Source organism: Bradyrhizobium sp. USDA 4353 (assembly GCF_054063215.1).
In genome coordinates, this window is sequence record NZ_JBSSGB010000001.1 from 286,164 (window position 1) to 343,479 (window position 57,316).

Consider the following 57,316-nt stretch of genomic DNA (forward strand, 5'->3'; position numbering starts at 1 on the left):
GGTCACCCGCAACATCAACCCGTCCAACACCAACGACATCGTCGGCGAATACGCCAAGGCCGACAAGGCGCAGACCGAGAAGGCCATCGCCGCCGCCAAGGCCGCCTTCCCGGCCTGGTCGCGCTCGACGCCGCAGGAGCGCTATGATGCGCTGAACAAGATCTCGGCGGAGATCCTGTCGCGCAAGGAAGAGCTCGGCCGCCTGCTCGCCCGCGAGGAAGGCAAGACCCTGCCGGAGGGCATCGGCGAGGTCGCGCGTGCCGGCCAGATTTTTGCGTTCTTCGCCGGCGAGGCCCTGCGCCTGACCGGCGAAAAGGGCGCCTCGGTCCGTCCGGGCCTCGATGTCGAGATCACCCGCGAGGCGGTCGGCGTCGTCGGCATGATCACGCCCTGGAATTTCCCGATCGCCATTCCCGCCTGGAAGATCGCGCCCGCGCTCTGCTACGGCAACACCGTGGTGTTCAAGCCGGCTGAGCTCGTGCCCGGCTCGGCGCATGCTTTGAGCGAGATCATCGCGCGCTCCGGCATTCCGGCCGGCGTGTTCAACCTCGTCGTCGGCTCCGGCTCGGTGGTCGGCCAGACCCTGCTCGAACATCCGGACGTCGCGGCGATCTCGTTCACCGGCTCGGTCGGCACGGGCCGCAAAATCGCGCAGGCCTGCGTGCTGTCCAACCCGATGAAGAAGTTCCAGTTGGAGATGGGCGGCAAGAACCCGCTGGTCGTGCTCGATGACGCCGACGTCAAGGTCGCGGTCGAAGCCGCCGCCAACGGCGCCTATTTCTCGACCGGCCAGCGCTGCACGGCGTCCTCGCGCCTGATCGTCACCGAGGGCATCCACGACAAGTTCGTCGAGGCGCTGACCGAGCGCTTGAAGGGCCTCGTCGTCGACGACGCCGTCAAGCAGGGTACGCATATCGGCCCGGTCGTCGACGGCAACCAGCTCGAGCAGGACCAGCGCTATCTCAAGATCGGCCAGGACGAAGGCGCCAAGCTGGCCTGGGGCGGCGAGCTGCTCAACCGCGAGTCCCCCGGCTTCTACATGCAGCCGGCGCTGTTCACCGAAGCCAACAACAACATGCGCATCGCGCGTGAGGAGATTTTTGGCCCGGTGGCCTGCGTCATCCGCGCCAAGAACTACGACGAGGCGCTGGCGATCTCCAACGACACCGAGTTCGGCCTCGCCGCCGGCGTCTGCACCACCAGCCTGAAATACGCCTCGCACTTCAAGCGCAACAGCGAGGCCGGCATGGTGATGGTCAATCTGCCGACCGCCGGCGTCGACTACCACGTCCCGTTCGGCGGCCGGAAGGGCTCGAGCTACGGCGCCCGCGAGCAGGGCTCCTACGCGCGTGAGTTCTATACGACGGTCAAGACGGCCTACACCTTCCCGGTGTGAGCCTGACGGTCGTGACCTAACAGCCGGGCCGCATCCGCGGTCCACTCCCTCTCCCCGTTCTTCACGGGGAGAGGGTCGGGGTGAGGGGCAGCCACACGGACAGTCTCCGCGGCGAGCCCCCCTCACCCGGATTGCATCTGACGATGCAATCCGACCTCTCCCTCCGGGAGAGGTGAAGAGAGACCTGTAGGGTGGGCAAAGGCGCGAAGCGCCATGCCCACCGACAGCCGAGCGAGACGAAAGACGGTGGGCACGCTTCGCTTTGCCCACCCTACGAGGTGAGGGAACGGAGCCAGCATGAACCAGCAGGTCGTGAATCAGGAGCCGCGGATCATCAAGCTCAACGCGCGCGACAATGTCGCGATCGTGGTGAACGATTTCGGCCTGCCCGCCGGCACCAGGCTCCCTGACGGACTGACACTGAAGACCTTCGTCCCGCAGGGCCACAAGACCGCGCTGGTCGACATCGCCGAGGGCGCACCGATCGTGCGCTACGGCGAGATCATCGGGTATGCCAAGTCGCTGATCGCGGCCGGCGAGTGGGTGGACGAGGCCCGCATCGACATGCCCGAGGCCCCTGCTCTCGATCAGCTCGAAATCTCCACCGCCGTCCCCGCGCCGCTGCCGCCGCTCGACGGCTACACCTTCGAGGGCTATCGCAACGCCGACGGCTCGGTCGGCACCCGCAACGTGCTGGGCATCTCGACCTCGGTCCAGTGTGTGAAGGGGACGCTCGAATTCGCGATCAAGCGGATCAAGAGCGAGCTCTTGCCGAAGTACCCCAACGTCGACGACGTCGTCGCACTGACCCACGCCTATGGCTGCGGCGTCGCGATCACGGCGCCCGATGCGGTGGTGCCGATCCGCACCTTGCAGAACCTCGCACTCAACCCGAATTTCGGCGGCGAGATCCTGGTCGTCGGCCTCGGCTGCGAGAAGCTCGCGCCGGAGCGGCTGCTGCCGGAAGGCACGGAAGATTCCATCGTCCGCATGCAGGACGAGGCGTTCGACGGCTTCGGCGCCATCGTTGACGCCATCATGACCCAGGCCGACCGCCGCCTCGCCGAGCTCAACAAGCGCACGCGCCAGACCTGCCCGGCCTCCGACCTCGTGATCGGCCTGCAATGCGGCGGCAGCGACGCGTTCTCCGGCGTCACCGCCAATCCGGCGGTCGGCTTCGCTGCCGATCTCTTGGTGCGCGCCGGCGCCACCGTGATGTTCTCGGAAGTCACTGAAGTCCGCGACGCCATCCAGCTTTTGACTCGCCGCGCGATTAACGAGGAGGTCGGCCGCGCGCTGATCCGCGAGATGGATTGGTATGACGCCTATCTGAAGCGCGGCGGCGCCGATCGCAGCGCCAACACCACGCCCGGCAACAAGAAGGGCGGCCTTGCCAACATCGTCGAGAAGTCGCTGGGCTCGATCGTGAAGTCCGGCTCCGGGCCGATCCATGGCGTGCTGGCGCCGGGCGAGAAGGCCAAGCAGAAGGGCATGCTGTTCGCCGCAACGCCGGCCTCCGACTTCATCTGCGGCACCTTGCAGCTTGCCTCCGGCATGACCTTGCAGGTGTTCACCACCGGCCGCGGCACGCCCTACGGCCTCGCGGCCGCGCCCGTCATCAAGGTCGCCACCCGCACCGAGCTAGCGCGGCGCTGGAAGGACCTGATCGACTTCGACGCCGGCCGCATCGCCACCGGCGAGATGACGATCGAGGAGACCGGCTGGGAGCTGTTCAAGCTGATCCTCGACGTCGCGAGCGGCCGTACCAAGCCGTGGTCGGACCGGTGGGGCATTCACAACGACCTGACGCTGTTCAATCCCGCGCCGGTGACTTGAGGAGGAGCTCGCTCACGCTGCCATGTTCGTTGATTCACTCAGACCTCTCCGCGTCATTGCGAGCGAAGCGACGAAATCCAGAGTCCCGCCCACCATCCTGGATTGCTTCGCTTCGCTCGCAATGACGGGTATGCTGAAGCCGGGAGCCTAGATAACCAAGGGCGGGGAGGAAGAGCCAAATGTCCAGCGTCAGCCGCTTTGCCGCGATCGCCGCAGCAGCCCTCCTCCTCTCCATCAGTCCGTCCCGCGCCGAAGACGCCATCCCCGGCGTCCCTCGCGAACTGCTCGAGGATATCGCGACCGGCAGCCGCGTGCTCGCGGATCTCGGCGTGGTCGATGCCTTCGGCCATGTCAGCGCGCGTCACCCGACGAATCCGAAGCACTTCCTGATGGCGCGCTCGATCGCGCCGGCGCAGGTCACGGCCGCCGACATCATGGAGTTCGACGAGAACGGCGAGCCGGTCGATGCGAGGAACCGCGCCGTCTTCCTCGAGCGCTTCATCCATGCCGAGGTCTACAAGGCCCGTCCCGACGTCAACGCCGTCGTGCACACGCATTCGCCCGGCGTCGTGCCGTTCAGCGTCAGCCGCACGCCGTTGAGACCGCTGTATCACAACGCCGCCTTCCTCGGCGAAGGCGCTGTGGTCTGGGACATCGCCAAGGAGTTCGGCGCCACCGACATGCTGGTGCGCAACAACGCGATCGGCAAGTCGCTCGCATCAGCGCTCGGCGACAAATCCGTGGTGCTGATGCGCGGCCATGGCGACGTGACGGTCGGTCCGGCAGTGCAGGCCGCGGTGTTCCGCGCCTACTACACCGACGTCAATGCGCGGTTGCAGGCCCAGGCCATGGGCCTTGGCTCTGAGGTCACCTATCTCAGCGCCGAGGAGGCCGCCAAGGCCGACGGCGTCAACATGGTGATCATGGACCGCGCCTGGGCGCTGTGGAGGCAGAAGGTGCAAGGACAGCTCGGCAAATAGAGGGTGTGCCGACCGCAGCAGCAAGACCTGATTTTGCCGCAAAGTTGACACATGATTTAACTGAGTCGCCACCTGTTTGATCATCATTTATCGGGCCGATCGCTGCGGATGTCCTTGTCATTGTCCCGTCTCGCCGCTATCGCGCTCGGCTTCAGCCTGAGCACGTCCTGCTTGGCGCAGGAGCCGCTGGCCAGCGCGCCTGAGGAGCGGCCGGACATCGATCTCTACGCGCTGATGTCCGGCACCTGCCGCACGGCGAAGGTCGACGGCCGCGAATTTCCCTGCAAGACCGTGGCGTTCTTCCACAGCGAGAAGGGCCGCGCACATTTCACCGTCGCCCTCGATGATCCCAACGACGAGAGCCACATCATCGCGTTCTCCGGCATCAACGGCCGCCGATCGATCCAGAACGTCTACGAGCTGCCGATCGACCGCATGCTGCTGAACTCGAAGCATCGTCCGAAGGTCGACGGCATTCCTGTGCCTGCTGCGCAGAGCTCGTCGGGCCTGTGCCGCCAAGTCGGCAATTTCGCCCTGCTGAAGGTGACGAGCGTCACCTGCTCCGCCAAGGACGAGGCCGGCCGCGCCTACGAGCTGCAATTCGTCTCGGATGGCACACCGATCACCCTGCGCCGGGTGCGACAGACTATGACCAACGCCGAGCACAACCCCTACCAATAATCAGCGCTCTGCTCGCGCCGCCCCGCGCTCCAGATGCAGAAAAACATTCGATCCCGTTGAACGTGTGCCGGTCCGAGCCGACCTATCGGCAAAGGGGAGGACCGCCATGCCGATCGAACCGACCGACCTCGATGCCGCGAATGCCCAGCATGAGGACGGCGTCACGCTGTCTTTGTCCGGCGGCGGCTACCGCGCCATGGTGTTTCACATCGGCGCGCTGCTCCGCCTGAACCAGGTCGGGCTGCTCAGCCGCCTCAAGCGGATTTCCAGCGTGTCCGGCGGCTCGATCACGTCGGCCTATCTCGGTCTGCGCTGGAAGGATCTGCAGTTCGACGGTGCCGGCAAGGCGCAGAACTTCGACATCGTCGTCAACGGCCTGCGCAAGATGGCAGACACATCCGTGGACATCGGCGCCGTGATTGGCGGCATTTTCTTGCCGGGCACCATCAGCGACCGCGTCGCGGAGGCCTATGACGACGTTCTGTTCAATGGCAAGAAGCTCGCGGACCTGCCGGACGACAGCGGCGGCACGGCGCCGCGCTTCGTCATCAATGCCACCAACGTCCAGTCGGCCGTGCTATGGCGGTTCTCGCGCCGCTTCATGGGCGATTATCGTGTCGGACTGGTCGATGCCCCCGACGTGTCGCTGGCAACGGCCGTCGCCGCGTCGTCGGCCTTTCCTCCGATCCTCTCGCCGCTCACCCTGCCGATCCACCAGCCTGTCCGGCAGGTCGATGGCGCCGACCTCTGCCGCCCGCCTTTTACGACCAGCGCGGTGCTCAGCGACGGCGGCGTCTACGACAATCTGGGCCTGGAGACCGTCAAGCGCTTTTCGACACAGTTGGTCAGCGATGCCGGCCAGAAGATCGAGGCCGAGGAGGATCCGCATCACGACTGGGCACGCCACTCGCTGCGCGTTCTCGACGTCATCGATAACCAGGTGCGGAGCCTGCGCAAGCGCCAGCTCATCGATGCCTATGAGCGAGGCGATCACACCGGCACCTATTGGGGCATCCGCACCAACTTCGCCGACTACAAGCTGACGGCAGATCCGCTCGACTGCCTGCACAGGAAATCGGCCCCGCTGGCCGCGATCCCGACCCGGCTGCAGAAGATGCCGCACGACGTCCAGAACCGGCTGATGAACTGGGGTTACGCCATCTGTGACGCGGCGCTGCGGGCGCATATCGACGCAAGCCTGCAGCAGAAGCTCGGCATCCAGATCACCCCGCCGACCGACTTCCCATTTCCCGGAGGCTATTAGCTAGATCGATCACGAGGCTGCGGAAGAAGGGGGGAACATGACGCATCGACGGCGCTTCAGATGCGACGACGTCACGCCGACGGACGACGCGCCAGCGCAGCTGCCGCGCGAGATCCCGGAGGACATCTTCTCGACGGCGGAGATTCCGTATCCGTCGGAGCGGCCGCTGAACGTCTATGCGTTCGATCCCAGTCTCGGCAAGTTCGTCGGCAATCAGATGATCACGCATGTGCGCTACGAGAGGCTGACGCCGGGCCCAATCGGCGAGCGCTTCGCGGTGATCGACTACGACGGCAGCCAGAAGACGTTCTACAAGCCGGTCGATCTCGACGACCCGAAGCTGCTGATGACCCATGGCCTGCCGCCCTCGGAGTCCGACCCGCGGTTTCACCAGCAGATGGTCTACGCGGTGGCCAGCGAGACCCTGCAGCGCTTCGAGTTCGCGCTCGGCCGGCGGGTACGCTGGCGGACCCGTCTCGACCCTAGCCATCCGCCCGCGCCGCGCGGCGCCTCGCGACGGCTGAGCCTGTTCCCGCATGCGATGTGCGAGGCCAACGCGTTCTACAGTCCGGACGCGCACGGCATCCTGTTCGGCTATTTCAAGGCCAGCCGCACCAATCCCGGCCGCAACCTGCCGGGCCAGACCGTGTTCACCTGCCTGTCGCACGACATCATCGTGCACGAGACCACGCATGCGATCGTCGACGGCATCCGCGAGCATTTCATGGAGCCGACCAATGTCGATGTCGCGGCCTTCCACGAGGCGTTCGCCGATCTCGCCGCGCTGTTCCTGCACTTCTCGCACAAGGAGGTGCTGGTCGACACCTTGCAGAAAACCGGCGGCAAGCTGTTCGAGTACAAGCTCAAGGGCGATGCCGAGCTGGCGCCGGGAGGCACGCCCGCGATTCAGTCACAGCTCACGACTGAAAATCCGCTGATCGCGCTGGCGACGCAATTCGGCGAAGCCGCCGGGCGGCAATCCAGCCTGCGCAGCGCGCTGATGACCCCGGCGACACCCGACGGCGCGAAGGAGATCTCGACCAAGATCGAGCCGCATGAGCGCGGCGCGATTCTGGTCGCCGCGGTGTTCGATGCGTACTTCACCGTCTACGGCCGCAGGACATTCGACCTGTTCCGGATCTTTCGCGCCGGCGGCGGCAGCGTCGACAAGTCCGATTTGCCGGCGCCGCTCGCGAACCGGCTGGCGATGGAAGCGAGCCGGACGGCGGAGGAATTCTTCACCATCTGCGCCCGCGCGCTGGACTATTGCCCGCCGGTCGACATCACCTTCGGCGATTTCCTGCGCGCGCTGCTGACCGCGCATCTCGACTACACGCCCGACGATCCCGATCGCATTCGCGATGCGCTGATGCAGGCCTTCCGTTTGCGCGGCATCGTCGCCGAGAACGCAACGGCGTTCTCGGAAGATGCGCTGTTCTGGCCCAAGGTCGTGCGCGGCAGCTTGCGCGTGCCCGGCCTGACTTTCGGTGATCCGAACGGCCTCACCAGGGAGGAGAAGGACCACAATGGCGACGTGCTGCGCGCCTTCGCCGCAAGCCATGCCGACAAGCTCGGCTTTGATGCAAAGGCCGGCAAGATTGAAGCACCGTCGTTCCATCCGATGTTCTCCACCGGCAAGGACGGCAAGCTCTATGTCACCATGGTGGTCGAGCTGGTGCAGACCATGCGGGTGCCGTTCGGACACGGCATCCCCGGCACATTCCCGTTGCGCAACGGCGTGACGCTGCTGATCGCGCAGGATCCGCCCGAGCACGACAAGCGTCCCGACGCGCGCGTGCGCTTCGTCATTCCCAAGCTCTACCGGCCCGAGCGCGAGGAGCGGGTGCGCAATTTCTACATCGCAAGCGGGCGCGCGACCACCCAGCCGAGCGGGGAGGATGACGACAGGCGCTTCCGCCTGAACTTCGCACTGCTCCATGCAGGAGTCTGACATGCCCCGCAGCCGCACGACATCGGCAAGGTCCAGCTCTCCGCGACAGCACGAGTCCACCGGCCGAGCCGGAGCCTCGCGCAAGCGATCTGCGCCGCCGGCGAAAGTCGCTCCCTCCCCTGCCCTCCCGGTGAACGCCGCCAACGGCCTGCGCGTGCGCATGTACCGCGTCGGCTTCGGCGACTTCTTCCTGCTCAGCGTCCCGACCGCGACCGGCTTAAGCCATATCCTGATCGATTGCGGTGTGCACGCCAAGGACCTCGGCAGCATGCGCGCGGCCGTCACCCAGATGGCGAACGACTGCAACAACCGGCTGGCGCTGGTGATCATGACGCATCGCCACGCCGACCATATCTCGGGCTTCGGCAGCTGCGCCGACATCTTCGCCCAGATCGAGGTCGCGCGGGTCTGGATGCCCTGGTTCGAAAACCCTGCCAATCCCAACGCTGCAGCGTTCCAGGCCAGCCTCGTCGCCATGGCCGGTGATCTCGGCCGCCAATTCCGGGCGCGCCTGGCGGCAGGACCAGATCCGGAGGCCGATCAGTTGCTGAGCATGGCCGAGAACATCACCGGCGGTCTCGGCATCGCCGCCAACCAGAGGGCGCTAGAGGTGCTGCATGGCGGCTTCAAGGGCACGCAGCCGGCGCACGACTACTACAAGGCCGGCGATTCGCCGACGCTGCCGCCCGATCTCGCGGCGGCCGGTCTGACTGCGGAGATCCTCGGACCTCCGGTCGACGACACGCTGATCGGCCAGATGACCAACAAGAACCAGCAATATCTCGCGGGGATGACGGAAAGCAGCGACCAGCCGGAACGGCTCAAGCCGTTCGGGAACGCGTTCCGCGGCAAGCGCGAGGACTATGGCGACAAGGCCTTCGCGCCCTATGGCTTTGACCGCATGATCCGCATGCTGGAAGGTGCGCAGCCGGACGTCCTGGCCGCCCAGGCGCAGGACGCTGACAAGACGCTGAACAATCAGAGCCTCGTCATCCTGTTCTCCTTCGGCGGCAAGACCCTCCTGTTCGCCGGCGATGCGCAATGGGGCAATTGGGAGAACTTCCTCTATGGCGGCGCCTATGGCACGCCGGGTCATACCCAGCTCACAGCCAGGGCGCAGGACATTCTCGGCAAGATCGACTTCTACAAGGTCGGTCATCACGGCAGCGCCAATGCGACGCCGAAGGATGCGGTGAAGGCGATGCGCATCGGCTGCGTCGGCATGTGCTCGACCCAGGAGCACGCCTACAACGAGGTGCCGCGCGAGCCGCTGCTCGATGCGCTGCGCCAGCGCATGAACGATCAGCTAGCGCGCAGCGACCAGGTCGCGGCCGGTGCGGAGGCTCCGGCGAATCCGGATGCAGGTCCGCTACCGAAGGCGTTCACCGCTCCGGCGCAACAGCTCTTCATCGACTATGATTTCTGACGTCGCGAAGAGCTCAATTCCTGCAAGACGTCCTGCGTGGCGCGGCCGAGCCGCCGCGCGGCGTCGGCGAGATCCTTCGCCGCAAAGCCGGAATAACCGAGGATGAAGCCGTCCGGCCCGCGCTGGACGATCCTCGCATCCGACAGCAGCCGGCATTCGAGGCCGGCCCGCTCGCGAATCATCTTAGCCGCCCCCTTCGGGGTGCCATGCGGCAACGTCGCCAGCAGATGCAGCCCCTGCGCCGGCGCCGAGAGATGTAGTGTGCCCTTGGCATGCTTGACGAGCGCCTCGGCGACGACGTCGCGCGCCTGCCGATAACGCGGGCGCATCCGCCGCATATGGGCTGCGATCACGCCGTCGGCCATCAGATCCGCCAGCGCGTCCTGCATGAAGGAAGGTGGAAACCGGTCCTGCGCGGCGCGCGCGGCAACGATGCGTGCCACCAAGGCCGGCGGCACCACGAGATAGCCGAGCCGCAAGCCAGCGAACAGCGTCTTGCCGAACGTGCCGAGATAGATCACGCGCTCGCCGCCGATCCCGGCCAGCGCCGTCAGCGGCGGGCCGGCGAAGCGATATTCGCTGTCGTAATCGTCCTCGAAGATATACGCCTCCGCACGGCGCGCCCAGTCGAGCAGAGCGATGCGGCGCGCCATGCTCATCGCCACGCCCGTGGGAAACTGATGCGAGGGCGTCACGTAGACGGCCTTCGCGCGCGCCTCAACCTTCTCCCCCGCGCTTACCACGAGGCCCTCGCCATCGACTGGTACGGGCACGAGCTTTGCGCCGGTGGAGCTCAACGTATGGCGCGAGGCGGCGTAGCCCGGATCCTCGAACCAGACGGCGTCTCCCGGCCTCAGCAGCGCATCGATGCACAGCCGCAATCCATGCTGTGTGCCGCTGACGATCAGGATGCAGCTCGGATCGCAACGCACGCCGCGATTGGCGGCGAGGTAGTGAGCGACCTGCGTACGCAGATGCAGGCTGCCGCGCGGGTCGCCATAGCCGAGATCACCGGGCGCAGCTTGCGCGATGCGGCGCCGGCTGGCCGCGGCGAGCCGCCTCAGCAACGAAGCATCGACCAGCGTGGCCCCAAGTGCGAACGGGCGGGTGGCGGGAATGCGAATGTCCAGTTCGGCCACCGGTGCGGCGGCCCGCGGCGCCGGCAGTTGAGCGGCGACGTAGGTGCCGGCACCATGCCGCGCCTCGACCAACCCATCGGACAGCAGCGCCTCATAGGCAGCGACGATCGCATTGCGACGAACGCCGAGTTGTTCGGCGAGGCCGCGTGTCGAGGGCAGCCGCAGGCCCGGCGCCAGCAGCCCGTCGACGATGGCCGACCGCAGCGCCGAATGCACCTGCTGCGACTGGCCGCGGATGGCGCGATCAAGCCGGATCGGCAGCGCCAGCACGTCGTCCCGGCGGCGCGAAGTGGTTGCTGAATTTGGCATCGAAGTGGAACTCCCGGCAACCACTTTGCCATGGCATGACATCACCGCAAACAGGAGACTGACGATGACCGAGACGATCGCGGCGAGCTATCCCGTCGACGAGACCAACCGCGTGAAGCGCCGCCACGATCGTGGCCACTACGATCATGCCACGGTTCACGCGCTGCTGGATTCGGCTGCGCTCTGCCACGTCGCCTATGTCATCGACGGCCAGCCTTATTGCACGCCGACGCTGTATTGGCGCGAGGGCAGCACACTGTATTGGCACGGATCGAGCGCCAGCCGCATGCTGCGCAATCTCTCGGAAGGAGAGCCCGCCTGCCTCACGGCCACGCATCTCGACAGCCTGGTGCTGGCGCGCTGCGGCTTCAATCATTCCGCCGACTACCGCTCCGTGCTGGCGTTCGGCCACGCCAGGCTGATCGAGGATCTGGCGGAGAAGGAGCGTGCGCTGGTGATGATGGTCGACCGCTTCTTCCCCGGCCGCACCGCGACCTTGCGCCCGAGCACGGCGCAAGAGATCAAGGCGACTGCTGTCGTGGCGATGGAGATCGAAAAGGCCTCAGCGAAGATCCGCAGCAAGGGTCTGGCGGATGACGAGGAGGACTATGCCTTCCCCACCTATGCGGAGCGCATCCCGGTGCGCACCGTGCTCGGCGCGCCCGAGCCGTGCGACCGCCTGCTGCCCGGCGTGACGCGCCCCGCCACGCTCGCCGGCTTCAGCGCCGGGCGGCTGCTGGATGAGGCACTGACGGAGGCGTATGCGATGAGCTATCCGGCGGGGTAGTCGCTTAGCGTTTTTCGGTCGTCGATGATGAGAGGCAGCAATCTCGGCAGCCACCGCCGACATCCGGCGAAAGCCGGGATCCATAACCACAGGGAGCGGTTTGAGGCACGAAGGCAGCTACCAGCTCGCGCCTCATGTCTGCTGCGGCGTATGGGTCCCGGATCGGCGCCCCGCCGCGCGTTCGCGCGTCGGGGCTTGTCCGGGACGACAGCGGAAATCATCAGGCGCGGAGACTCCCGTGAGGGCATAAACGCGCCGGCTCCGCGGCCGTCATCGCGAGCGTCAGCGAAGCGATCCAGGGGCCCTAAGGCGGTTTATATGTTGCCGCTTGCCGGCTATTGCGACCTAGACGAACCCAGCCTACCGCTCAATCATCCTGTTCCAGCGCGTGTTCCACTCGGGGCGCTTGGCGTTGATGACATCCCAGTCCAGCGTGACCGCGGTCTTCATGTAGGTGTGGAAGGTCGCGAGCTTCTGCTCAGCCACCGGTGTCGTCGCTTTCGCCATGGTGTTGAAGGGCACGATGTTGCCGGCCGCCAGCGCCTTGGATTGCGCCTCCGGTGACAGCAGATATGCGGCGAGCTTCTGCGCAAGCTCGGCGTCCGGATTGTTGGCGATCACGCATTGCGCCACCATCAGCACGACCGAGCCTTCCTTCGGCTGCGCGTACTCCACCGCAATGCCCTTCTCCTTCAACGTCGACACCGCGGTCGGCGTCAGCGGGAAGATGGCGGCCTCGCCGGTCTGCACCATCTCCGAGATCTTGGCGGAGTTCGGAATGTATTCGAGCACGTTCTTGCCGATGGAATCGGGGAACGCCTTGAAGCCCGGCTCGACATCGGCCTCGCTGCCGCCCTTGATGCGGTTGAACATCAGGAAGGCGTGCAGGCCGAAGGTCGAGACCGAGGCCGACTGGAACACGACCTTGTCCTTGTATTTGGGATCGGCAAGATCGAGCCAGGAGGTCGGCGCCGCCCAGCCCTTCTCGTCGAACAGCTTCTTGTTGTAGGCTAAGCCCGTCATGCCGATGTCAATGCCGGCCGCGATATCGCCCTTGAGGCGCGCAAACGGCTCGAGCTGGTTCAGCTCTTCGCTCGGCTTGAGCTTCTCGCACAGGCCGAGGCCGGCGGCGCGGATCATCACGCCGTCGTCGAGAAACATCACATGCATCTGCGGCTTGTCTTTCGCGGCGATCGCCTTGGCGAGGATCTCCGAGGACGTGCCGGGCACGACAACGATCTTGACGTCGTTGGCCTTCTCGAAATCCGGAAACACCGCCTGCGTATAGGTGCGCTCGAAATTGCCGCCGTTCATGCCAACGTAGAGCGTTTTGGTTTCGGCGTGCGCGACTGATGTGGCGAGCATCAGCGCGAGGGCAGAGCCGAGCGCGGCACGGGCGTCAATCATGGCGAGATCTCCTTCGATCCTGTCGTCATTGCTGCGGGAGTTGCACCGACCGGCTGCGATGCGGGTGAGAAACGGGTGATCGCGAAGGCGTCGATCGGAGTCGCGGTCTCGCCGTCGCGCACCAATTCGGCCAGGACTTCGCCGACACCCGGCGCGATCTGAAAGCCCGCGCCCGAGAAGCCGAAAGCGTGAATGAGACCCGGCGTCGTGGCGCTCGGCCCGATCACCGGATTGCGGTCGGGCATCATTGCCTCAGTGCCGCTCCAGAACCGGATCGCCTGCGCGTGGCGCAGCGGGCCGAACAGCGCGCTGGCACGCTGCATGATCGTGAGCGCGCCGTCGCTGCGCGGACGCGAGTAGTCGGGATCGGCGAGCGGCGCGGCGCGCTCGCCGCCGACCACGACATTGCCGCGCATCACCTGCCGCGCATAGATGCCGCCGCCCTCGATGCCGATGTTGACGGTGAGGAACGGATCGAGCGGCTCGGTCACGATCATCGAGGGATAGGTGCGCTCCAGCGGTACGGGCTCACCAAAGGCCGCAGCAAAGGTGTCGGCCCAGGCGCCCGCGCTGTTGATGAGCGTCCTCGCTTTGATGGCAACGTCACGGGCTTCCAGTGTAAAGCCCTCGAATGTTCGGGTGGCGCCGACCACTGTTGTATTTTCCAGCACCTCAGCTCCGGCGCGGCGAGCTGCTACCGCAAAGGCGGTCGCAACCAACCGCGGATTGGCGTGGCCGTCACCGGAACAGAACGAGCCGCCGACGACGTTGCCGCCGATGCCGAAGCGTTCGCTGAGCTGATTGTGGCCGATAAGTTCGAGCTCGAGTCCGAAGGACGCGACATCTTTGGCGTAGCGCTCCAGGCTCGCCATGTCCTCAGGCGTGCGCGCCAGCTTGAGATGGCCGGAGCGCAGGAATTCGCCGTCGATGCCGATCAGCTGCTTCAGCCGCGGCCAGATCGCGTGCGAGCGCTGCGACAGCGGCAATTGCTCTGAGGGCCGGCCCTGCCGGCGCACGCCGCCATAGTTGACACCGCTGGCCTGCGCGCCGCAAAAGCCCTTGTCGAGCAGCGTGACCGAGAAGCCCATGCCGCGCAGCGCCAGCGCCGCGGAGCTGCCGACCAGGCCGCCGCCGATGATCGCGACATCGCAGTCAATGCGCCGGGTCATGCTGCCTCTCGTCGGTGGACAGACTCACGGTCAGCGGGATCGGCTTGATCGGCGCCTGCGCGCGCAGCCGGCCGACCGCGCCGATGTCACGCCGCGCCTGCGCCGCAAGCAGCTCGGCCGCAGCGGCGCCGCACATGCGGCCCTGGCAGCGGCCCATGCCGATGCGCGTCACCGCTTTCAGTCGGTTCATTTCGATGAGGGCGAAGTCATCGATCGCGCGCCGCGCCTCGCCGGCGCTGATCTCCTCGCAGCGGCAGAGCAGCGTCTCGTCGGCAATGTCGTCCGCCCAATGCGCCGGAAAGGGAAAGGCCGCTTCGAACGCGTCGCGCAGACGGTCAAGCCTCGCGAGCGTGTGTTCGAGGGCCGTGGCCCGCGCGGCATCATGCGGCAGGCCGCGATCCCTTAGCAGCGCCAGCGCGGCGCGCTCGCCGGCAGCTTCCGCCGCATCTGCGCCGGCGATGCGCGCGCCGTCACCGGCGAGATAGACGTCCGCGACGCTGCTGCGGCCGCTGGCATCGCGCAGCGGCAGATGCGCGCGGTCGCGGGAGTCGAAACGAAAAGCGCAGCCGGCGAGATCGGCGGCCTGAGTCTCCGAACGCAGGTTTAAGCCATAGCCGACGCCGTCGCAGGCGATCGCGTGCTCGCGTCCGCCGGCCCGATAGAGGATGCGTGCAACCCGGCCCGCGCCTTCGATGCGAAGATCGGAGACGCCGAGTTGCACGCGCGTGCCGCGCAGCGCCAGCTCCGCCGCCATGCGTAGGCCACGCAGCACGATGTCAGGCGCGAGCGGCAGCGCGCGCAGCAGGTTGAGTTTCGCCGACAGCGGCGCGACGTCGAGCACGGCCGCGACCTCGACACCGGCCTTCATGTATTGCCAGGCGACGAGATACAGCAGCGGGCCGGACCCGGCGAACACCACGCGCCGGCCGATGGCGCAGCCCTGCGCCTTGAGCGCGATCTGCGCGCCGCCCAGCGTGAACACGCCTGGCAGGGTCCAGCCGGAAATCGGCAGCACGCGATCGGTCGCGCCGGTGGCGAGGATCAGACCGTCATAGCTCACACGGTGATTGGTGCCGTCGCGGAGAAGGTCTGCGGCACCGTCGCGCAGATTCCACAACAATGTATTCGGCCGGTAGTCGACCTCGTTGCCGAGTGCCGCGAAGTCGCGATGCAGCAGCATTGCCTTCGCGGCCTCCGAGCCATAGCGTGCGCGGTCATCGCGGCCGTCGGGGGTGAGCGGCTGGCGATAGATCTGCCCGCCGCAGGCGTGGCCCTCGTCGATCACGACGGGCCGTAAACCCGCGGCGGCCAGCGTGATCGCGGCGCGGATGCCGGCCGGGCCGGCGCCGAGGATCAAAGGCGGTGCGCGCTCAGCCATGGCTGCGCCTCCTCTGCGTGATGATGTGCATGCCTTCGCTCAGCGGAGTCGTGCAGGCGCGCAGACGCTCGCCGGTGTCGAGCTGCACCCAGCAATCCTGGCACGCGCCCATCTGGCAGAAGCCGGCGCGGGGCGACGCACTGAACTCGCTCTCGCGCAGGCGCTCGCCGTGACAGAGCACCGCCGTCAGTACGGTATCACCGGCGCGGCCCTCGCAGGGCACGCCGTCGATGGTGAAGAAGATCACCGGGCTATCGGTGCGGGCGAGACGATGCAGCAGCGGCATGTGTCAGCCCTGGCCGACGAGGATTTTGTCGAGGCCGAAGATGCGGTCGAGCAGCAGCATCGCCGCCGCCGTCACCGCGATCATCAGGGCCGACACCGCGGCCATCATCGGATCGATCGATTCGGTCGCGTACATGTACATGCGGACCGGCAGAGTGACGGTGGCGGGCGAGGTGATGAAGATCGACATCGTGAGCTCGTCGAAGGAGTTGATGAAGGCCAGCAGCCAGCCGCCGGTGATGCCGGGCAGGATCATCGGCACCGTGATGCGGCGGAATACGATCCAGCCGGAGGCACCGAGCGTGACGGCCGCCTGTTCGGCGCTACGGTCGAGGCCGGAGAGCGCGGCCAGGACGAGGCGGAGCACATAGGGTGTGACGACGACGATGTGACCTGCGGTCAGCCAAGTAAGGCTGCCGGTGGCGCCGAGCAGCGCGAACAGCCGCAACAGCGCGACGCCGAGCACGAGATGCGGGATCATCAGCGGCGACAGAAACAGCGCGTTCAGCGCGGCGCGGCCACGGAAGTCGTAGCGGTCGAGCGCGAGGCCGGCGGCGACCGCGAGCACCACGGCGATCGTCGCCGCTATCACTGCGACCCATAGGCTGTTGAGGAAGGAGGCGACGAAGTCCGGATGCGCGAACACGGCCGTGAACCAGCGCAGCGAAAATTGTGTCGTCGGCAGCGTCAACGTGTTCGCGGGCGTGAAGGCGACGAGGCAGATCACGACCAGGGGCGCAAGCACGAAGGCCACGACGAGCGTGTGGAAGATCAGCGCGATCGGACCATTGCGGTGCATGCCGTTCACCCCAACGTCCGTCGCGCGCGGGTCTCGACGACGCGCTGATAGGCCAGCATGATGACGAGGTTCATGACCAGCACGAGGATCGCGATGGCCGCGCCGAGCGGCCAGTTCAGCTCGTGCATGTACTCGTCATAGACCAGGGTCGCCGCCATCTTCAGCCGGCGGCCGCCGAGCAGCGCGGGGATCGCGAAGGCTGACGCGGAGAGTCCGAACACGACGAGGCTGCCGGACAGAAGGCCCATCGAGACCTGCGGCAGCACCACGCGGCGCAGCGCGGTGAAGCGCGAGGCGCCGAGCGTCCAGGCGGCAGCCTCGACCATCGGATCAAGCTTCTGCAGCGAGGTCCAGACCGGGATCACCATGAACGGCAGCATGACGTGGACCAGCGCAATCACGATCGCGGTCTCGGTGTAGAGGATCTTGACGGTGCCGAGGCCGAGGTCGCGGAAGGCCTCGTTCACGAGCCCGGTGGGACCGAGCAGCATGCTCCAGCCGAAGGTGCGCACCACCACCGACACCAGCAGCGGGCCGATGATCGCGAGCAGGAAGACCGAGCGCCAGGGCTCGCGCATGCGCGACAGGATGTAGGCCTCGGGCGCGCCGATCACGGCGCAGATCAAGGTGGTCAGCGCCGCCAGCCGCAAGGTGCGCCAGAAGATGGTGATGAAGTAGCTGTCGGAGAGGATGGTGGTGTAGTGCGCAAGCGTGGTCTCGTCCTTGACTCCGCTGGCCGCGTCGTAGACGTGGAACGAGAGCATGAAGGTGAGCGCGAGCGGCACGAGCACGAGCGCCGTGAACAGCAGCGCGCCGGGCGCGGCGAGCAGCCAGGGTATCGTGCCGGTGCGGGCGCTGCTCATGCCTGCGGCGCTCCGTCCGGCCCGGCCGCCTTGGCGCTTGCGCTGCTCCAGATTAGTCCGACTGGATCGCCCTCGCGCGCCGGCTCCTCGCCGGCATTGGCCATGGAGACGCCGATCGGTCCGGCGTTCGTCTCCACGGTGAAGAACCAGGCGCTGCCGAGGAAGAAGCGCGCCTTGACGCGGCCGTCGAGCACGCCGGCGCCGGGCGATGTCAGCGTGATCTTCTCCGGCCGGACCGCCAGCACAGCCGCCGCGCCCTCCGCAAGCCCTGCGCCAGCGCACGGCAGCACGCGGCCATTGATCTCAACGCCGCCTCGACGCCAGACGCCGAGCAGCCGGTTCATCTTGCCGACGAAGGAGGAGATGAAGGGCGTCGCAGGACTCTCATACAACCCATACGGCGCGTCGACCTGCATGATGCGGCCCTGCTCCATCACGACGACGCGGTCGCTCATCGACAGCGCCTCGCTTTGGTCATGCGTCACCATGATCGTGGTGGTGCCGACGCGCTGCTGGATGCCGCGCAGCTCGAACTGCATCTCCTCGCGCAGCTTGGCATCGAGGTTGGACAAGGGCTCGTCGAGCAGCAGCACCGGCGGATCGATGACGAGCGCACGCGCCACTGCAACGCGCTGGCGCTGGCCGCCGGAGAGCTGGCGCGAATAGCGGTCGGCGAGCGCGGCGAGTTGCACCAAAGCCAGAGCTTGTTTGACGCGCGCGTCGCGCTCGGCGCGCGCAACCTTACGCATCTCCAAGCCGAACGACACGTTCTGCGCCACCGTCATGTGCGGAAACAGCGCGTAGCTCTGGAACACGATGCCGAGGCCGCGGCGATCGGGCTTCTCATGGGTGATGTCGCGGCCGTCGAGCGTGATGCGCCCCGCAGTGGGCTCAACGAGGCCGGCGATCATCTGAAGCGTGGTGGTCTTGCCGCAGCCGGAAGGGCCGAGCAGCGAGATGAACTCGCCCTTGGCGACGCTGAGAGTGACGTCGCTGACCGCAGCGGCCTCGCCGTAGCGCTTCGTCAGACCGTCCAGCGTCAGGAAACCCATGCGTCCTCGCCCGGGAGGCTCCCTGCCATTGCCTGGGAATGGCCGCCCGGAACAGATTTCACGTCGGACGGCGACCGACCGTCAATCATGAATTCCGGTATCCTGAATTTATCTCAACAAAATTCTGTTATGAAATCTTTGGCCGCTTCATTCCTCCCGCTTTTCACCGAGACAGATGACAACCGCCGATACCGACTCCACATCAAGCCTGCGACGGGCCCTGAAACTGCTGCGCGTGCTCGCCGAAGGCGATCCCGAGGGGCTGCGGCTGAAGGACATCGCCGAGGCTGCCGGGTGCAGCCAGCCCACTGCGCACCGCATGCTGCAGGACCTTGCCGCCGAGGGCTTTGCCGAGCAGGCCGCCGGCAAGCGCTATCGGCTCGCGCTCGACTTCTACGTGCTCGCCGCGCGCGCCGGCCAGGCCAGCGGCTTGCGGGACGCAGCGCGGCCAGCGCTGCTGCGGCTGTCGGCCACCTTGAGCGACACGATCTTCCTGCTGGTGCGCAACGGCTTCGATGCGGTGTGCCTGGACCGCGTCGAGGGACCGTTTCCGATCCGCTCCTTCACCGGCGACATCGGCGGCAAGGTGCCGCTCGGGCTCGGCCAGGGCAGCCTCGTCATTCTCGCCAACCTGCCCGAGGGCGAGCAGGAGGCGGTGATCCGCTTCAACATTCCGCGCCTGCTCGACCGAGGCTTTCTCGACGAGGCCTCGCTACGCAGCGCGATAGCGCTAGCGCGCGCGCAGGGTTGGGTCAACACCAGCAACGGACTTATTCCGGGCATGGCAGGCGTCGGCGTCCCCGTGCTCGACGCACAAGGGCGCGCCGTCGCGGCGCTCAGCGTCGGGACATTGGCCGAGCGGCTGAATGCGGATCGCCTGCCGCATGTCGTGAAGATCCTGCAGAGCGAGGCACAGGCCCTCGCCGGCAAGCTCAACCCGTTCGACGTCGCCTTGCGCTATCCGTCGCGCAGCCTGAGCACGATCGGGACGAGTTGATCGGACCGATCGCCGTTGCCCGCGCGCATCTCAGCTTCAGCTCCGCCTCGGCTCAGTTGGCGATCATCTCGTGGCTCGCCAGATCGATCGTCACCTTGTCGAAGCGGGACTGCGCAATGCTCCCCTCGCCGACCACATGGAAACCGATGCTGAGCTTGTGGGCATCGGCGCTGATGCGCAGATAGCCGTAGCCGCGATCATTGTACTTCTCGAGCATCAGCCCTTTGCTGGTCACCGACGGCTCGACGTCGAGATAGTGGACGTCGGATCCGAAATGAGGTTCCCGCGCCGGCGTCCCGCGTCTTGCGCGCACGAGCGAATTGACGTGATGCCCGCCGTCGCCGCAGACGATGAACGGAACGTCGCGATCCTTGCCGCCGAAATGAACCGTGCGGGTATAGCGCTGGTAGTTGTGCGCATGTGCGGAGAGGAAGGCGTGCGGGTAGACCCCGACCTTGGCGCAGATGGTGTCGATCTGCCTGAGCATATCGGTGCTGCTGCCGTGCAGCCCGCCGCCGGCCCCGGTTGCGGACGGCGCCGAATAGCTGAACGGCGGATGATGAACGGCGATCAGCAGCGCGCCCTTGTAGCCGTCGGTCTTCGCCTTCGTCAGCTGTGCCTCCAAGAAAGTGAGCTGATAATCCGGCACGGCGGGCCAGCGTCCGCCGTCGCTGGAGATGACGCCGGGGTCCTCGAGCGCGTTGCTGAACAGGCAGAGCACCCGGGCGAACGGCACGTCGAGCGCGAAATACACGCCGGGCTGGGTCATCGCGGTGCGATGAAGGGAGGCTGCTTCGCGCGTCACCGTCGGCGCCTCCGCGCAGAAATTGCGCGCGAACACCTCGAGCGGCGTCTCGCCAGCGGGCGTGCCGGGAAGAATGAAGGAATCGTGGTTGCCGGGGATCGCGAAGATCGGGGCGGGATAGTCGCGGAACGGCGCATAGAACTGATCGTAGTAGTACTGCGACTCGCCGAAATCGTAAACCACGTCGCCGAGGTGGAGCAGGAAGGACGGCCGGTTGGCCAGCTCGGTGATGTTGCAGTCCATGGTCAGCTGATCGGCGACCGACAGCTCGTCGGCATATTGCTTGCCGTCGGTGGTGGCGCCGGAATCGCCGATCGCGTGGAATACGATCCGCCCGGCGGACTGGATCTTCTCCACGACCTCGGCGCCTCGCGCGCCATAGGCGGCGGCAAGCGTATAGAGCTCGTCAGGACGAGCGCGCGATTGCTTGAAGCCGACGACCTTGGTCTTGAGGAGTTCGCCGATCTGATGGAACACCTCCCTGTCGGACGGATGCTCCTGCATGAAGCCGGTCGGATCAGGCGATGGCACGCCTTCGCCGAACGAGGGTTCGTGGAAGATCGGCTGTGAGAGGACGTGATGCGTAGCGCGCGGCATGAGGATTTCCTCCGTGCAAACGAATGATGGTGCAATCGCAACTTCAAAGCGGGACGTCAGGCAATCCGAGATTGTTATCTATCATTGTTACGTCTTCAAGACGAGTGACACGGATCAATCGCCGGATGTTTTTTGGGCAGGCCCCTGCTTAATTGTTGCGCCGGTGTCGTCCAAGATTTTGTGCGCCCACGGACAAGTCATTCCTTCGCATGCGCACCTAAGCTGGCCATCGAGCTTGGGCCGGGGCGACGGCATCCATGCACCGCCCGACCAGCGCGACATCATCGTTCGAAGGAGCTGGCAACATGCAGACGAGGCTATTCACCGGAGCGCGGCGCGCGTGGCTTGCCGCGCTCGCCGTCATCATCGCGGCGGGACTTCTCGCCCCCATCGATGCGCAGGCGGCGACACCAGCGGGATGCGCCGCGCTGAAGGAGAAATATCCGGACTGGAAGGGCAAGACGCTCGTCAACGCCATCAATCCGCACACCCCGGGCTACGAGTCGATCGACCCGAAGGATCCCAGCAAATATGTCGGCTTCGACATCGATCTCGGCGAGGCCATCGGCGACTGCCTCGGCTTCAAGCTGACCTACAAGGCGGTGACCTTCGCCGCCCTGCTGACGACGCTCGCCAGCGGCCAGGCCGACATCGTGATCTCCGACATCTACGCCACCAAGGAGCGCGCCAAGGCCGCCGACTTCATCACCTACTCCAAGGTGTTCGATGGCGTGCTGGTCGCCAAGGGCAACCCGAAGGGCATCAACGGCATCAACATGTCGATGTGCGGCGCAGCCGCGGCCGAGAACACCGGCTATGTCGAGGTGCCGCTGATCCAGGATCTCGCGCCGAAATGCAAGGAAGCCGGCAAGCCCGAGCCGACGATCCAGCTCTACGACAACAACGCCAACTGCATCCAGGCGATCCTGGCCGGCCGCGCCGACACCTATGTCAACGACGTCAACACGGTCGACCAGGCGGTGAAGGCCTATCCGGACAAGCTGGAAAAGGCGATCGCCGTCACCATCCCCTATTCGGTCGGCATCGCCGTCCCGAAGGACAAGCCCAAGTTCCGCGACGCCGTGCTGGCCGCCCTGATCGAGGTGCAGAAGGAAGGCATCCACCAGGAGCTCTTGAAGAAGTGGCAGCTCGATCCCGCCAACTTCAAGGAGCCGGACATTTTGACGGCGGACTAATAGCCGCGCGGCTACGTACGCAAAGCCCTAGCCGCCGAGACGGTGCGCTCCCCTCCCCCTTGCGGGGAGGGGTCGGGGGTGGGGGTCCACACGGGCAGTCTTTCCTGGGTACCCCCCTCCCCAGCCCTCCCCCACAAGGGGGGAGGGAGCGCACCGGTATCTGGGCGACAGATGCGTGAACCACACACGTAGCTGACGATCTCAGCATCGACGCCGTACGACGCGACTACGTAGGGTGGGCAAAGCGTAGCGTGCCCACCGTCTTTCTTCCGCAGCACCGCGGTGGGCACGGCGCTCCGCGCCTTTGCCCACCCTACGTACTCAGCCAGGCCGCCCGCTCATGTCCCTCTTCCTGCACTATCTCAGCATGCCGTACCTCCTGCAGGGCATCGAGCTGACCCTGCAGGTCACCGCGCTCGGACTGGTCGGCGGACTGATCCTCGGCCTCATCCTCGCCGCGATGCAGCTCAGCCGGTTCTGGCCGCTGGCTATGATCGCACGCGGCTACACCGTGATCTTTCGCGGCACGCCGCTGATCCTGCAGATGGTGTTCGCCTACGACGCGCTGCCGCATATCGGCATCAAGCTGCCAGCGGTGGTGGCCGCCGGCCTTGCGCTCGCCTGCAACGAGGCGCCGTTCATCGCCGAGATGCTGCGCTCCGGCGTGCTCGGTGTGGACCGCGGCCAGCTGCTCGCCGGCCAGGCGCTCGGCATGACGCCATCCGTGCTGATGCGCCGGATCATCGCGCCGCAGGCGATCAGGACGATGATCCCCGCCTTCGGCAACGAAGCCGTGAGCGCACTGAAGAACTCCTCGCTCGCCTCCGTGATCGCCGTGCAGGAGCTGACCCTGCGCTCGACGCAGCTCGCGTCCTCGACCTTCGACTTCTTTTCGATCTTCTTCGCATCCGGCCTGCTCTATCTGGTGCTGACCGGCGCGATCAGCGTCATCCAGCTCGCCCTGGAATGGCTGCTCGATCTCGATCGCACGGCGAAGCAGCGCAAGCTGGCGGATTACCTGCCGTGGCGCCGTGTCGATCTCGCAACGAAGCTGGAGCTGGCAGCGAAGACCTCCCCCGACATCGAGGCAGCCCCGCCCGAGCCCGCTGAGCTGAAAGAAACGCCACCGCTTGCGCTCTCGATCGAAGACCGTGCCCGACGCGCAGCGACCATCGCCCGCAACAACGTCGCTGTCGAGGTCAAGGAGCTCCGCAAGGCCTATCACGGCAACAAGGTGCTCGACGGGCTCGATCTCACCGTGCGCATCGGCGAGGTGATCGCGCTGCTCGGTCCCTCCGGCTCCGGCAAGAGCACCCTGCTCCGCTGCATCAATCATCTGGAGAATTGGGATTCCGGTGAGATCCGCGTCGGCGGCCGCAAGCTTGGTTTCGACGACAAGGGCCGCAAGCTGTCGCCACGCGCCATCGCCAATGAGCGCGCCAATGTCGGCGTCGGCATGGTGTTCCAGCAGTTCAATCTGTTCGCGCATCTCACCGCCAAGGAGAACATCGCGGGTCCGCTGCGGTGGGTGCATGGCCTCGGCCGTATCGAGGCCGAGCGCCGCGCGATCGAGTTGCTCGATCGCGTCGGGCTGTCGCATCGCGCCGATGCGCTGCCGCGGCATCTCTCCGGCGGCCAGCAGCAGCGCGTGGCGATCGCGCGTGCGCTGGCGCCGAACCCGAGCGTGCTGCTGCTGGACGAGCCAACCTCGGCGCTCGATCCCGAGCTCATCAACGAGGTGCTGGAGGTGATCCGTCGCCTCGCCATCGATGACGGGCTGACCATGATCATCTCGACCCATCAGATCCGCTTCGCCGACGAGATCGCCGACCGCGTCGCCTTCCTCAACGGCGGAATCATCCTCGAACAGGGACCGGCCCACGAAGTGCTGACCAACCCGCGCCATCCGCTGACCGCGCGCTTCCTCTCGGTGATGGAAGCCGAGCGGCCGAAGGACGCGGTGGCATGAGCGTGTGGTTCGCAGCCAGCCCGCGGCCATCCTTCGAGACGCCCGCCTGCGGCGGGCTCCTCAGGATGAGGTCTGAGGGTGCGGCGCGCTCACTCTCTCCCCTCTCCATGAACACCCCTCGCGGCGTGTTCATGGTCAGTGTGCAGGACCGCCTTGGGTGCCAGAACCTCATGGTGAGGAGGCGCGCAGCGCCGTCTCGAACCATGAGGCCCATCCGTCTCGATCACATCGCAACGATCTCTGAGCAAAGAGGCCTCGCATGAAGCACCATCTGCTGCCGGTGTCCAACAAGACCGTCCACTGGGGCTATTTCTCCAAGGTGGTGACACCCGCGCTCACCTTGCGCTCCGGCGACCGCGCGACGATCGAGACGCTGACGCATCACGCCAATGACGACTATGAGCGCATGATCAAGGACGATCCCGGCGCCGAGAGCGTGTTCAGATGGACGAGGGAGCACAAGGCCGTCGCGCGGCGCGGCTCGGGGCCGACCGAGGGCCCGTTCATTCGCGGCTCCGGCGAAGGCATCGGCGTGCATCTGCTGACCGGCCCGGTCGCGATCGAGGGCGCCGAGCCCGGCGACGTGCTGGAGGTGCGCATCCTCGACATCCGGCCGCGGCCGAGCCAATGCGGCTGCCACGCCGGCAAATGCTTCGGCTCGAACGCTGCCGCAAATTGGGGCTTCCACTATCACGATCTGATCGAGGAGCCGAAGCCGCGCGAGGTCGTGACCATCTTCGAACTCGACACCTCTGGCGAGCCGTTCGCCAAGGCGGTCTACAACTACATCTGGACGCCGCAAACCGATCCCGACGGCATCGTGCACCCGACCATCGACTATCCCGGCGTGCCGGTCGATCACACCACGATCAAGAAGCGCGAGAACATCCTGCCCGGCATCAAGGTGCCGGCACGGCTACATTTCGGCACCATGGGTCTGGCGCCGTCGGAAGCCGACTACGTCTCCTCGATTCCGCCTGGTTACACCGGCGGCAACATCGACGATTGGCGCATCGGCAAGGGCGCGCGGATGTATTATCCGGTCGCCGTGCCCGGCGCCTATTTCTCGGTCGGCGATCCCCACGCGGCGCAGGGCGACAGCGAGCTCGGCGGCACCGCGATCGAGACCTCGCTAACCGGCGACTTCGAGTTCATCCTGCACAAGAAGAGCGATCTCGCCGGCACCTCGCTCGAGGGCCTGACGCATCCGCTGCTCGAGACCAATGACGCCTGGTCGGTCTACGGCTTCACCTATCCGAACTATCTCGCCGAGCTCGGCGCCAATGCGCAGACCGAGATCGCCAACCACTCCAGCCTCGACCGCGCCATGCGCGACGCCTTCCGCAAGCTCCGCCGCTTCCTGATGACGGTGCATCACCTCAGCGAGGACGAGGCGATCTCGCTGATGTCCGTCGGCGCGGATTTCGGCGTCACGCAGGTGGTGGATGCCAATTGGGGCGTGCACGGCACGATCCGGAAGAATGTGTTCCGGTGTGATTGAGTCTGTCGATGCTGGCTCAAGCTCTCTCGCCGAAGGCGGTGTGCTCCCTCCCCCCTTGTGGGGGAGGGTTGGGGAGGGGGGTACCCCAGGCAACACTGCCGCCGGGGACCCCCCCTAACCCCTCCCCGCCTAGCGAAGCTCCGCTTCGCGCGGGGGGAGGGGAACGGACCGCTGATGCGGTGGCAGAATCGAACACAATGACGTTGAGAGCAGAAGACTGAGCACCACCGGCACACGACCCACAGTGAAGCTCATCTGGCACGGGGGTTGCTTCGAAATCCCGGACCCGGGGCGTGCCATGAGTTTCCGTCCGTTCACCAGCGAATCCTATGCGCAGGGCGAGCGCCCCGAGGCGTGGCGCGATGTGCTGAATTCGGTCGGGCTGCAGCCTGCCGCGAAGTCGCCGTTCGACGATGGGCACGCGACCGCCTCGAATCGCAGCGCGCCGGGCGTTGCGCTGTCGCGGCTGTCGGCGGGTACGCAGGCCATTGCTGCGGTTCCGCAGGTCCAGGAGGACCTGCCGATCGCGCTGCTCGCGATCGAGGATGGCGCCGTGCTCCGCTGCGGCGACGCGCACCGCATCATCCCGTCCGGCCATCTGATCCTGCTGCCGCGCACAGGCGATTGGAGCCTTGCCTTCCAGCGCGATCTGCGCGCGATCGTGCTGTCGGTCACGTCAGCCGCCCTGCACGGCCGCATCAGCGGCAAGCTGAAATTCGCCAAGCCCCAGGTGATCGCGCCGAGCGGACTCGCCGACGTGGTCTGCCGCACCATGGAGGCGACCGCGCGGACCGTCGACACCCTGAGCGACGCCGAATGGAGCACGGTCGCGCAGAGCCTGGTCGATCTCCTGCTGACGCTCGCACATCAGCAGGCGGTGCCGACCTCCGAGGCCGGCAGCAGCGCGACCCAGGCGGCGATCCTGCACCGGATCTGCCAGGCGATCGAGCGCCAGCTCGAAGACGCCGAGCTGACGCCCACGCGCGTCGCCCAGGCGGAAGGCATCTCCGAGCGCTATCTACAAAAACTGTTCGAGAACGCCGGCGACAACTACACGCACTACGTCAAGGAGCGGCGGCTGCAGCGCGCCTGGGCCGATCTCTCCAATCCGGCCGAGGCGCATCGCTCGATCTCCGAGATCGCTTATCGCTACGGCTTTGCCGATTCAGCGCATTTTAGTCGCAGCTTCCGCGCCCGCTTCGGCCTGTCGCCGCGCGAGTTCCGGCAGCAGAAGGCGGAGCAAGCGGTGACCTCAGTGGCGCCACGCGGCCAGCGCGGCTGGCCGCAGGATGCGCTGGCGCAGCAGCGCGGCTGCCAGACCGCGGCTCCGTCGAAAAGCGATATCGCCCTGCCCGCCCCGGCCAACGATCAACATGCAGAACAGCGACATCATCATCTGGCGGTCTCTGCGGAACGCGTGCATTGGGGCTATTTCAGCCGATCGCTGCCGCCGCAAATCGAGATCGCGTCCGGTGACACGATCACCGTGGAGACGCTGACCCAGCATGCCTCCGATGATCCGGAGCTCATGATCGCGGGCGATGACGGCGCGCTCAGCGTGTTCGGCTGGAGCAAGGCTAAGAAGAACGTCGACCGCCGCGGCGCCGGGCCGATGGACGCCAGCGTGTTCGGCCGCGGCGCCGGCGAAGGCTTTGGCGTGCACATCTGCACCGGGCCGGTGGCGATCAAGGACGCGCAGCCCGGCGACGTGCTGGAGGTGCGCATCCTCGACATCGTGCCGCGGCCGAACCGGAGCCCGAAACATAGGGGACGCGTGTTCGGCTCCAGCGTCGCGGCGTGGTGGGGCTATCACTACAACGAGCTGATATCAGCGCCGGCTCCGCGCGAGGCGGTGACGATCTACGAGATCTTCGCCGACGCGCCCGAGCCGCACGCGCGGGCGCTGTACTCCTATCGCTGGGAGCCGCAGACCGATCCGGCTGGCGTGGTGCATGCGACCTACGACTATCCCGGCGTGCCGGTCGCGCCCGGCAGCATCAAGCGCCGCCACGGCGTGCTCGACAACATCCGCCTTCCGCTGCGGCCGCATTTCGGCGTCATTGCGGTCGCGCCGCGCGAGGTCGACTTCGTCGATTCGATTCCGCCGTCCTATTTCGGCGGCAATCTCGACAATTGGCGACTCGGCAAGGGATCGACGGTCTATCTGCCGGTCGCGGTGCCCGGCGCGCTCTTGTCGGTCGGCGATCCCCACGCGACGCAAGGCGACGGCGAGCTCGGCGGCACCGCGATCGAATGCTCGATGACCGGCACCTTCCAGGTCATCCTCCACAAGAAGACGCAGCTCGCAGGCAAACCCTTTGCCGATCTCAGCTATCCCTTGATCGAAACTGCAACCGACTGGGTGCTGACCGGCTTCAGCCATCCGAACTACCTCGCCGAGTTCGGCGCGCAGGGCCAGAGCGAGGTCTACGCGAAGTCGTCGCTCGACCTCGCGATGAAGGACGCCTTCCGCAAGATGCGCCGCTTCCTGATGCACATCAAAGGTCTCAGCGAGGACGAGGCGGTGGCGCTGATGTCCGCCGCGGTGGATTTCGGCGTCACGCAAGTGGTCGACGGCAATTGGGGCGTCCACGCGATCCTGAGCAAGCGGCTGTTCGAGGATGCGGATTGATGTGACGTTGAAGCGTAGGGTGGGCAAAGGCGCGCCCGCTCTGCTGCTGTATCAAATGACGTGTCCCGCGCCGTGCCCACCGCCGCTTTGAATGGTGGGCACGCGTCGCCTGCGGCGCCGCTTTGCCCACCCTACCTATCAACTCGTAGAAGGACCCTCACCATGCAGTTCCACATGATCGCAGGCGCCACCAAGCCGGTGGCGCCGTTCAGCCACGCCGTGGAGACTGACGGATTCGTCTTCGTCACCGGCCAGATGCCGGACTCACCGGAGGCGAAGGGCGTGCTGCCGGAGGGGATCGTGGATCAGACGAAGGCGGTGATGCAGAACTTGAAGTACATCCTCCAAGGTCTCAACCTCGGCCTCGAACATATTGTGATGTCTCGGATTTACCTGACCGAGTTCAAGCGGGATTATGCGGCAATGAATGAAACCTACCGTTCATTCTTCCCCGCAGACCGGTTGCCGGCCCGCACCTGCGTCGGCGTCACCGGCCTCGCCTATGACGCGCTGATCGAGATTGATCTCGTCTGCCGTCGACCCTAGTTCCGAATGGTAAATTAATCCTCAACACCTGCTCCCGTCATTCGATCTGAGCTGAGGAGGCAGACGCTGCTGCCGATTGTGTGTCGACGGCCGACGGTGTCAATTCGCCCGACGAATGAGGCGGATCGAAGGGGAGTTATCATGCCGTATCAGTTTTCCAATCGCCAGGAGATCCGCAAGCCGGCGGTGACAGCCAAGGGCGGCATCGTCGCGGCGCAGTCGCGACGCGCGGCCGAAATCGGCGCCGATGTGCTGGCGGCCGGCGGCGACTGCATCGATGCAGTCATCGCGACCGGTTTCGCGCTCGGCGTCGTCGAGCCGTGGATGAGCGGGCTCGGCGGCGGCGGCGCCATGGTGCTGTATCGCGCCAAGGAGAATCGCGTCGAGGTGATCGACTACGGCATGCGCGCGCCGGACTCTCTGCGCGTCGAGGACTATCCGCTGACGAATGACGGCAGCGTGTCGCCCGACATCTTCCCGTGGCCGCGGGTCAAGGACGACCGCAATCTGCACGGTCCCGGCGCCATTGCCGTGCCCGGCGTCGTCGCCGGCATGGAGGCGGCGCACCGCCGCTACGCCAAGCTGCCCTGGCAGGACCTGGTGAAGCCGAGCGTCGCGCTCGCGGCCGAAGGCCTGCTGGTGGACTGGTGGACCACCGTGATGATCTCGAGCTGCGCCGCCGATCTGCGCCGCTATCCCGGCAGCGCCGCGGCCTATCTCAAGGACGGCCTGCCGCCGAACCCGCAATGGGGCGCAAAGGCGGTGACGCGGCTGCCGCAGGAGCAGCTCAAGGCAACGCTGTCGCACCTCGCCCAAGCCGGCGCGCGCGACTTCTACCAGGACGACATCGCGCGCTCATTGACGCGGGACATCCAGGCTGCCGGCGGCGCGCTGTCGGTCGAGGATCTCGCGGCGTTCGAGGCGCATGTCCGCGAGCCGCTGCGGATTCCCTATCGCGGCGGCACCGTGTTCGCCACGCCGGAGCTCACCGCAGGCCCCACGCTGGCACATGCACTGCGGCTGATGCAGGCGAACATCGCGACCCACGGCAAGGCGCCTGATGCCGCCGCTTTCATCGCCTATGCCGAGGCGCTCCAATCGGCCTATCGCGAGCGGCTCAACGACATGGGCGATGCTGCGGGCAAGCGCGCGCTCGGCGCCGAATATCTCGCGCCCGCCTGCACCACGCACTACTCCGTCGTCGATCGCGACGGCAACATGGCCGCGGTGACGCAAACGCTGCTGTCGGGCTTCGGCTCGAAATTCCAGGCGCCGCAGAGCGGCATCATGATGAACAACGGCATCATGTGGTTCGACCCGACGCCCGGCACCACCAACTCGCTGGCGCCCGGCAAACGCTGCCTCACCAACTACACGCCTGTGGTGGCCGAAGCCGCCGATGGCCGCCGCCTCGCGCTGGGCGCCTCCGGCGGCCGCCGCATTTTGCCCGCGGTGGCGCAGATGCTGTCCTTCGTGATGGATTACGGCATGGACCTCGACGCCGCGATCCATCAGCCCCGCATCGACGCCAGCGAAGGCGACGTGGTCGGTGCGGACACTCGGCTGCCCGCAGAGGTGATGAGTGCGCTCGCGGCGAAGTTCGAGACCGTGCCTGCGCCGGTCCAGACCATGCCGATGAAGTTCGCCTGCCCCAGCATCGTACTGCGCAACGGCGAGACGAACAGCGGCGCCACCGAGATCGCGCATGCCTGGGGTGATGCGGTCGCGGAGAGCTGAGACTGAGCCCACCTGCGCACCCCGGCAACGGTGCTCTCCCTCTCCCCGTTCTTACGGGGAGAGGGTCGGGGTGAGGGGCAGCCACACGGGCGGTACTACTTCTCTGCAGCGAACTCACATCGCAATGGGAGCCAAAGTGCCCGTCCGAGACACCTGCGATCCGGGCCGCGTGCGTGCCATGCCCCTCACCCGGATTGCTACGCAATCCGACCTCTCCCCGCAAAGAGCGGGGAGAGGTTGCACCGCGCAAGCTGCGCGATCTCGGCAGACATAACGTCGGCGAGCAAACAAGCGCAGCTAGCCCACCAGCGCCTTCACCAGCCCGCTCTCGGCATCCGCCAGTTCATCAATCACATCGAAATGGTGCCGGTCCGGCGCCTCGACATAGGCCGTGGATGCGCCGAGCCCAGTCCAGATATTGGCGAGCAGCTCCGCCTGGCGGCGGAATTCGTTGCGTTCGGCGCCGCCGACCCAGGCGGTGACCTTGGCGCCATCGATCGGCGTCAGCAGGGCGGGACTCTCGTGCAGAGCTGTGTCGTCATCGATATGCAGCGTCTCGTTCATCGCGGTCCGCTGCAGCGGGCGCAGATCGTGCAGGCCGGAGATCGAGACCACGCTCGTGATGCGCTTCTGGCGCTCAGGCGACAGCGGCGCGTCGCGGCATATCATGCGGCTGACGAGATGGCCGCCGGCGGAGTGGCCGGTCAACGCCACCGGACCGGCGACCTCGTCCATCGCCTTCGCGATCGCCTGCGCGACGTCGGTGGTGATATCAGCGAGGCCGACCTCGGGGCACAGCCGGTAGGACGGCATTGCGACCGCAAAACCGCGCGCGATCGGTCCCCGCGCGAGATGCGACCAGAAGCTCTTGTCGAGCCGCATCCAGTAGCCGCCATGCACGAACACGACGAGGCCTTTCGGCGTGCTCTCCGGCAGGAACAGGTCGAGCCGCTGACGTTCATGCGCGCCGTAGGCGATGTCGATCTTCGCGCGGCCTCGCCCCGCGAGCTCCTTGCGATAGGCTTCCGCCGGCGCGACCCACAGCCCGGGCCAGCGCTCGCCGCCGGGAATGTTCGGGCCGTTGGCGTAGGCGTTGTCCCAGTCCTTGACGGCATACAGCATGAGAGTCTCCTGATCGAATGAGCGCGACGGCTCTACAGCCCGGTGCGCAGCTTCCACAGTTCGGGGAACAGCACGATCTCCAGCATCTTGCGTAAGTAGTTCACGCCCGAGGTGCCGCCGGTGCCGGTCTTGAAGCCGATGATGCGCTCCACCGTCGTGACGTGGTTGAAGCGCCAGCGGCGGAAATAGTCTTCGAAATCGACCAGCTTCTCGGCGAGCTCATACAGCTCCCAATGCCGCTGCGGATCGCGATAGACGCTGGTCCAGGCCGCGGCCACCTCTGGACTTTCGGTGCGGGAGCCGCGCCAGTCGGTGCGCTGGCCGTCGGCGCCGATGAAGAAGCCGCGGCGCGCGAGCAGTCGCAGCGCTTCGTCATAGAGGCTCGGCTTGGCGAGGATCGCTTCCAGCTCCGCCGTCAGCTCCGGATGATGCGCATGCGGGCGCAGCATCGCGAGGTTGCGGTTGCCGAGCAGGAATTCGATCGAGCGATACTGGAAGGACTGGAAGCCGGAGGATTCGCCGAGCTTGTCGCGGAACAGCGTGTACTCGCTGGGGGTCATCGTGCGCAGCACATCCCAGGCGCCGTTGAGCTGCTCGAAGATGCGCGACACCCGCGCCAGCATCTTGAACGCGGGCTGCACATCGTCCCTGGCGATCGCGGCCATCGCGGCCTTGATCTCGTGGATCGCGAGCTTCATCCACAGCTCGGACGTCTGGTGCTGGATGATGAACAGCAGTTCGTCATGGGCCGAGGACAGCGGCGCCTGCGCGTCGAGCAGGCGATCCAGCATCAGATAGTCGCCATAGGACATCCGTCCCTTGAAGTTCATCCGCGCACCTTCGGTGGCGGGATCGTAGGGCGCGCCGCTCATGTCACGAGCTCCTTCTGGCGGTACTCGGGCTTGTCCCAGAGCTTGTTGTCGAGCACCTCCGCGAGGATGTCGACGGCGCCGCGCACCTCGGCCTCGCCGACATAGAGCGGCGTGAAGCCGAAGCGCAGCGCGTCCGGCGCGCGGAAGTCGCCGATGACGCCGCGCGCGATCAGCGCGCGCATGATCGCATAGCCGTCCGGATGACGGAACGACACCTGGCTGCCGCGCCGCGTCGCATCGCGCGGAGACGCCAATGTGAGCGACGGACAGCGCGTCTCGACCTCGGCGATGAACAGCTCGGAGAGCGCGATCGAGGCGTTGCGCACATCCTGCATCGAGACGCCGTCCCAGGCGTCGAGCGCCGCATCGAGGGCCGCGAGCGCGATGATCGGCGGCGTCCCGATGCGCATGCGCTCGATGCCACCGCCCGGGCGATAGTCGAGATCGAAGGCGAATGGCGCCTCGTGCCCCATCCAGCCCGACAGCGCCGGCGGCGCGATATCAGCGTGACGTGGGGCGACGTAGATGAAGGCCGGCGCGCCCGGGCCGCCATTGAGATATTTATAGGTGCAGCCGACGGCGAAATCGGCATCGGCGCCCGCGAGATCGACCGGCACGGCGCCGGCGGAATGCGCGAGGTCCCACACCGTGAGCCCGCCAACGGCATGCGCTTTCTTCGTCAATGCGGCCATGTCGTGCATGCGTCCGGTGCGGTAGTCCACCTCCGTCAGCATCAGCACGGCGATGCTGTCGTCGATCGCATCCTCGACCTGCTCCGGCTCGACCACCTTCAGCGACACGCGATCGCCGAGCATGCGGATCAGGCCCTGCGCCATGTAGAGATCGGACGGGAAGTTGCCGCTGTCCGACAGGATTACGCGGCGGCCCGGATTGAGCGACAGCGCCGCGGCGAGCGCCTGATACACCTTGATCGACAGCGTATCGCCCATCATGACCGTGCCGGGCGCTGCGCCGATCAGCCGCGCGATGCGATCGCCGACGCGGCGCGGCTGCACCATCCAACCGGCGCTGTTCCAGCCACGGATCAGCTCCTGCCCCCATTCCGCTTCGAGCATCCGGGCCACGCGGGCGGGCACCGCCGCGGGCAGCGCACCGAGCGAATTGCCGTCGAGATAGATGACCCCGTCAGGGATCCTGAAAAGCGATCGGGTGTGAGAAAAATCCGCCATGCTGCCTTGCTCTGTTCGCGATCCCGGATGCATGATTCGGGCCGTAAGAGACCAGATCGACCGGCGGGCCGTTGTCCGCCGCCTGATCTGGCTCTGTCACGACAGCCGTCACGGAGCAAGTGCGATGCGAGTGCCAGCCTGGCTTGTCTGTCTCTGCCTGCTGTGGTCCCCGGCCTTCGCCGGCGACGACGTCACCGCCGCTCAGAGCGTCATCCGCGCCCAGGAGCAGGCGCTGGCCCGCGACGACGGCGCAAGCGCCTATGCGCAGGCCGCGCCCGAAATCCAGGCGCTCTTTCCCAGCATCGAGGTGTTTATGGCGATGGTGCGGGAGGGCTATGCGCCGGTCTACCGCCACAAGAGCTTCGAGTTTGGCGCAGCGCAGGCGCAGGACGGCGTGATCGCCCAGCGCGTCCACATCGTTGACGCCAATGGCGAGGCCTGGGAGGCGCTCTACACGGTGCAGACGCAGCCCGACGGCAGCCTCAAGATCACCGGCTGCTCATTGTTGAAGACCGGCCAGTCGGTGTGAATCAGTTCAGCGCGACGGCGTCGGCGGACCGCCGTGCTGCTGGCGCCATTGCAGGAACTGGCGGAACAGCGCGCTGCGCTCGGCCGGATCATTCGAGATCTGTCCGCCGGTCTGGCGCACGAAGGTTTCGAACTGCTGCTGCTGGACGTCGGCGACCTGCGGTCGCGGCGTCATGTTGCGCGCGACCAGCCAGTCATCCGCCGCCTTGAAGCGCTTCCAGCCGGGAATGACGGCGACGATGCTCGACTCCTTCCATTTCGGATGCCGCGGCGGCTTCATGAACTCATCGTAGTTGGCGAAGAACGCCTCGACGAAGCGCGCGACCTTGCGATAGCGCTCGGTATTCTCAGGCCAGTTGTAGCTGACGAGCAGCATGCCGATCGCCACCGTCTCGACGGTCTCGCCGGGATTGAGCAGGTTCGGATATTCCTCCGCCGCCAAAGTCGTCGGCAGATACAAATCCTGCAGTCGGCGGTCATAGGGAATCTTCACCAGATGTAGCGCGCGATTGTCGTTCCTGATGTTGCGGGCGAGCTGAAACACCTTGCCGGTCGACACGATGTAGGCATCGGCCTCGCCGTCGATCAGCTTCTGGATCGATTTCGCATCGTCGGTCGCGTAGTCGAACGACGCGGTCATGCCGAGCCGGTTGAAGATCACGCGCGCGGAATAGAAGCCGACATCGGTCGGCGCGATGATGCGCTTGCCGTTGAGGTCGAAGATCGAGCGGATCGAGGAGCGCGCGATGACGTGGATCTCGTTGTGATAGAGCCGCGCGATGTAGCGGAGCTGCGAGGTGATGTCGGGGATGCCGTATTGCAGCCGGTAGAATTCGGGCACGTCGGCGGCGACCGCGCCCATGTCGATGCTTTTCAGGAACAGGATATCCGAGACGTTGCGCACCGGCCCCTTGCCGAGCACCGGCAGCACGCGGACATTGGTCTGGTCGTCGAGCACGCGCGCCATGTCGGAGCCGAACACCGACGTCGCGCCGCCGGCCGGCGCGGTGATGATGGTGACGGTGCCGTCATTGACGTCGTTCGGATTGGGCAGCCGCCACACGTCCGGCCCGCTGCCTGGCGCAGGTGACAGCGACGCCGGCAGGCCGACGGGACGCGGCGGCGCCGGCGCCGTGGCCGCGTTGGGCTTGGCCGCAGCCGGCGCGACCGGCACGATCACCGAGCGGGTTGCCGCGGAGCGCGGCGGCTGAGCGGCTTGCGGCTGCTGTTGCAGTTGCGGCCAGGCCTGCGCTGATACCTCGCTCATCATCAGCCCGGCGGCGAGCGCGGCAATAACCCCAAGCGAAACGGCGCGTGAAACGATGGACATAGCGCAACGGCCTCCTGCACCATCGCGATGCCGCCGCAGCAATCTCCACCGGTCCGGAGCATTCGCCTCAAGGCCTGCCCTTCGTCAGGCATGCAACGGGCGACCGCGGCCTCGGCTGAGACCTCGCGACAAATCCACTTCGCGATGCGAAGCGCGCGGGACCCCACAGCCCTCGCTGGCCTCGATCGAGTTCCTAGTTGCGGAATCGGATTCGATGGATTTGCGGCGGCGGACGGGATTTTGTATGACGACGTGCATATGAAGCCGGATCGAGGTCCGACTGTGGCCCCCGCGCAACGGCGCTCCGCTCAGGCCGCCAGCCGGTGTTGCCGCCGGGCCAGGATCAGTAAGGTCACCACGATCGTGAGGTTGAGCGCATTCCACGCGATGCCGTTGGCGAAGGCCGCAGCATAGGAGCCGGTGGCGTCGAAGATCACGCCCGACACCCAGCCGCCGAAGGACATGCCGAATACCGAGGCGAAGATGACGATGCCGACCCGGGTCGCGGCCTCGCGCGCCGGCATCGCCTCGCGCACGATGATCGCGTAGCTCGGCACGATGCCGCCCTGGAACAGGCCGAACATGCCCGAGATCAGATACAACGACGTCAGGCCGTCGAAGAACAAATAGAACAGCAGCGCAAATCCCTGCGCCAGCGATCCGATCAGCAGCGTGCGCATGCCGCCGACGCGGTCGGCAAGGAATCCCGAGCCGATCCGGCTGACGATGCCGAGCGCCATCATCAAGGACAGCATCTGCGCGCCGACGGCGACGCCATAGCCGAGATCGCCGCAATAGGCGACGATATGCACCTGCGGCATCGCCATCGCCACGCAGCAGGCGATCGCGGCGACGCTGAGCAGCACCGTCAGCGCATTGGTGGAGATCGGCAGGCTCAATTGCGGCGGCGGAGCCTGGCTGTGGTCGTGCGCGCCGGGGCCGCCCATCCGCGCGCGCAACACCAGCAGCAGCGCCGACATCGTCACCGCGCAGAAGATGCCGAGCGCGACATGGGTGGCGCGCCAGCCGATCTGCTGCACGCCATAATTCACCAGCGGCGGCCACACCGTGCCGGCGACATAGTTGCCGGAGGCGACGATGGTGACGGCAAGCCCGCGATAGCGCTCGAACCAGTGCGACGCCTCCGCCATCAGCGGCGCGAAGGTCACGGAGGAGCCGAGCCCGATCAGGAAATACACCGCCTGGAATTGCCACAGGGTCACCGAGGCGCCGGCGAGCAGATAGGCGGCGGCCGTGGTGGCGATGGACAGCGCCATCGCGGTGACGATGCCGAAGCGGTCGGTGATGCGGCCGACGATGACGCCGCCGAGGCCGAAGCCGAACATCGTCAACGTATAGGCCAGCGACACCGCGCCGCGGCTCGCGGCATATTCGGCCTGCACCGTCGGCAGCACCACCACGACGGTCCACATCCCGGCGCCGCCGATCGACCCGATGACGAGCGCCAGCGCCAGCCGCGCCCAGGCCTGGCGCAAGTCCGGTGTGAAGTGAGGCGCTTCCTCGAATCTTGTCTGGGGTCCGTGCACGATGGCCTGCAACTTCGTCGCCGCATGCCCTGGGGTCAAGCCGCATTGCTGCGGGCTTGGGCATGCAGAAGCAGCGCAACAAAGGCGCTTCGGCCAATCGAGCGCATGCGTTTGCCCGAACGGCGTTGCCGCCCAACGTGATGAGCAACGCGATCGAGACCGTCGTGTATGTGGGGGCAAGCTTTCGCGCAGCGCGCGGTGTCCTCCCTCTCCCCGTTCTTCACGGGGAGAGGGCTGGGGTGAGGGGCGGCCACACCCACCGACCGTGCGGACAGCCCCCCTCACCCGGATGGCATCTAGCGATGCCATCCGACCTCTCCCCGCAAGCGGGGCGAGGTGAACAACGAGCGCGCGGTGTGACTGCCGCAAAACGAGCCCCGGCGAGAGTTGTTGTGCCGAAGCACGGCACGCGACAACGTGAAGAGTGGACCGGTGTCCTCTCCTCTTTGCAGCGCAGCGCCTCCTGCGCTAAGGTGCATCCCGAACGGAGCGATTTGCGCGCGGATGTCGTTGGGGCTCACTCGGAACATGCTGATGGTGGCGGGGCGGTTGCTCGTGCTCGCTTACCTCGTCTGCGTGCTCAGCCCGGGCGTGGCGCTCGCCTTCTCCCATGACGCGGCGCCCTGTCTCGACGACGGTTCCGTGACGATGACGGTCTCGCATCATCACGCCGCGCATCATGAGAGCAGCGACGGCGCGATGGTGCCGCAGATGTCTGCGGCCCATGCGCATCACCACGGCAATGATCGCGTGGCCGATGCCGGCCTGCAGACGCGGGACGTCCCTGCGCCCGCTCGCTCGCATCACGACCACAGCAAGCTGCCCGGTCCCTGCTGTGCCATGATGTGCGCGGTCGGCCTGACCGCCGCATTGCCGGGCGTGACCCTGCCCTCGCCGGTGGCCACGGCCAGCGAGTCCGTCGGCGAGGCCAGCCTCCCCGGCCGCGCGCCGCCACTCCTGTATCGGCCCCCCATCGTCCTGATCTGAGCGAACGACGCGGCTGCGCGCCTCGCACGCGCCGCTGCTCTGTTGTCATCGACAGATCAAAGGACTCTTCATGTTGTCGCAATCGAAGGCGACGTCCGCGGCTGCACGTGCGGCGCGGCGCAGCCTGCTTCTTCCATGCGTCGTGAGCGCCACGCTGCTCGCGACGACAGGGCTCGCCGCCTGCCAGCCGCGCACGGTCGCGCTGTCGGGCGCCGATCCCGCCGATCCCTCGGCGCGCGTTGCGCCGGTGCGCACGTCGTCCGTCATCGCGCCCTACACGCCGTTACGACCCGTGGCCCCGGCAAGTTGGGGCCAGCGCGCCCCATCCGGCGCGCCCCGCACCGAACCGAGTCGTTAGGAGCGCCCGATGCAGGGGATCAAACGGATTGCCGCCTTGGCGGCCGCGACGGCGCTCGCCGGCTGCGCCTCGTTCTCGCCCGACGGCGGCATGAGCGTCGTCGCCGACATCACCGCACGCACGACCGCCAAGGAGGTCGCCTCGGTCAGAACCGAGGACGATGCCGCGCGCGTGCGCGACGCGACGCGCAAACTGCTGGCGCGGCCACTGTCGGCGGACGCCGCGGTGCAGGTTGCGCTGTTCAACAACAAGGGGCTGCAAGCGGCCTTCCATCAGCTCGCGCTGAGCGAGGCGGATGCGATCGAGGCCAGCCTGCCGCCGAACCCGACCTTCTCGCTGATGCGCATCAGCGGCGACGGCGCGTTCGAGGCCGAGCGCCAGGTCGCCGGCGACATCCTGGCGCTCGCCACCCTGCCGCTGCGCTCGGAGATCGCGCGCGAGCGCTTCCACCAGGCGCAGTTGCGGGCCGCGCTCGCCACGGTCCGGCTCGCCGCCGAGGTCCGCCGCGCCCATGTGCGCGTGGTCGCCGCCAATCAGTTGGTGGCGCTGCTGGTCGAGGCGCAATCGGCGGCGGAAGCCGCTGCGAAACTCGCCGCCAAGCTGGGCGAGACCGGCGCGCTCAACCGCCTCGATCAGGCTCGCGAGCAGGTGTTCTACGCGGAGACCACCGCCGAGCTTGCCACGGCGCGCCGCGCGGCGGGCAGCGCGCGCGAGCGGCTGATCCGGCTGATGGGCCTGTGGGGCGACGATCTCGATTTCCGCCTGCCCAACCGTCTCCCCACGCTGCCGCGCCGGCCGCTGACCGAGCCCTTCATCGAGCGCGATGCGGTCGCGCATCGCATCGACCTGCAGATCGCGCGGCAGGAGCTGACCGCGCTGGCGACCTCGCTGCAGCTCACCGAGGCCACGCGCTTCATCACCCTGCTCGACCTCGCCGGCCTCGACCGCAAGACCGGCGAGGCGGACGGCCGCGTCATTCGCGAGCGCGGCTATGATGTGCAGTTCCAGATCCCGATCTTCGACGGCGGCGAGGTACGGGTGCGGCAGGCGGCGGAGACCTACAACATCGCCTTCAACCGCCTCTCCGAGCGCGCCGTCACGGTCCGCTCCGAGGCCCGCGATGCCTATCGCAGCTATCGCGCCGCCTATGACATCGCCGGTCACTACGCCCGCGAGGTGCTGCCGCTACGGCAGATCATCAGCGAGGAGATGCAGCTGCGCTATTCCAGCATGCAGGTCGACATCTTCGCGCTGCTGCTCGAGGCGCGGCAGCGCCTCGCATCACGCCGCGCCGCGATCGATGCGGCCAGGGACTTCTTCCTGGCCGAGGCCGAGCTGTCGGCCGCCGTCAATGGCGGAGTGACGGCCGGCGAAGATACGACACAACAGACCGCGAGCGCGCTCGCGCCAAGCAACGACTGACAGGAGAGCATGCATGTTGTCACGCCGAACCCTGCTCGGCTCCGCGGCGCTGGCCGGCGCCTCCGCCGTCTCGGGCCGCGTCCAGGCCGCCGCGATTCCGGAAGCCGCGACCATGGACAAGACCGTGATGCAGCCGCCGCTGCATCCCACCGCCGGTCCGGACTATCAGCCCGTGGTGACGCTGAACGGCTGGTCGCTGCCGTTCCGCATGAACGGCGATTGGAAGGAATTCCATCTCGTCGCCGAACCCATCACGCGCGAATTCGCGCCGGGCATGACCACGCACCTCTGGGGCTACAACGGCCAGTCGCCGGGACCGACCATCGAGGCCGTCGAGGGCGACAAGGTCCGGATCTTCGTCACCAACAGACTGCCGGAATACACCACCGTGCACTGGCACGGCGTGATCCTGCCCTGCGGCATGGACGGCGTCGGCGGCCTGACCCAGCCGCACATCAAGCCCGGCAAGACCTTCGTCTACGAGTTCGAGATGAAGCACGCCGGCACCTTCATGTATCACCCCCATGCCGACGAGATGGTGCAGATGGCAATGGGCATGATGGGCATGATCGTCGTGCATCCGCGGGGAGCGCAGCCGCCGCCCGTCGACCGCGACTACGTCTTCGTGATGTCGAGCTATCGCATCGAGCCCGGCAGCTATCTGCCGAAGGTCAACGAGATGACCGATTTCAACATGTGGACCTGGAACGCCCGCGTCTTTCCCGGCATCGATCCGATGCCGGTGCGGCTCGGCGATCGCGTGCGCATCCGCATTGGCAATCTCACCATGACCAATCATCCGATCCATCTGCACGGCCACAAGTTCAAGGTGACCGGCACCGACGGCGGCTGGCTGCCTGAAGCTGCGCAATTCCCGGAGACCACCACCGACGTGCCGGTCGGCACAATACGCGTGCTCGACTTCACAGCCGACAATCCCGGCGACTGGGCGTTCCATTGCCACAAGTCGCATCACACCATGAACGCGATGGGCCACGACATGCGCAATCTGATCGGCGTGTCGCGCAAGGAGCTCGCCGCCGCCGTCGGCAAGCTCGCGCCCGAGGGCATGGTGATGGGCCACACCGGCATGGCGATGGGCAGCATGGAGATGCCGGCGCCGAACAACACGCTGCCGATGATGACCGGCACCGGCCAGTTCGGCCCGATCGAGATGGGCGGCATGTTCACCACCGTCAAAGTGCGCGAAGGCCTCGCGCGCGACGACTATCGCGATCCCGGCCCGTATCAGTTTCCGCAAGGCACCGTCGCCTACGAGGTCGCAAGCGCGCCGGAGCCGGTACGACGGAGCAACGGACCGTAGGGCGGATTAGCGCCAGCGTAATCCGCCACGACAGCACACCACAGCGATATGGCGGATGACGCTCCGCTCATCCGGCCCACGAACTGATACCGCGATCACGCGCAACAGACAGATGATCAGGAGCACGTTATGAAGACCGCAATCTCCCTCGTCGCGGCGGCCGCTGCGGCCCTGATAGCCCTCGCATCGGCGCGCGGCCATGAGCAGCATGGTCCGCGCGGCTATTCCGCCGGCGAGCCCGGCGATCCCAAGCAGCCGTCGCGCACCATCGAGGTGCTGCTCAGCGAGATGGAGTTCACGCCCGCACGCATCGAGGTGAAGCGCGGCGAGCAGATCCGCTTCGTGCTGCGCAACGCCGGCAAGGAGGATCACGAATTCCTGCTCGCTACCAAGGCCGAGAACCTGAAGCACGCCGCCGTCATGAAGAAGCACCCGCATATGGAGCACGACGAGCCGAACGGCACGCGGCTCGCCCCCGGCAAGACCGCCGAGCTGCTGTGGCGGTTCAGCAAGCCGGGGACGTTCGAATACTCCTGCCTGATCCCCGATCACCGCGAGTTCGGCATGACCGGCCACGTCACCGTCAAGTAGTAGACGCCATTTCGTAGGGCGGATGAGCGCAGCGTAATCCGCCCGACGCATCCACCCAATCAACAGAAGGAAACAAGCATGAAATCGTATCATCATCTCACCACCGCTGCCGCGCTGGTCGTCGCTCTCATGACCTCAGCCGTCGCGGCCGACACGATCAGCGGTGATGTCAAGAAGGTCGACGAAGCCAACGCCAAGATCACCCTGCATCACGGCCCCGCCAAGAGCCTCGGCATGGACGAGGCCATGACCATGGTCTACCGCGTCAAGGACGCCGCTTGGCTCAAGGGCCTGAAGCCCGGCGACAAGGTCAAGTTCGAGGCGGTGGAGGAGCCCTCGGGCTACACCGTGACGAAGATCGAGAAGGGCAAGTAGAACTGCCTTTCTCATGTCATTCCCGGGCGCGCCTCAGCGCGAGCCCGGGATGAGGTGCCGATCGATCAACCTATCGACGTAGGTTCGATCGACGAAGATGCCGACAGGCGTCGCATCCACTGCCCGTCGGGTTACTTTGTCGCAACCCGACGGGCCTTGTGTCGTCGGGCAAATCACTGGCACCTTCTTGCGCATCCCGGCCCGCCACGAGGGGCGCTTCGCGATCGTCACGAGCGTGGGGCTGGGGATGCGATGGACGCGACATGTCGCAGCGGGCGAAGGCCTGCGGACGAACGGCATGGCGCGGACGGCGAAAGCGTGTGGTCCTGGCCTCCCGACGCTGAGGTCAAGCGGGTGGTGATGATCCGCTCGTGACGGGGGCAAGACAGCCGGTCCCCGGGGAGAGCACGTATAAGCGTTAACACCATCGCGCAGGGAAGGCCGGGATGATCCGGCTGAACCTGTGGTTCTGCCGCGTGCTTATTTGCTGCACGCGGACCATGGGTGTCGGTCGGCACCCGGCCTTCCCTGCGCCCTCCGTGAGCTGGAGGGACAAGGATCAAGCATCACTCGGGCTGGATGGGCCGCGAGAATGAAGTGTCGTGCCCGAGGTCGCGCCACACCCAAGGCCGTCGTCCCGGGCTTGACCCGGGACCCAACCACCGGCCCATCTTTGGCGCGCAAATGTCCGCGATATCGCTTCCATCACTCCCGCCGGTGGCTATGGGTCCCGGCTCAAGGCCGGGACGACGGCGGCGTGCGGGCGACCACCGGGAATCTCCGCTTCCGCGCCGCCCGCAGCCGTTCACGCAGTCGTGTGGCGCCCCCTGTAACGCCCGCAACTCACGCACGTATCTTGCGACAGAGGCCGGACCGGGCCAGTGTTTCGGCCGGCCAACGAGACAAACAACCCAACGAGGATCGAAGATGCGCCTCACCCGCTCCATGTTCCTGAAAACGGCCATGCTCGGTGCCGTCGCGGTCGCCGGCATCCTACTCTGGCAGCCGCTGCACGCCGCCGAGGAGGCGGTGGTGATCCCGCCTCCGGCGCAGGACCAGCCGGCCGGCGACGGTCTCGAAACCGCTGTTGTCGCCGGCGGCTGCTTCTGGGGCGTCCAGGGCGTCTACCAGCACACCGCGGGCGTGGTCAGCGCCGTCTCCGGCTATGCCGGCGGCACCAAGGCCACGGCCGACTATCGCACGGTCTCGACCGGCAGCACCGGCCACGCGGAGTCCGTGCAGATCAAGTTCGACCCGAAGAAGGTCTCCTACGGCAAGATCCTCCAGATCTTCTTCTCGGTGGTGCACGACCCGACCCAGCTGAACCGCCAGGGCCCCGACACCGGCCCGCAATATCGCTCGGCGATCTTCACGACCTCGGAGGCACAGAAGAAGGTCGCCGAGGCCTATATCGCCCAGCTCGACAAGGCCAAGGTGTTCGGCAAGCCGATCGTGACCAAGGTCGGCAAGCTCGAGGCGTTCTATCCGGCCGAGGACTATCACCAGGACTACCTGACGCTGCACCCCAGCCAGCCCTATATTGCCTATAACGACCTGCCGAAGATCGACAATCTGAAGAAGATCTTCGCCGAGAACTACATCGAGAAGCCCACGCTGGTCGGCAACGCCAAGGCGACGAACTGAGCGTCGCGCCGGCCACCAGCGCAAATGCAGGCGGACCCACCGGGTCCGCCGGAGGATCATAAGGATGAGCGACACCAAGACGAACACGCCCGAGACCGGCGACAAAGTCGTCAAGAGCGAGGCCGAGTGGCGCCGCGAGCTGACGCCGATGCAGTATGCCGTGCTGCGCGAGAAGGCGACCGAGCGTCCGTTCTCGGGCGAGTACGAGCATGAGCATCGCGCCGGAACGTATGTCTGCGCCGGCTGCGGCCAGACCCTGTTCGAGTCCGACGCCAAGTTCGATTCCGGCTGCGGCTGGCCGAGCTTCACCCAGCCGGCGACGGAGAGCCACATCGACGAGGAGACCGATTATACCCACGGCATGGTCCGCACCGAGGTGCTTTGCTCGAAATGCTCTGGCCATCTCGGCCACGTCTTCCCGGACGGTCCCGGCCCGACCGGATTGCGGTACTGCATCAACTCGGCGGCGCTGAAGCTCAAGCCGCGTTGACCCAAGGGGATCGCGCCCTCGGATGTCGTCCCATGGACGGTATCCGGGGGCGGGCAGAGCTCAATGAGCCCGGCTCTGTCGGTCAAAATCAGCCACAACAGGCCAGATTTTCGCAAGACGCATGAAGCTCGCCTGCATTCACAAGTTGCAGATCAATTAAGTTGTTGAAAAAATAGGATATTTCCAAAGGGCTGCGGGCAGCCCGGATTTACGATGTGACCGGGCAGGATTCGCATTTCTGTCAAATCGGCCTATATTAGGGGCCGTAACTGACATGCAGGGCTGGGCCGCCTGGAGCGGCAAGATTCCGCCCTCCACACCCGCAATCGCTGGCGTCATTGCCAAGCTTGATCGTTCGAAAGCTCGCGTCAGCGCTCTTAGCCGACAAGAAGAGGTCTCAGACCATGCGTCCAATGCGTCCGTTCAACTTCAACACCTCTGCCGAACTGTTCCCCGCCGCCATTCGCAAGAAGAAGCGGGCGGGCTTCGCCTATCGGCGGTTCGGCACCGCGGCCGAGGCCGTGCGCTTCGCCATGGAGGAGTTGCCGGCGGACTCGCTCAACGGCGCCTATCTGCAGGTCGAGGAAGCCCGGTTCGACCAGAACGGCATCCGCACCCTGTATGAGAGCGAGGCGTTCCCGCTGCCGCGCCGCGCGGTCGAGGACAAGGCGCCCGACGCCGATGCGGCCTGACGGCAGCCCAACCATCAGACGACACCCTGCCCCGCCCAGTGCGGGGCAGTTTTTTTCTGGGGGTGCTTTTGTTCGCTTTTGCCTGATGTCAGCGCGGTTGGGTATCCAACCACCGCCGCAGGATCTTGGCGTTGCGCATGTTGGCGCGGAACAGCACGTCGAAGGCGTCGCCGGCCACCGGCACCATGCCGATCACGCCCTCGACCGCGACATTGCCGAGCATGCGGGTGATGACGTGCCAGGGCGCGCCGAGCGCGCGGGCCTCGCGCACCAGCCACAGCGACAGTGCGGTCGCGATGAGATCGCCGAAGACGGGGATCAGGCCGATGATGCCGTCGATGCCGTAGCGGATATTCGTGCCGGGCAGGACGAAGGCGACGTCGAGCAGCTTCGCCACCGCCTCGAGCCGGGCGATGCGCTGCTCGCGCGTGAGGTTGCCGAACGGGTTGGCGCCCTGGAAGTCGAAGCGCACGCCGTCGGCGCCCGCAAAGGCGCCGCGGAACGAGGACTGGAACGGAGATTGCGGAATCTCACGTCCGTCCTGGTCGATGATCGGCCCACGCGCCTCCTTGGCGTCGAAATGCGCCTGCGAGGCACGTCCGGAGGCGCGGCGGGGCGAGGTGGAACTCTGGTTCTGCATGGCCATGACATAGAAACGCACGAGGCCGGGGACAAGTTGCGTCGAATGGCCGCCGGGCAGCATCTAACGCCCGCGCGCCCCGGTCGGGGTCAGCCCGAAGCGGCGCCGGAAGCAGCGGTTGAAATAAGAGAGATCGTTGAAGCCGCAGGAAAACGCGATATCGCTGATACGGCGCCCCTCCTCCGCGAGCAGGTCCATCGCCTTGCGCAGACGGAGCTCGTTCACCCGCGCGGAGAAGCCGGCGCCGGCCTCGTAGAGCAGGTCGTTCACATAGCGCTCCGACAGGCCGGCGGCCGCGGCGAGCTTCTGCGCCGAGAAGTCCGGCTCGGCGAAGCGCGCATTGAGGATCGCCAGCACGCCGCTCAGGCGCACGCTGCGCAGCCCGCCGCGCCGGGCCTTGAGCATCACCTCGCCGCGCACGCCAAGGCCGAGCGCGACCAGATCGAGCAGATGCTGCGCGATCGCCGTGCCCGCTTCGTCAGCGGCCGTGGGGCGGGCGAGCAGCAGCTCGCTGTAGTCCATCGCCAGCGACAGCGCCCCGCCCGGCTCCAGCTCGCGTCCGACGAGATCATCGACGCCGGGCACCATCGAGCGCAAGGTCACCATCGGCAGATGCACGTTGACGAAGCGCTTGTGGCTCGCGCCATCGGCGCTGAAGAACGGCTCGTCGAGCTTGAGCAGCACCATGGCGCCGGGGCGCAGCACGAACTCGCGGCCACGATGCACGACCATCGCCTCGCGGCTCCCGGCGTTGCGCGCCAGGCAATAGCGGTCGTCATTGGTGGCCAGCACCTGGCGACGCTCGCGCCTGACGCGGGTGAAGGTGCCGTCGCAACGGCCGAGCAAGGTGGTGCCGATATGGATCGCGTTCATCGCAGCGCGAAACGGCACGTCCTCTGCCGGATCGAGCTCACCTGTGTTGGAGAAGTGCTCGAACAATTCCGCAAAGCACAAGAAGCGCTGCCTGTCGTCAAGCCCGTTCGGCAGCATGTCGGTGGACAGCATTTTCCTGACGATGGTCATCGCGGCCGGACCCGAGGGCAAGGGAAAATCTGCAAGCGAAAATCTGCAAGATCAATGTGGCAGGCGCGGGATGAACGGCCGCTGACGTCAGCGGAGCACATCGAGCGGAGAGCGGGAGCGCCGATCAGTCCAAGTCGCGGCCCCGTCCATGCTGATGAGTCCAAGACGGCAGCATCGGGTTCAACTACCGATGCGGACGGACGCACGCCACTATGCATGCGGCTCCATCAGTCCAGTCGACAGCCATCAGTGCGAGGAGAGATTGAGATGACCATGTCTTCCGCAGCCCGCAGGCTCGGCCTCGGCGCCGCCCTCACGGTCGCCATCGGGATCGGCTACGCGCTCGGCGCGCAGCCGCACATGACCGCAACCGTCACCCTGCTGCAATCGGCCCGGGCCGAGCTCGCTCAGGCGACACCCAACAAGGGCGGCCATCGCGAGCGCGCCCTCGGGCTGATCGATCAGGCCATCACCGAAGTCCGTGCCGGCATCGCCTTCGCGGCGGGCGGCTAGCGAGGGTCACACCAGGGAGATCATCGATGCGAGCCATCCTGACCAGCCTCCTGCTCTTCGGAGCCCTCACCGCCGGCGCATCCGCGATGCCGCCGGCCCCTATCAGCACCACCGGCCTCGAGCCCATGGTCATCCAGGTCGCGGGCGGCTGCGGACCTGGCTGGCACCGTGGCCCTTATGGCGGCTGCCGGCGCAACTTCGCCAACCCAGCAGCCCACGCCTGCCCGCGGGGCTTCCACATCGGCCCCTATGGCCGCTGCCGCGGCAACGGGAGATAATAGAACGCCTGATCGCGCTATGCCGTCGGCGGCTCAGCGAGGGCGGCCGGCGGCGTCTCGTCGACGAATTTGTGCACCAGCCAGGACGACACGGTCGCCGGAATGAAGCCGACCAGCCCGTACAAGATCCATTGCAGGGCACCATATTCGGAGCCATGCGACGCGTAGTTGAAGCCGGCCAGAAGGAAGCCGATGCCGCCGACGATCAGCATCCGCGCGACCGGCGGGATGCGCCGGACGTGAAACAGGATGTCGTCGATCGCGCACATCATCAGCGCCGGCAGGAAGCCGAAGAGATAGCTGAACTGCAGCGACGTGACGAACACCTTGAACAGCTTCGCCACCTCGCTTGCATCCGTGTGGGTCCAGTAGCCGGACATGTAGGTGGTGACCAGCAGCAGCGCGAAGCCGCCCAGCGCCGGACCGACGGCAACGAAGATCAGATAGCGCTTCATGCCACACCTCCTGCCGCGCCGATCCTAGGATGGCGCGAAGCCGTCATCGTCCGGTCAGTCCCCCCACACCGCGAAGGCGTCGTTGAAGGCGCGCTCGCCGGGTGCGCCCTTCTCGATCGCGATGATCGCGCGGCGCTGGTTGCTGTAAACCAGGGGAACGTCGAACCAGGAGCGCTCCTTCAGGAGCTGCACGTTGCGGGTCCGGTCGGCGTCGACATTGGACAGGCCGACCAGGAAGAAGCCGTCGGTGACCTTCACGGCCAGGCCCGCCAGCGGCGTGCCGCGCGACTGCTCGTTGGACTTCATCAGGATGCCCGGCACGTTGCCGACGCCGCCGCCGTCGAAATTCTGCGGCAGGATGAACGTCAGCTCGGCCGTATGGCTCGCCGGCAGCGACGTGTCCGTGTTGCGGCGGAACGACATCGTCATCTTGAACTTGCGGTCGGGAATCTCGATGTCGGCGCGCACGGCGATATCGGCCTTCTGGGTGCCCGTCGCCTTGATCTGCTCGGTGCGCCAGACCACCGAGCCGAGATATTGCTTGCCCTTCGGGTCGTTCGGATCCTCGTCATACAGCACGACCTTCTGCGCCACCGGCGCGATCTGGTCGGAGGATGGCGACTGGCCGACGCGGTCGGTGATCTTGGGCTTGCTGAGCGGCGCGCCGGTGTCCTTCGGCGCCTCGACCGTCGAGCTCGACTTGAACAGTCCGGTGACGGCACCGACCAGCGGCCGGCCCCACAGGATGCCGGCGCCGACCAGGATCAGCACGATGCCGGCGGCAATCGCGGCCTTGAACGGGAACGTCGAGCCGCCGCGCTCAGGCTTCTTCTTGATCTCCCCGCCGGCGGCCCGCGGGCGGCCCGACGCGGTGGCCGGCACCGCGTAGCGCTCGGCCTCCTGGACGGATTCATCATACGAATAGGCCGGCTCGGGCAGCGGCGGCCGATCGTCATCATCCTCGAGCCGGTCGAGGTCGGTCGCGGGAACGTTGGCGTAGGTCTTGCGCGCGGCCCGGTTGGCCTGGGCGGTGGCCTTGCCGAGATCGTCGACATCGGCGGTGATGTCGCGGAAGCCGCGCATCGAGGGCGTCGCGGCAGCCGGGCCGTTGGCGTCAGGCGCACGGCGCGGGGCGGCTGGCCGCTCTCGGACCGGCGGTGGCGCATCAGGGGCAGCGGCCGGGTTCGGCTGAGGCCGGATGGGCGCAGCCGGAGCCGCAGCGGCGGGCGGCGGCTCGGGCCGTGCGGGGCGCAACGGCTTGGCCTCCACCGGCTCGGGGCCAGGCGGCGGACGATCGTTCCGCGGAGCGGGGGCGGGAGCTGGACGCGGTCGCGGGGCGGGAGCGGCGGCCGGCTCGGGCGTCGCGCCGGGTTGGGCTGCAGGAGCCGCCGGAGCATCGGCATTGCGGGCGCCGGCCCGGCGCAGCGCGTCGCCGGGACGGGCCGCGCCGCTGGAGGTCCGCTGCGCCTCGCGCGCGCGCTGGGCGGCTTCCGCCTCGACCTTGCGCACGGCTTCCTCGAGCGACAGCCGCTCGCGGGTGATCTCGGATTCGCTGAGCGGCGGCTGAACGCTACGCAATTGCGCGATCAGCGCCGCCCGAGCCCGCTCGTAAAGCGCACGCCGGCTTTCGCCGGGAGCGTTGGGGTCCAATCCGGCAATGGCGCGGGCTATCAGCGGGTAGTAGTCGGCCATATCAACTCAATTCGCGGGCTGCGCTGTCGGGTCCCGTCACGCCTCGAAGGGATTCTGGACCAGGATAGTATCCTCGCGTTCGGGGCTGGTGGAAAGCAGCGCAATTGGGCAACCCACCAGTTCCTCGATGCGCCGGACGTATTTGATGGCCTGGGCCGGCAGGTCGGCCCAGGAGCGCGCGTTCGCCGTCGGCTGCTTCCAGCCTTCGATGGTCTCGTAGATCGGCTCGACCCGGGCCTGAGCGCCCTCGCCTGCCGGGAAGTGATCGATCTCCTTGCCGTCCAGCTTGTAGCCGGTGCAGACCTCGATGGTGTCGAAACCGTCGAGAATGTCCAGCTTGGTCAGCGCAAGACCGTTAATGCCGCAGGTCCGCACCGCCTGGCGGACCAGCACCGCATCGAACCAGCCGCAACGACGCGGCCGGCCGGTATTCGTTCCGAACTCGCGGCCACGCTCGCCGATCTTGCGGCCGGTCTCGTTGTCCTGCTCGGTCGGGAACGGTCCCTGGCCGACGCGGGTCGTGTAGGCCTTGCACAGGCCGAGCACGTAGCCGATCGCCCCCGGTCCGAGGCCAGCGCCGGTCGCGGCCTGCGCCGCCACCGTGTTGGACGAGGTGACGTAGGGATAGGTGCCGTGATCGACGTCGAGCAGCGCGCCCTGCGCACCCTCGAACAGCAGGCGCTTGCCCTCGCGGCGCTTGATGTCGAGCAGCCGCCACACCGTCTCGGCATAGGGCAGCAGCTGCGGCGCCAAAGCGGTCAGCTCGTCCAGAATGACCTTGCCGTCGATCTGCTCGAGCCCGAGGCCGCGGCGCAACGCGTTGTGGTGAGCAAGCAACCGGTCGATCTTGTGCGGCAGCGTATCGAGGTCGGCGAGGTCCATCAGGCGGATCGCGCGGCGGCCGACCTTGTCCTCATAGGCCGGGCCGATGCCGCGGCGGGTGGTGCCGATCGCGGTCGCGGCGCTGGCGGATTCGCGCCGCGCGTCGAGCTCTCGGTGCAGCGGCAGAATGAGCGTGACGTTCTCGGCGACGCGCAGATTGTCCGGGCTGATGGTCAGGCCTTGCGCCTGCAGCTTGCCCACCTCGTCGAGGAAGGCCTGCGGATCGAACACGACGCCATTGCCGATCACCGACAGCTTGCCGGCGCGCAGCACGCCGGACGGCAGCAGCGCCAGCTTGTAGGTCGCGCCATTGATGACAAGCGTATGACCGGCGTTATGGCCGCCCTGGAAGCGCACGACGATGTCGGCCTGCTCCGACAGCCAATCGACGATCTTGCCCTTCCCCTCGTCACCCCATTGGGCGCCGACGACGACCACGTTAGCCATTCGCAGCTCTTTCCTCTGCCAAGATCCAAAACAGCACGATCGGCTCGGTCGATATCGCTTCCGATGAGGGGCCGGCCCGGCCAACCATGCGCCCAGCCCAAATCGCGGCCGGGACCGCTCGCTTGCGAGGCGACCCACCGGATAAAGGAAGCCGCCGGGCTAGGCAAGCAAGAACGGGCCTCCGGAGCACACAACAGCGCCACCAAGCCTTTGATAAGCCCCAAAATTTCATGCCGCCCCGGCCGCGGATCGGGCGACCCGGCCCTGCGCTTCTGGCGGCGCATGGTAACGGGCGAGGTCATTCAGCACTGGAACGGCGGCGAATCTACGATCGAGTTGCAAATCGACAGCCTATCTGCTCACCCCGGCGGGGTCTCAGGCGGAGATGCGGCCATCGACGACCTCGATGATGCGATCACAGCGCCGCGCCAGGTCGAGGTTATGGGTCACGAGCAGAAAGCTGGTCCCGACCGTCCGATTTACCTCCCGCATCAAGCCGAACACGGCCTCCGCGGACTTGCTGTCGAGATTGCCGGTCGGCTCGTCCGCCAGCACCAGATCTGGGTTCATCGCCAGCGCCCGGGCCACCGCGACGCGCTGCTGCTGGCCGCCCGACATGTTGCTCGCGAGATGGTTCGCAAATTTAGCCAAGCCGACCTGGTCGAGCAGCTTGCCCGCCCGCGCCTCGATCTCCGGGCTCGGAAAGCCGCGGTCGACCAGCAGCGGCATCATCACGTTCTCCTTGGCCGTGAAGGCGGAGATCAGGAGATGCGACTGGAAGATGAAGCCGATGGTGTGGCCGCGCAGATGCGTGAGCTCGGTATCGCCGAGCGATGCGATGTCATGGCCCTTGATCGTGAGCCGGCCGGAGGTCGGCCGGTCGAGCAGGCCGACGATATTGAGAAGCGTGCTCTTGCCCGAGCCGGACGGGCCGATCAGCGCGACGAACTCGCCGCGATCGACCTCGAGGTCGATGTCGTGCAGCACCTCGGTCTCGGTCGGCAGGCCGACATTGTAGGCCTTGCACACCTTCTCCAGCCGCAGGATGTCCTCAGCCACGGATCGCCACCACCGGATCGAGCTTGGCCGCGCGCAGCGCCGGCGCGGTCGCCGCGAGCAATCCCGTCACCGTCGCGAGCAATGCCGTGATCACGAATAGCTGGCGCTCGAGAACGAGCGGAAACAACTCCGAACCATCGGTTTGGCGCTGCACTGCGTGCCAATAGATCAGCGCGCCTGCGCCGAGCGCCGCACCGAACAGCGAGCCGACGAAGCCGAGCAAACCGCCCTGCAGCAGGAACACGCGCAGGATCTGGCCGCGCGAGGTGCCCATCGCCCTGAGGATGCCGATCTCCTTGGAGCGCTGGATCACCGACACGATCAGCACGGCGGCGATGCCGAACGCGACCGACATCGCGACGAAGACGCGGATCAGCGTGTTGGAGGTCTCCTGCGCCCGCACGGCCACGAAGAACTGAGCGTTGGTCTTGATCCAGCTGTCGGCCTTCACCAGGTTGGCGGCTTGGATGCGCTGGGCGATGTCCTCGGCCGCGTAGATGTCCTGCACGGTGATGTCGATCGTGGTGACGCCGCCGATCATGCCGAGCAGCGACTGCGCGGTGCGCAACGCGACATAGGCGGCGCGCTGGTTGACGCCCTTATTGCCGAGATCGACGAGGCCGGTCACCGTCAGCACGCGGTTGGCGCCGGAGGCCGCCTGGACATTCAGCTTGTCGCCGACCACGGCGCCGAGGTCCTTGGCCAGCTCGATGCCGATGATGATGTCCTCGCTGGTCAGCCGTGGCTCGCCGGCGACGATGTAGTCCGGCACGCGCACGATGGTGAAGTAGCTCTCCGGCTCGACGCCGGACAATGTGACGGCACGGCTGGCATCGCCGCGAATGGCGAGCGCCGAGCCCGAGATGGTCGGCGACACCGCGGTGATCTCCGGCATCGCCAGCATCTGGGCGCGGATCTTCGGCCATTGGTCGATCGAGATCACGCGCTGGCTCGGCCGCTGCACGATGGCATCCTCGATCACGCCATTGTCGTTGCGCAGCGGACGGGCGACCTGATCCGGCGACAGCAATTGAATCTGCGGCTGCGAGGTCAGCACGCGCTTGATGAAGTTCGCCTCGAGGCCCGCCAGCATCGCCGACATGAACACGATCACGCCGACGCCGATCGCGATGCCGCCGATGATGAACAGGGTCTGCAGCCGACCCTCGCGCAGGAAACGCACCGCAGCGATCCACTCGAAGGGCAGCCAGCGGTTCACGGCAGCACCGGACGGAAGCGCTGGCCGGTGACGAGGCCGGAGCTCGCGGGCACGGCGATTTCGCCGACACCTAGGCCATCGACGATCTCGACATGGCTGTTGCCGCGGATGCCGGCGCGCACCGGCCGCTTGACCGCGCGGCCGTCCTTCTCACCGAGCACCCAGGGCTGCCCCGAGGTGAGATCATGCACCGAGCGCACCGGCAGCTCCAGCGTATCCTTGCGGGAGGCGACCTCGATGTCGACCGACACCGTCATGTCCTGGCGCAGATAGTCGGGCGGGTCCTTGACGATCAGCTTGACCTGCACCGAGGCGCGCGAGAGATCGACGCCGGGATTGATGTAGCTGAGCACGGCGGAGAAGCGCTTGTCCGGATAGGCATCGGCCGAGGCGAGCGCTGTCTGCCCGAGCGCCAGCTTGCCGAGGTTGCGCTCGTCGATCTGCAGCACGAGCTGGACATCGCCGGCAGGCGCGAGAACGAGCAGCGCCTTGCCGGGCTGCGCCACGGTGCCCTTCTCGACATTGCGCGTGATCAGCACGCCGTCGCGCGGCGCCGAGATCGTCGCATAGCCGAGCCGCGATTGCGCGGTGTCGAGATTGGCGTGGGCCTGGTTCAGCTGCGTCTCGGCCATCACGTAGTCGCTGCCGCCGGGGCTTGCGGTGAACACCTGGAATTCTGCTGCCCGCTTCTGCGCCAGCGCAATGTCGAGCGTCTTCTGCGCCTCGTCGAGCGACGCGCGTGTGGCATAGCCGTTGGTCGTCAGTTGCGAGGTCCGGTCATAGGTCTGCTGCGCGTTGAGCAGCGTCGCCTGCGCCTGGCGCAGCGCCTCTTTGGCCGACGGCAGGGTCAATTCGGCGAGCTGGCGCATCCGCGCCTCGGCCTGCGCCACCTGCCCTTGCGCCTGCACCACCGCGGCCTTGAACTCGCGCGCCTCCAGCGAGATCAGCGGCTGGCCCTTGGTCACGCGCTGGCCTTCGAGCACGAGAACCTCATCGACCGTGCCGGTGATCTGGCTGCCGATCTCGACGCGGAATGGCGTCTCGACATGGCCGCTGGCGACGACAGTCTCGACGAGATCGCCGCGGCGAACCTGATCGACCACGATCGCCGGGCCGAGCATGACGCGCGCGCTCTGCCAGCCGCCGAGACCGAGCAGCAGGATCACCGCGAGAATGAACCAGCGGTGCGCCAAAAAGATAGACCAGATCGTCGGCACTGGCTTGCTGCTCTGGCGCGGGAGGGCTGCGGCTTGATCGACCATATCCGTCATTGCAGATGGCGCCCAGGGATCGGGCGGGATCTCGTCCTCGTGAACATGCAGCCGTCAGCCCCACGGCGCGTTGTCCCCAACGTAGGTCATCGCCGCATCAGGATGTTGCGCTAGGTCAACCGCGGCGCGATCGTTCATGCAAATCAGGCACGATCGCCGCGACACCTCGTCCACGAAGACACCTCGTCCACGAACATGAACGGACGCCTGTGACCACCGAAACGACCTCCGTCCTGCACAAGTTCTGGCGCTTCGCTCCCGCCCAGGCGGGCGAAGCGCTCGGCTGCGGCCTCGATGGCCTGAACGACGCTGACGCCGCGCAGCGGCTGCTGCGCTACGGCCGCAATGCCGATACGCCATCCCAAATCGTCGGCCCGCTGCGCGCGATCATGCGCCGGCTGCTCGAGCCGCTGTCGCTGATCCTGCTCGTCGCCGGCATCATCTCGATGGCCACGGGGGACGTGATCGGCGGCGCGATCATCGTGCTGATCCTGACGCTCTCGATCGGGCTCGACACGGTGCAGGAGGGACATGCGGTCAGGGCGGCCGAGGAGTTGCGGCGGTCGGTGGCGTTGAAGGCCGAGGTCAAGCGCGACGGCGCCTATCGCGAGATCGAGGTGGACGCCGTCGTCCCCGGTGACATTCTGCGGGTGCGCGCCGGCGACATCGTGCCGGCCGATGCGCTGATCCTCGAGAGCAAGGCTTTCACCGCTGGCGAGGCTGCGCTCACGGGCGAGCCCTACCCCGTGACGAAGCAGGCTGGCCCTGCTGCCGATGAGAACGACACCTCGAACGCGCTGTTCCGCGGCTCGGTGGCGCAGACCGGCGAAGCCGTTGCCCTCGTCGTCAATACCGGACCGAATACGATGTTTGGCGCGGCGGCCTCGGCGCTCGCGGAAGCACAGGGGCGTACGCCGTTCGAGCGCGACCTGCATGAATTCGGCCTCGTCATCGCGCGGCTCACGCTGGCTCTCGTCGTCATCGTGCTCGCCTTCCGCGTGCTGTTCGGCCGTGACGTGCTCGACTCGCTGTTGTTCTCGGTCGCGCTCGCGGTCGGACTGACGCCCGAGCTGCTGCCGATGATCACGACGGTGACCTTGTCGCGCGGCGCGCTGCGCATGGCCAAGCGCAAGGTGATCGTGAAGCGGCTCGCGGCCATTCACGATCTCGGCGCGATGTCGGTGCTATGCACCGACAAGACGGGCACGCTGACATCGGCGGAGATCACGCTCGCCCGCAGCATCGCGCCCGATGGCAGCGATCACCCGCGCCCGGCCGAGCTCGGCGCCATTGCCGCCGCACTTGGCGGCGATCGCGGCTCGCTGGATACGGCACTGGTCGCGGGCGCCGACCATGCCGCGGCCGGATGGATTCTCGGCGGCCAGCAGACCTTCGACTTCTCGCGCCGGCTCGGCTCGGTGCTGGCGGTGCGCGGAACTGATCAGGTGCTGATCGTGAAGGGCGCGCCGGAGGCCGTGATCGAGCTCTGCACGCAGCAACGGCAGGCCAGCGGCATCATCGCGCTAGACGACAAAGGTCGCGACGAGATGCGCGAGCGCGTCCATGCATTGGCTCGCGAGGGACTGCGCACCGTCGCGATCGCCTCGAAACCGTGGAGCAGCGCGCCGCGCGAGGTCGAGACCGAGGACGAGCAGGAGCTGATCTTCGAAGGCCTGTGCGCGTTCGCCGATCCGCCCAAGCCGACCGCGGCTCACGCGATCGCGCAGCTCGCCCGCGCCGGCATCGCGCTCAAGATCTTGTCCGGCGACGATCCGGTCGTCGTCAAGCGGCTGGCAGGCCTCGTCGGGCTGAAGGCTGATCGGGTGCTGTCCGGCAGCGACATCGCCGAGCTCAGCGACGACGCGCTCGCGGTGCAGGTGCGGTCGGCCGACGCGTTCGGCCGGCTCGCTCCCGACCAGAAGTCGCGCATCGTGAAAGCGCTGCAGGCCTCGGGCGAGATCGTCGGCTTCCTCGGCGACGGCATCAACGATGCGCCGGCTTTGAAGGCGGCGGATATCGGACTGTCCGTGGAGGGCGCCACCGGCGTGGCGCAATCGGCGGCGGACATGATCCTGCTGGCCTCCGATCTCGAGGTCGTCGCCGACGGCGTCGAGGAAGGACGGCGCACCTTCGCAAACATCCTGAAATACGTGCGGATGGGTGCGAGCTCGAATTTCGGCAACATGCTGTCGATGGCGGTGGCTTCGATCATGCTGCCGTTCCTGCCGATGCTGCCGACGCAGATCCTGCTCAACAACCTGCTCTATGATCTCTCCGAGCTCGGCATCCCCTTCGACCGCGTCAGCCCGCAGGCCACCGCCTGGCCGCAACGCTGGGACATGAAGCGATTGCTGCGCTTTGCCGCGATCATGGGCCCGTTGTCGTCGCTGTTCGACTTCCTCACCTTCGGTGCCCTGCTCTATCTGTTCCACGCCACCCCGGACGAGTTCCGCACCGCATGGTTCCTGGAATCCATGGCGACGCAGATCCTCGTCATCTTCATCATCAGGACCAACGGGCGTCCCTGGAGCAACCGGGCCGATCCGATGCTGACGGCGTCATCGCTCACAGCACTGTTCGCCGCACTCGTGGTGCCCTTCACGCCGGCTGGTGCCTGGTTCGGCTTCGTCGCACCGCCGATCACCGTCCTGGCCGCGATCGCG

50 protein-coding genes (2 of these 50 only partly in view) are annotated in these 57,316 nt (G+C 66.7%); 28 read left to right on the forward strand and 22 right to left on the reverse strand.

Annotated features, from left to right (window positions below; all coding sequences use genetic code 11):
* The 7 genes from ACVILH_RS01265 to ACVILH_RS01295 form a co-directional block, all read left to right on the forward strand.
* Positions 1-1,396 carry the 3' portion of an aldehyde dehydrogenase family protein gene (locus tag ACVILH_RS01265; protein ID WP_456711259.1) on the forward strand. Its footprint begins 53 nt before the window's first position, so the window shows 1,396 of its 1,449 coding nt (coding positions 54-1,449); the start codon falls outside the window, past its left edge; it ends in the stop codon at positions 1,394-1,396.
* 297 nt (positions 1,397-1,693) lie between these two features.
* A complete protein-coding gene (gene garD, locus ACVILH_RS01270; RefSeq protein ID WP_456711260.1) occupies positions 1,694-3,232 on the forward strand; it encodes a galactarate dehydratase in 1,539 nt (512 codons plus the stop codon).
* Between the two features lie 179 nt (positions 3,233-3,411).
* Positions 3,412-4,212: a class II aldolase/adducin family protein gene (locus ACVILH_RS01275; RefSeq protein ID WP_456711261.1), complete on the forward strand. Its 801-nt coding sequence runs from the start codon at positions 3,412-3,414 to the stop codon at positions 4,210-4,212.
* A 108-nt stretch (positions 4,213-4,320) separates the two neighbouring features.
* Positions 4,321-4,893, forward strand: coding sequence for a hypothetical protein (locus ACVILH_RS01280; protein ID WP_456711262.1), 573 nt, complete (start codon positions 4,321-4,323; stop codon positions 4,891-4,893).
* 106 nt (positions 4,894-4,999) lie between these two features.
* Positions 5,000-6,157, forward strand: coding sequence for a patatin-like phospholipase family protein (locus ACVILH_RS01285; protein WP_456711263.1), 1,158 nt, complete (start codon positions 5,000-5,002; stop codon positions 6,155-6,157).
* Positions 6,158-6,194: 37 nt separating this feature from the next.
* On the forward strand, positions 6,195-8,108 hold the full coding sequence (locus tag ACVILH_RS01290) for a peptidase M4 (RefSeq protein WP_456711264.1): 1,914 nt from the start codon (positions 6,195-6,197) through the stop codon (positions 8,106-8,108).
* Between the two features lie 130 nt (positions 8,109-8,238).
* A complete protein-coding gene (locus ACVILH_RS01295) occupies positions 8,239-9,534 on the forward strand; it encodes an MBL fold metallo-hydrolase (RefSeq protein WP_456711265.1) in 1,296 nt (431 codons plus the stop codon).
* Here ACVILH_RS01295 and pdxR read toward each other — a convergent pair.
* Positions 9,522-10,982, reverse strand: coding sequence for a MocR-like pyridoxine biosynthesis transcription factor PdxR (gene pdxR / locus ACVILH_RS01300; protein ID WP_456711266.1), 1,461 nt, complete (start codon positions 10,980-10,982; stop codon positions 9,522-9,524). The two genes, ACVILH_RS01295 and pdxR, sit on opposite strands and share 13 nt — an antisense overlap.
* 64 nt (positions 10,983-11,046) lie before the next feature.
* Here pdxR and ACVILH_RS01305 point away from each other — a divergent pair, with 64 nt between their 5' ends.
* Positions 11,047-11,769: a pyridoxamine 5'-phosphate oxidase family protein gene (locus tag ACVILH_RS01305; RefSeq protein WP_456711267.1), complete on the forward strand. Its 723-nt coding sequence runs from the start codon at positions 11,047-11,049 to the stop codon at positions 11,767-11,769.
* A 360-nt stretch (positions 11,770-12,129) separates the two neighbouring features.
* On the opposite strand, the gene ACVILH_RS01310 is transcribed toward ACVILH_RS01305, so the two are convergent.
* Genes ACVILH_RS01310 through ACVILH_RS01340 form a run of 7 tightly spaced genes read right to left on the reverse strand, consistent with a single transcriptional unit; the run spans position 12,130 to position 18,722 of the window.
* A complete protein-coding gene (locus ACVILH_RS01310; protein ID WP_456711268.1) occupies positions 12,130-13,176 on the reverse strand; it encodes an ABC transporter substrate-binding protein in 1,047 nt (348 codons plus the stop codon).
* Entirely contained in the window at positions 13,173-14,345 is a 1,173-nt protein-coding gene (locus ACVILH_RS01315; RefSeq protein ID WP_456711269.1) for an NAD(P)/FAD-dependent oxidoreductase, read from the reverse strand. Before ACVILH_RS01315 ends, ACVILH_RS01310 begins: the two co-directional genes overlap by 4 nt.
* The gene (locus ACVILH_RS01320; RefSeq protein WP_456711270.1) at positions 14,329-15,723 is read right to left on the reverse strand and encodes an FAD-dependent oxidoreductase; all 1,395 of its coding nucleotides are present in this window, start codon (positions 15,721-15,723) and stop codon (positions 14,329-14,331) included. The genes ACVILH_RS01315 and ACVILH_RS01320 overlap by 17 nt, the downstream gene beginning before the upstream one ends.
* Positions 15,716-16,009 carry a (2Fe-2S)-binding protein gene (locus tag ACVILH_RS01325; protein WP_456711271.1) on the reverse strand — a complete coding sequence of 98 codons (294 nt, stop codon included), beginning with the start codon at positions 16,007-16,009 and terminating at the stop codon, positions 15,716-15,718. The genes ACVILH_RS01320 and ACVILH_RS01325 overlap by 8 nt, the downstream gene beginning before the upstream one ends.
* A 3-nt stretch (positions 16,010-16,012) precedes the next feature.
* Entirely contained in the window at positions 16,013-16,807 is a 795-nt protein-coding gene (locus tag ACVILH_RS01330; protein ID WP_456711272.1) for an ABC transporter permease, read from the reverse strand.
* 5 nt (positions 16,808-16,812) lie between these two features.
* Positions 16,813-17,670: an ABC transporter permease gene (locus ACVILH_RS01335; protein WP_456711273.1), complete on the reverse strand. Its 858-nt coding sequence runs from the start codon at positions 17,668-17,670 to the stop codon at positions 16,813-16,815.
* Positions 17,667-18,722, reverse strand: coding sequence for an ABC transporter ATP-binding protein (locus ACVILH_RS01340; RefSeq protein ID WP_456711274.1), 1,056 nt, complete (start codon positions 18,720-18,722; stop codon positions 17,667-17,669). Before ACVILH_RS01340 ends, ACVILH_RS01335 begins: the two co-directional genes overlap by 4 nt.
* Before the next feature lie 175 nt (positions 18,723-18,897).
* Here ACVILH_RS01340 and ACVILH_RS01345 point away from each other — a divergent pair, with 175 nt between their 5' ends.
* Positions 18,898-19,719: an IclR family transcriptional regulator gene (locus ACVILH_RS01345; protein ID WP_456711275.1), complete on the forward strand. Its 822-nt coding sequence runs from the start codon at positions 18,898-18,900 to the stop codon at positions 19,717-19,719.
* A 52-nt stretch (positions 19,720-19,771) separates the two neighbouring features.
* Here the strand turns inward: ACVILH_RS01345 and ACVILH_RS01350 are convergent, their stop codons facing one another.
* On the reverse strand, positions 19,772-21,121 hold the full coding sequence (locus tag ACVILH_RS01350) for a metallophosphoesterase family protein (protein WP_456711276.1): 1,350 nt from the start codon (positions 21,119-21,121) through the stop codon (positions 19,772-19,774).
* Positions 21,122-21,426: 305 nt separating this feature from the next.
* Here ACVILH_RS01350 and ACVILH_RS01355 point away from each other — a divergent pair, with 305 nt between their 5' ends.
* The 6 genes from ACVILH_RS01355 (at position 21,427) to ACVILH_RS01380 (ending at position 30,702) form a co-directional block, all read left to right on the forward strand.
* Positions 21,427-22,317 carry an ABC transporter substrate-binding protein gene (locus ACVILH_RS01355; RefSeq protein WP_456711277.1) on the forward strand — a complete coding sequence of 297 codons (891 nt, stop codon included), beginning with the start codon at positions 21,427-21,429 and terminating at the stop codon, positions 22,315-22,317.
* 340 nt (positions 22,318-22,657) lie between these two features.
* A complete protein-coding gene (locus ACVILH_RS01360) occupies positions 22,658-24,286 on the forward strand; it encodes an amino acid ABC transporter permease/ATP-binding protein (protein ID WP_456711278.1) in 1,629 nt (542 codons plus the stop codon).
* A 259-nt stretch (positions 24,287-24,545) separates the two neighbouring features.
* On the forward strand, positions 24,546-25,787 hold the full coding sequence (locus ACVILH_RS01365) for an acetamidase/formamidase family protein (RefSeq protein ID WP_456711279.1): 1,242 nt from the start codon (positions 24,546-24,548) through the stop codon (positions 25,785-25,787).
* A 298-nt stretch (positions 25,788-26,085) separates the two neighbouring features.
* Positions 26,086-28,419, forward strand: a complete 2,334-nt coding sequence (locus ACVILH_RS01370; RefSeq protein WP_456711280.1) for an acetamidase/formamidase family protein — start codon at positions 26,086-26,088, stop codon at positions 28,417-28,419.
* A 162-nt stretch (positions 28,420-28,581) separates the two neighbouring features.
* Positions 28,582-28,965, forward strand: coding sequence for a RidA family protein (locus tag ACVILH_RS01375; protein WP_434920823.1), 384 nt, complete (start codon positions 28,582-28,584; stop codon positions 28,963-28,965).
* A 141-nt stretch (positions 28,966-29,106) separates the two neighbouring features.
* A complete protein-coding gene (locus ACVILH_RS01380; RefSeq protein ID WP_456711281.1) occupies positions 29,107-30,702 on the forward strand; it encodes a gamma-glutamyltransferase family protein in 1,596 nt (531 codons plus the stop codon).
* Positions 30,703-30,999: 297 nt separating this feature from the next.
* Here the strand turns inward: ACVILH_RS01380 and ACVILH_RS01385 are convergent, their stop codons facing one another.
* From ACVILH_RS01385 to kynU, 3 genes are read right to left on the reverse strand one after another with little or no spacing between them, the layout of a single operon-like run.
* Positions 31,000-31,824 (reverse strand): alpha/beta hydrolase, encoded by an 825-nt coding sequence (locus tag ACVILH_RS01385; protein WP_456711282.1) that lies wholly within the window; start codon positions 31,822-31,824, stop codon positions 31,000-31,002.
* 32 nt (positions 31,825-31,856) lie between these two features.
* On the reverse strand, positions 31,857-32,696 hold the full coding sequence (gene kynA / locus ACVILH_RS01390) for a tryptophan 2,3-dioxygenase (protein WP_456711283.1): 840 nt from the start codon (positions 32,694-32,696) through the stop codon (positions 31,857-31,859).
* Positions 32,693-33,886: a kynureninase gene (kynU, locus tag ACVILH_RS01395; RefSeq protein WP_456711284.1), complete on the reverse strand. Its 1,194-nt coding sequence runs from the start codon at positions 33,884-33,886 to the stop codon at positions 32,693-32,695. Before kynU ends, kynA begins: the two co-directional genes overlap by 4 nt.
* Positions 33,887-34,010: 124 nt before the next feature.
* Between kynU and ACVILH_RS01400 the strand changes: the two genes are divergently transcribed.
* Positions 34,011-34,415 (forward strand): DUF4864 domain-containing protein, encoded by a 405-nt coding sequence (locus ACVILH_RS01400; protein ID WP_456711285.1) that lies wholly within the window; start codon positions 34,011-34,013, stop codon positions 34,413-34,415.
* A 6-nt stretch (positions 34,416-34,421) separates the two neighbouring features.
* Here the strand turns inward: ACVILH_RS01400 and ACVILH_RS01405 are convergent, their stop codons facing one another.
* Both ACVILH_RS01405 and ACVILH_RS01410 read right to left on the reverse strand, forming a co-directional pair.
* A complete protein-coding gene (locus tag ACVILH_RS01405; RefSeq protein ID WP_456711286.1) occupies positions 34,422-35,744 on the reverse strand; it encodes a TAXI family TRAP transporter solute-binding subunit in 1,323 nt (440 codons plus the stop codon).
* A gap of 308 nt (positions 35,745-36,052) precedes the next feature.
* Positions 36,053-37,291, reverse strand: a complete 1,239-nt coding sequence (locus ACVILH_RS01410; RefSeq protein WP_456711287.1) for an MFS transporter — start codon at positions 37,289-37,291, stop codon at positions 36,053-36,055.
* Positions 37,292-37,825: 534 nt separating this feature from the next.
* Here ACVILH_RS01410 and ACVILH_RS01415 point away from each other — a divergent pair.
* The 9 genes from ACVILH_RS01415 (at position 37,826) to ACVILH_RS01455 (ending at position 45,174) form a co-directional block, all read left to right on the forward strand.
* Entirely contained in the window at positions 37,826-38,278 is a 453-nt protein-coding gene (locus tag ACVILH_RS01415; RefSeq protein ID WP_456711288.1) for a hypothetical protein, read from the forward strand.
* 70 nt (positions 38,279-38,348) lie between these two features.
* A complete protein-coding gene (locus ACVILH_RS01420) occupies positions 38,349-38,636 on the forward strand; it encodes a hypothetical protein (RefSeq protein ID WP_456711289.1) in 288 nt (95 codons plus the stop codon).
* Positions 38,637-38,645: 9 nt separating this feature from the next.
* Entirely contained in the window at positions 38,646-40,058 is a 1,413-nt protein-coding gene (locus ACVILH_RS01425; RefSeq protein WP_456711290.1) for a TolC family protein, read from the forward strand.
* A 13-nt stretch (positions 40,059-40,071) separates the two neighbouring features.
* Positions 40,072-41,382, forward strand: coding sequence for a multicopper oxidase family protein (locus ACVILH_RS01430; RefSeq protein ID WP_456711291.1), 1,311 nt, complete (start codon positions 40,072-40,074; stop codon positions 41,380-41,382).
* 129 nt (positions 41,383-41,511) lie between these two features.
* Positions 41,512-41,973 carry a cupredoxin domain-containing protein gene (locus ACVILH_RS01435; RefSeq protein WP_456711292.1) on the forward strand — a complete coding sequence of 154 codons (462 nt, stop codon included), beginning with the start codon at positions 41,512-41,514 and terminating at the stop codon, positions 41,971-41,973.
* 78 nt (positions 41,974-42,051) lie between these two features.
* The gene (locus ACVILH_RS01440; protein WP_456711293.1) at positions 42,052-42,348 is read left to right on the forward strand and encodes a copper-binding protein; all 297 of its coding nucleotides are present in this window, start codon (positions 42,052-42,054) and stop codon (positions 42,346-42,348) included.
* Positions 42,349-43,275: 927 nt separating this feature from the next.
* Complete coding sequence (gene msrA / locus ACVILH_RS01445) at positions 43,276-43,992, forward strand: peptide-methionine (S)-S-oxide reductase MsrA (protein WP_456711294.1); 717 nt, start codon at positions 43,276-43,278, stop codon at positions 43,990-43,992.
* 64 nt (positions 43,993-44,056) lie between these two features.
* Entirely contained in the window at positions 44,057-44,482 is a 426-nt protein-coding gene (gene msrB / locus ACVILH_RS01450; RefSeq protein ID WP_456711295.1) for a peptide-methionine (R)-S-oxide reductase MsrB, read from the forward strand.
* A 404-nt stretch (positions 44,483-44,886) separates the two neighbouring features.
* Positions 44,887-45,174 (forward strand): hypothetical protein, encoded by a 288-nt coding sequence (locus ACVILH_RS01455; RefSeq protein ID WP_172889812.1) that lies wholly within the window; start codon positions 44,887-44,889, stop codon positions 45,172-45,174.
* 88 nt (positions 45,175-45,262) lie between these two features.
* On the opposite strand, the gene ACVILH_RS01460 is transcribed toward ACVILH_RS01455, so the two are convergent.
* Together ACVILH_RS01460 and ACVILH_RS01465 are read right to left on the reverse strand one after the other, a co-directional pair.
* Positions 45,263-45,814 carry a DUF4112 domain-containing protein gene (locus ACVILH_RS01460; RefSeq protein WP_456711296.1) on the reverse strand — a complete coding sequence of 184 codons (552 nt, stop codon included), beginning with the start codon at positions 45,812-45,814 and terminating at the stop codon, positions 45,263-45,265.
* A 63-nt stretch (positions 45,815-45,877) separates the two neighbouring features.
* Entirely contained in the window at positions 45,878-46,837 is a 960-nt protein-coding gene (locus ACVILH_RS01465; RefSeq protein ID WP_456716841.1) for an AraC family transcriptional regulator, read from the reverse strand.
* A gap of 267 nt (positions 46,838-47,104) precedes the next feature.
* Here ACVILH_RS01465 and ACVILH_RS01470 point away from each other — a divergent pair, with 267 nt between their 5' ends.
* Together ACVILH_RS01470 and ACVILH_RS01475 are read left to right on the forward strand one after the other, a co-directional pair.
* Positions 47,105-47,350 (forward strand): hypothetical protein, encoded by a 246-nt coding sequence (locus ACVILH_RS01470; RefSeq protein WP_456711297.1) that lies wholly within the window; start codon positions 47,105-47,107, stop codon positions 47,348-47,350.
* 26 nt (positions 47,351-47,376) lie between these two features.
* The gene (locus ACVILH_RS01475; RefSeq protein ID WP_456711298.1) at positions 47,377-47,628 is read left to right on the forward strand and encodes a GCG_CRPN prefix-to-repeats domain-containing protein; all 252 of its coding nucleotides are present in this window, start codon (positions 47,377-47,379) and stop codon (positions 47,626-47,628) included.
* Positions 47,629-47,645: 17 nt separating this feature from the next.
* Here the strand turns inward: ACVILH_RS01475 and ACVILH_RS01480 are convergent, their stop codons facing one another.
* From ACVILH_RS01480 to ACVILH_RS01505, 6 genes are all read right to left on the reverse strand, one after another.
* Positions 47,646-48,083 (reverse strand): DUF5413 family protein, encoded by a 438-nt coding sequence (locus ACVILH_RS01480; protein ID WP_456711299.1) that lies wholly within the window; start codon positions 48,081-48,083, stop codon positions 47,646-47,648.
* A 54-nt stretch (positions 48,084-48,137) separates the two neighbouring features.
* On the reverse strand, positions 48,138-49,775 hold the full coding sequence (locus ACVILH_RS01485) for a hypothetical protein (RefSeq protein ID WP_456711300.1): 1,638 nt from the start codon (positions 49,773-49,775) through the stop codon (positions 48,138-48,140).
* 36 nt (positions 49,776-49,811) lie between these two features.
* Positions 49,812-51,104, reverse strand: a complete 1,293-nt coding sequence (locus tag ACVILH_RS01490; protein WP_456711301.1) for an adenylosuccinate synthase — start codon at positions 51,102-51,104, stop codon at positions 49,812-49,814.
* Positions 51,105-51,479: 375 nt separating this feature from the next.
* A complete protein-coding gene (locus tag ACVILH_RS01495; protein ID WP_456711302.1) occupies positions 51,480-52,163 on the reverse strand; it encodes an ABC transporter ATP-binding protein in 684 nt (227 codons plus the stop codon).
* Positions 52,156-53,382, reverse strand: a complete 1,227-nt coding sequence (locus ACVILH_RS01500) for an ABC transporter permease (protein WP_456711303.1) — start codon at positions 53,380-53,382, stop codon at positions 52,156-52,158. Before ACVILH_RS01500 ends, ACVILH_RS01495 begins: the two co-directional genes overlap by 8 nt.
* On the reverse strand, positions 53,379-54,653 hold the full coding sequence (locus ACVILH_RS01505; protein ID WP_456711304.1) for an efflux RND transporter periplasmic adaptor subunit: 1,275 nt from the start codon (positions 54,651-54,653) through the stop codon (positions 53,379-53,381). The genes ACVILH_RS01500 and ACVILH_RS01505 overlap by 4 nt, the downstream gene beginning before the upstream one ends.
* A 209-nt stretch (positions 54,654-54,862) precedes the next feature.
* On the opposite strand from ACVILH_RS01505, the gene mgtA reads away from it, so the two are divergent.
* On the forward strand, positions 54,863-57,316 hold the 5' portion of the coding sequence (mgtA, locus tag ACVILH_RS01510; protein ID WP_456711305.1) for a magnesium-translocating P-type ATPase. 105 nt of this gene lie beyond the right edge of the window; 2,454 of the gene's 2,559 nt are visible here — the first part of the coding sequence; the start codon lies at positions 54,863-54,865; its stop codon lies off the right edge, out of view.

Excerpts from the sequence above, each read along its gene's own strand:
- ACVILH_RS01355 (WP_456711277.1), top strand. The coding sequence starts at position 21,427 with ATGCAGACGAGGCTATTCACCGGAGCGCGGCGCGCGTGGCTTGCCGCG.
- ACVILH_RS01480 (WP_456711299.1), bottom strand. The coding sequence starts at position 48,083 with ATGAAGCGCTATCTGATCTTCGTTGCCGTCGGTCCGGCGCTGGGCGGC.
- ACVILH_RS01435 (WP_456711292.1), top strand. The coding sequence starts at position 41,512 with ATGAAGACCGCAATCTCCCTCGTCGCGGCGGCCGCTGCGGCCCTGATA.
- ACVILH_RS01280 (WP_456711262.1), top strand. The coding sequence starts at position 4,321 with ATGTCCTTGTCATTGTCCCGTCTCGCCGCTATCGCGCTCGGCTTCAGC.
- ACVILH_RS01420 (WP_456711289.1), top strand. The coding sequence starts at position 38,349 with ATGTTGTCGCAATCGAAGGCGACGTCCGCGGCTGCACGTGCGGCGCGG.
- ACVILH_RS01430 (WP_456711291.1), top strand. The coding sequence starts at position 40,072 with ATGTTGTCACGCCGAACCCTGCTCGGCTCCGCGGCGCTGGCCGGCGCC.
- ACVILH_RS01350 (WP_456711276.1), bottom strand. The coding sequence starts at position 21,121 with ATGCCGCGCGCTACGCATCACGTCCTCTCACAGCCGATCTTCCACGAA.
- ACVILH_RS01365 (WP_456711279.1), top strand. The coding sequence starts at position 24,546 with ATGAAGCACCATCTGCTGCCGGTGTCCAACAAGACCGTCCACTGGGGC.
- ACVILH_RS01385 (WP_456711282.1), bottom strand. The coding sequence starts at position 31,824 with ATGCTGTATGCCGTCAAGGACTGGGACAACGCCTACGCCAACGGCCCG.
- ACVILH_RS01325 (WP_456711271.1), bottom strand. The coding sequence starts at position 16,009 with ATGCCGCTGCTGCATCGTCTCGCCCGCACCGATAGCCCGGTGATCTTC.
- ACVILH_RS01320 (WP_456711270.1), bottom strand. The coding sequence starts at position 15,723 with ATGGCTGAGCGCGCACCGCCTTTGATCCTCGGCGCCGGCCCGGCCGGC.
- ACVILH_RS01330 (WP_456711272.1), bottom strand. The coding sequence starts at position 16,807 with ATGCACCGCAATGGTCCGATCGCGCTGATCTTCCACACGCTCGTCGTG.
- garD (WP_456711260.1), top strand. The coding sequence starts at position 1,694 with ATGAACCAGCAGGTCGTGAATCAGGAGCCGCGGATCATCAAGCTCAAC.
- ACVILH_RS01475 (WP_456711298.1), top strand. The coding sequence starts at position 47,377 with ATGCGAGCCATCCTGACCAGCCTCCTGCTCTTCGGAGCCCTCACCGCC.
- kynU (WP_456711284.1), bottom strand. The coding sequence starts at position 33,886 with ATGGCGGATTTTTCTCACACCCGATCGCTTTTCAGGATCCCTGACGGG.
- ACVILH_RS01275 (WP_456711261.1), top strand. The coding sequence starts at position 3,412 with ATGTCCAGCGTCAGCCGCTTTGCCGCGATCGCCGCAGCAGCCCTCCTC.
- ACVILH_RS01380 (WP_456711281.1), top strand. The coding sequence starts at position 29,107 with ATGCCGTATCAGTTTTCCAATCGCCAGGAGATCCGCAAGCCGGCGGTG.
- ACVILH_RS01310 (WP_456711268.1), bottom strand. The coding sequence starts at position 13,176 with ATGATTGACGCCCGTGCCGCGCTCGGCTCTGCCCTCGCGCTGATGCTC.
- ACVILH_RS01370 (WP_456711280.1), top strand. The coding sequence starts at position 26,086 with ATGAGTTTCCGTCCGTTCACCAGCGAATCCTATGCGCAGGGCGAGCGC.
- ACVILH_RS01490 (WP_456711301.1), bottom strand. The coding sequence starts at position 51,104 with ATGGCTAACGTGGTCGTCGTCGGCGCCCAATGGGGTGACGAGGGGAAG.
- ACVILH_RS01285 (WP_456711263.1), top strand. The coding sequence starts at position 5,000 with ATGCCGATCGAACCGACCGACCTCGATGCCGCGAATGCCCAGCATGAG.
- pdxR (WP_456711266.1), bottom strand. The coding sequence starts at position 10,982 with ATGCCAAATTCAGCAACCACTTCGCGCCGCCGGGACGACGTGCTGGCG.
- ACVILH_RS01360 (WP_456711278.1), top strand. The coding sequence starts at position 22,658 with ATGTCCCTCTTCCTGCACTATCTCAGCATGCCGTACCTCCTGCAGGGC.
- ACVILH_RS01470 (WP_456711297.1), top strand. The coding sequence starts at position 47,105 with ATGACCATGTCTTCCGCAGCCCGCAGGCTCGGCCTCGGCGCCGCCCTC.
- ACVILH_RS01315 (WP_456711269.1), bottom strand. The coding sequence starts at position 14,345 with ATGACCCGGCGCATTGACTGCGATGTCGCGATCATCGGCGGCGGCCTG.
- ACVILH_RS01440 (WP_456711293.1), top strand. The coding sequence starts at position 42,052 with ATGAAATCGTATCATCATCTCACCACCGCTGCCGCGCTGGTCGTCGCT.
- ACVILH_RS01375 (WP_434920823.1), top strand. The coding sequence starts at position 28,582 with ATGCAGTTCCACATGATCGCAGGCGCCACCAAGCCGGTGGCGCCGTTC.
- ACVILH_RS01460 (WP_456711296.1), bottom strand. The coding sequence starts at position 45,814 with ATGCAGAACCAGAGTTCCACCTCGCCCCGCCGCGCCTCCGGACGTGCC.
- ACVILH_RS01405 (WP_456711286.1), bottom strand. The coding sequence starts at position 35,744 with ATGTCCATCGTTTCACGCGCCGTTTCGCTTGGGGTTATTGCCGCGCTC.
- kynA (WP_456711283.1), bottom strand. The coding sequence starts at position 32,696 with ATGAGCGGCGCGCCCTACGATCCCGCCACCGAAGGTGCGCGGATGAAC.
- ACVILH_RS01415 (WP_456711288.1), top strand. The coding sequence starts at position 37,826 with ATGGTGGCGGGGCGGTTGCTCGTGCTCGCTTACCTCGTCTGCGTGCTC.
- ACVILH_RS01340 (WP_456711274.1), bottom strand. The coding sequence starts at position 18,722 with ATGGGTTTCCTGACGCTGGACGGTCTGACGAAGCGCTACGGCGAGGCC.
- ACVILH_RS01505 (WP_456711304.1), bottom strand. The coding sequence starts at position 54,653 with ATGACGGATATGGTCGATCAAGCCGCAGCCCTCCCGCGCCAGAGCAGC.
- msrA (WP_456711294.1), top strand. The coding sequence starts at position 43,276 with ATGCGCCTCACCCGCTCCATGTTCCTGAAAACGGCCATGCTCGGTGCC.
- ACVILH_RS01290 (WP_456711264.1), top strand. The coding sequence starts at position 6,195 with ATGACGCATCGACGGCGCTTCAGATGCGACGACGTCACGCCGACGGAC.
- ACVILH_RS01455 (WP_172889812.1), top strand. The coding sequence starts at position 44,887 with ATGCGTCCAATGCGTCCGTTCAACTTCAACACCTCTGCCGAACTGTTC.
- ACVILH_RS01400 (WP_456711285.1), top strand. The coding sequence starts at position 34,011 with ATGCGAGTGCCAGCCTGGCTTGTCTGTCTCTGCCTGCTGTGGTCCCCG.
- ACVILH_RS01345 (WP_456711275.1), top strand. The coding sequence starts at position 18,898 with ATGACAACCGCCGATACCGACTCCACATCAAGCCTGCGACGGGCCCTG.
- ACVILH_RS01305 (WP_456711267.1), top strand. The coding sequence starts at position 11,047 with ATGACCGAGACGATCGCGGCGAGCTATCCCGTCGACGAGACCAACCGC.
- ACVILH_RS01425 (WP_456711290.1), top strand. The coding sequence starts at position 38,646 with ATGCAGGGGATCAAACGGATTGCCGCCTTGGCGGCCGCGACGGCGCTC.
- ACVILH_RS01335 (WP_456711273.1), bottom strand. The coding sequence starts at position 17,670 with ATGAGCAGCGCCCGCACCGGCACGATACCCTGGCTGCTCGCCGCGCCC.
- ACVILH_RS01465 (WP_456716841.1), bottom strand. The coding sequence starts at position 46,837 with ATGACCATCGTCAGGAAAATGCTGTCCACCGACATGCTGCCGAACGGG.
- msrB (WP_456711295.1), top strand. The coding sequence starts at position 44,057 with ATGAGCGACACCAAGACGAACACGCCCGAGACCGGCGACAAAGTCGTC.
- ACVILH_RS01485 (WP_456711300.1), bottom strand. The coding sequence starts at position 49,775 with ATGGCCGACTACTACCCGCTGATAGCCCGCGCCATTGCCGGATTGGAC.